The sequence below is a fragment of the Novosphingobium sp. CECT 9465 genome, assembly GCF_920987055.1.
Classification (GTDB): Bacteria; Pseudomonadota; Alphaproteobacteria; order Sphingomonadales; family Sphingomonadaceae; genus Novosphingobium.
Genome location: NZ_CAKLBX010000001.1, coordinates 3283713 through 3341383 on the forward strand (window position 1 = coordinate 3283713; position 57671 = coordinate 3341383).

Sequence of the window (57671 nt, forward strand, 5' to 3'; positions counted from 1 at the left end):
GAAAAAGATTTTTGGTGGGGTTCTTTTCGGAGCCGCGTCGACGTTTGGCATGGCCGATCAGGCAAGTGCGCAAACCGTAGTCAACTATGGCAACTATGAAGCGCTCGATGACAATTTTCGAATCGGCATTCGGATTACAGATCCGCTTTTCGGTTTGCCGCAGGTCGAAAGATCCTTCGAACAGAGCACGATCGAGGATATCGAGACCTATCTCGATCCCCGCGAAATCGCAGCTTACCTCAACACCCCGGCTCAGCCAACGCTTGGCACGTTCTATGCGCAGGTCGGGCAGATCGATGGCGTGTTCGATATTCAGGGCGCTCCTGTCGTCGCAGGTTATGCCGCGAACGGCCGCACGTTGACGCTGAACTTCGTCAGTTCCCATTCTGTCGTTGCTCCGAATGGCGTTGCCGTTTCGGTGCCGGTGACGGACGCGTCAGGTGCTCCCTGTACCTTCTCCTTCACCGGAAATACGCGACAGGCCGCATACGATCAGTTTGCAGCCGCCGTCGATGATGACAGCTCGCCCACGTCACAGCGGATGTTCCAGTGCCTCAGCCGTGCCCGCGCACAGTTTTCGCCGGTCGATCCGCTCGTCGGCAATCCGTTCTCGCTGCAAGGCTCGATGGTGCGCAGCGCGCTTGACCTGACCGAGGGCGATTCGCTTGTCGAGGCAGACCCTGCCGCAGGTGCCAATTCGTCGGGCGATCCGTGGATCATCGGCGCCACCTTTGCCGGCGGTTCCGCAGGCCGATTCGACATTACCCGGATCGATGGTCGCGTGGCCAAGGGCTGGCGCGTGTTCGAAGGCAACCGCGCACGTCTCAAGCTGGACCTGCCGTTCAGCTTCACCCGCATCAAGGGCGCCACGGCCTACAACGGCCAGCTCGGTCTTGCACTGGAAGTTCCGATCAAGTCCAACTGGTCGCTGGAACCGCGCGTATCCTATGGTCTTGTCTATTCGGGCGATCAGGGTTCGGTCGGCCACATCGTCCAGGGTTCGGTCGCCAGCCGTTACGTGATCCGCGGGCTTGGGCGCGGCCAACTGGTGATCGGCAATATGGTCGGCTACTCGTCGACACTGAAGACGCCGGGCGACATCAATCTCAACCCGGACATCAAGAACTGGGTGTTCCGCAATGGCGCGGCCTATGAACTGCCGCTCAAGATGCGCGTCATGGACCGGGCCACCTCGGTTCGCGCCAGCTATACCTTCACCAAATTTGCTGGTGACGAGCTGTTCAACAACAACTTCCACGAAGGCACGATCTCGTTCGGCCTGCGCGGGCGTGAAGATACGCCCAAGCAGTTCCGCGACGTGATGCGCCTGATCTTCAGCACGGTCCAGGCAAAGGGCTTTTCAACATATACGGCGGGCGTGGGGTTCCGCTTCTAAACCGCACAGCATGAAGCGTGAGGCCGTCGGCGATGCACGACGCGCCTCACCTTTCATTGGCTGAGGGGGAAGAACCATGACGTGCCCTCTCCAGCTCGCTGTGCCTTCGGACCGATCCCTCTCTCCGTCGCGCTTGCCTTCAAATGGAGGTGAAGGGAATCGAACCACGCTCGAAGCGCGTTGACGCGAAGAGCCACACAGACTCGATGGTTCCGGGCAGCGTAACGCGACCTTGGCCAAACCGCCAACCTGTCAGTGAAATGGAGCGGGTGAGGGGATTGTAATAAACAACTATAAAGGCAAGATATTTTTTGCTATAATCGCCTACACAGAACCTACACAGGCACGGCAGATCAAACACTTAGAATGCCGTTCTGCACAGTTCCTGCACAGCGGAAGGCGAAGAGATGAGTTTCATTCTCGACAAGGAGCAGGTGAAAAAGGGCCTTATCATCTTTCGGCGCGGCGATGTCGCGCACGATGAATTCTACTGCCGGGTGAGGATCAAAAACGAGGATCGCTACAAAACGATTTCGCTGCACACCTCGGATCGACAGACGGCCCGCGACCTTGCGTTGGAAGCCGATTCCGACATTCGGAATCGCCTGAAATATGACTTTCCCGTGTTCAATCGCTCCTTTGCGCAGGTTGCGGAAGAGTATGCCAATGCACAACAGCGGCGGGCGAATGTGGGCGAGGTCAGCCAAGCCCGCGCCAAGAACGTCAAGAACAAAATCGACGGCCCACTGAACGCCTATGTTGGAAGCACGCAAATTCATCTGATCGGTCAGGATCGCTGGGCCGACTATCCCCTATGGCGTAGGGAGAACGGCTTGGGGCGTCGGAACAGTGTCATCAGCGATTCCACGATCCGCATTGAGATGAGCATTTTTGCAGCGATCATGCGGTATGCCATCGGCAAGAAGTATGTGCCAGCCAGCAATCGCTTTGAAGGCATGCCGAAGCTGAAATCCAGTCGGCGTGACGAATTCACGCTGGAGGAATATCGGAAGCTCTATAACAGTGGTCGCAAGTGGATGCGTGAAGCGACCACGCCGCAGGGCGTCTGGTATCGGCAGGTCTGCTACAATTTCATTCTTATCATGTGCAACACGGGCATGCGTCCGCCCGAAGCGAAGAACCTGCGCTGGCGGGACATTACCGCCGCCAAAGACAAGGACGGTCAGGACATTCTTGTTATCTTCGTGCGGGGTAAAGGGAAGGAGCGGAAGCTGATCGCCCCCACAAGTGTCAGCACCTATCTGGATCGGGTCCGGGCATTGTCCAAAGCAACCGCGCCGGATGATCCGGTTTTCACGATCATCAACGGCAAGCCTGCAAAGTGGCTCTATCGGGATACGGTCGAGGAATTGCTGAAATATGCCGACTTGCGCGATGGACCGAGCGGCATTCCGAGAACGACCTATTGCTTCCGCCACACCTATGCCACCCTCCGGCTGTCTTCCGGGGTAGATGTTTACATTCTTGCCCAGCAAATGGGCACATCGGTCAAAATGATCGAGCAGCATTACGGGCATGTGAACACGATCAAACATGCAGACCGCGTGCTGATGGGCATCGGCGGGTGGGATGCCATGCATGTCGAGATGAACGCGGAAATCGATGCGGCGGAGCAAAAGGCCAAATCCGTGCAATCCATTAAAGCCAAACAGACGACCAATCCTCGCCGCCCCAAACGCTAGCGCGCATCGCACTAGCCGTCGAGTTCGATGGCCGATGCAACAGAGCTTGCGTTCCTGCCGAATTTAGCGACGCACCGCCGGTGCTTCCCGGTCGGAAATTCGGCCAAGAAGGAACAGGTAATAGGCGCGCCGGGCTTCAAGCGCCCCTGTGCCTTCGTCTTGCCATTGGCCTGATCCCCAGCAGTTGCGATCAGGGGAAAAGGGCGAAGGCTCTCCCTCACTACACGACGCCGACGTTACTCGTCATCATCAGTCTCCTCCCATGGGACTTCCCCATCAAATGGCCAAAGCCACGCATCATCCTCATAAAAATCATCCATGAGCAATAAGGCTTGATCGCCTGCCCATTTCTTGGGCTGGGCCGCAAGATCAGCCCGTTCAAGATATTCGGTGAGCGCCAGCGTGCGGGCTGTCCATGCGACGGTCGCATATAGCGGCCAATAAGGCTGTTCTGCGCCGATCTGTTCGATGAACTTCTTGCGTTCACGCGCGGACGATGTTCGTGCAAGGTGCAGGCCGAGCGGACGCCATAACTCCAGCATGGCCATCGTTTTATCTTTGCCGAGTGATGCCAACTGGCCAAAAAGCATAGGCATCATATCTGGCGAGATTTCGGCTTTGGCCCGCTCTAATACCGGCCACAACGCTGCACGAACGGTTTTCATAGCGATACTCTTAGCAGCGCATCGAACGCAACGCGACGATGAGTTGTGCACAGGCCGCTATCAGTTGGGCGATGCTGTTGACGGCAAGCAAGATGGTCGTCGTGGTCATGGGTTCCTCCCGGTTCATCCCCGCGCTGGATTGCGCGACGGACGCCCCCGCATTCCGCCGACCGCTCCAGTGGGCTGGGCAAGGCTGCCTTCGCACCGCCCATGGCGGGCAAGCTGCACACGGCAACGCCACGGAAGCGCCGCGCCTTTCCCGGCCCGCGCGTTCGGCCAGAAGCGCCAAGGCCAGAGCCATTCACGCGGCAGGAACCGGGAGCCACCGACTCCTGCCATCTGCCCATCAACCAATTATTAACCAAATTTTAGCGGTTTCTGCGTTACCCTGTCAGGAGTTCATCCGCGCGAGACAGGTAATCTATAGCCGCCGAAGATACAGTTTCCGAGATTGCTCAGCCACCGCAGGCGGCTGACCTGCTGGCGAGCCAGCGCGACACTTTACTGGCGCAGCTAGATGGCCCACGTGCCGATCTTGAAGCCGTCATCGCCGATCTGCTGCGCAACGGCAGCAGCGCCGCCCAGGTGCAATCGCAGCTACAGGCCATCGCCCAGCTTCAACGCCAGATCGGCACCGCCGACGCATCGAGCCTCGCCACCCTACAAAGCAGTGTCGCGGGCATGGTCGCCCAGATTCAGGTGGCTGCCCAGCTGGGACGCGCCGCCGCGACCGGGGCTGAAGCCACCGAAGGCGCGGAAAGGGCCATGCTTGCGGCGAGCGTGGCCGCGCAGGCCAACGCCTTCATGCACGACCTGCGCCAGTACGATCACCTGTTGCAGTTCGACAGTGACGAGGACCGCGCCGCCTATGCGCAGCGCGAGGCCGACCGCCGCCGCCGCTATGACGAAGAAATGGCCAAAGGTACGCCGGAAGGCCAGTTCCATGCCGGAGGCGAAGCCTTGGGCCAAATGGCCGATGTGGCCGCCCATGGCGGCAGTGCCGACCCCGCACTCATGCCGCGCATGAACGAACTCGCCGCCAACCTCACCAAACTGCGCGAGCAGATGCCCGCCGCCGAGGTCGAGAAATTCGACCAGCGCCGCCGCGACGACCTGCGCGATATCATGCGGTCCAAAGGAAAGTCAGACGCCGAAATCGACGCCTTCCTTGCCGCCCATCCCGATCCCATCGAGGCCACCAAAACGTTCGTCACCGAAAACGCCGCCAACGTCAGCGTGAAGGAATTGGATAGTGTCCGTCGTCAGAACATTCGGCACAACTCGCGGCGTAAATTAGCGGAGTGCGGACCTCGTCTGGGGGTTGATGTTAGGCGGCGAGCTTGCGGTGTTGCAAGCGCCGATGTTCGATGGTCTGTCGCTTGATCCTTTCGCGCTGTTTGATGATGGCTGGAGCCCTGCCGAAGTAGGCATCGGCGGGCGTCACGTTGTTCAGGCTCTCGTGGTAACGCTGGTGGTTGTAGTACTCGACGAAGGCCTCGATTTGGGCTTCGAGGTCGCCGGGCAAAAAGTAGTTTTCCAGCAGGATGCGGTTTTTCAGGGTTTGGTGCCAGCGCTCGATCTTGCCCTGGGTTTGCGGGTGCATCGGGGCACCGCGCACGTGGCTCATCTTCCGGGCCTCAATGTATTCAGCCAATTCGCCGGCGATGTAGCTGGGGCCATTATCCGACAACAGCCTGGGCTTGTGCAGCACCGTGGCGCTGTCGCAGCCCGATGCGCCAAGGGCCAGGTCGAGCGTGTCGGTCACATCCTCGGCGCGCATGTTGGTGCACAGTTTCCAGGCGATAATGTAGCGCGAGAAGTCGTCGAGCACGGTCGACAGGTACATCCAGCCCCACCCGATGATCTTGAGTGGAGTAGGAAGCGCATAAGCGCTTCCCCTCCCCGAACCGTACGTGCACCTTTCAGCGCATACGGCTCTCTATTCAACCTTGGTCCAAGGCCATGGCGACATCACGATAGCGGGAGGTGACGGTGTTTCGGAGCTCGTCCCGATAGATGTAGGGATTTCGCTCCGGATTCCGCCACCGGAACTGCATCTTCTGGCTTGTGACCAGTCGTCGCAGCGCCTTGCCGACGGCATTGCCCTGATTGCTTCGACCGTAGACCAGCCACGTCTTCGATTGGCCGGTTTCCGGCATGCGGTACCATTTACGCATCAAAGGCTTGATACGGGACCGGTACTTCTGCGCCAACCAGTGCGCCATTTTCCAGAACACGACGGTGTCGATGCGCCGGAATGTGCGCGCCGTGAAGTCGGTGAACCTGTAGAACGCAGCCCATCCCGCCAGCTGGCGGTTCAGACCGTCGATCATGTCCACCGCGGCAACCTCATGATTGCCGGAGAGAGCCTCGACCAATCGGCGAGCGAAGGTCTTGGCCTTCTCCTTGGGTATCGTTGAGACCACGGACATGCGTCCGCTCGATCCCCGCCTGCGGATAATCCGGTGCCCGAGGAACACGAACCCGTCGTCGACGTGGGTGATATGGCTCTTGTCCATATTCAACGTCAGCTTCAGGTCGTCTTCCAGAAAGGCCCGGCATTCCTCGCGGATGGCCTCGGCATGTGCCTTGGTGCCCTTGACGATGACAACGAAGTCATCGGCGTAACGGCAGTAGGCGACAGCAGGTTTCCATTGCCGGTTCTCGCGAACCGTGATGGGGCGCCCCTGCTGGATGCCGAAGTTCCATGCCCAGCGATCCTTTCGCGCCTTGTCGCTCAGGTATTTCGCCTCCAGCCACGCATCAAACTCATGGAGCATGATGTTGGACAGGAGCGGCGACAGCACGCCGCCTTGCGGTACACCTTCGCTTGAGGCGACGAACAGGCCACGGTCGACGTGGCCCGCCTTCAGGAATCGCCAGAGCAGATCAACAAACCGATCATCCCGGATTCGCCGCCGAACGCAGCGAAGCAGAAGCCGGTGGTGGACCGTATCGAAGTAGCTCGCCAGATCACCTTCGATGATCCAGCGGCCCCGCGCTCCGGCACCACTATCCTGCAACTGTATCTTCACGGTCCGGACAGCGTGATGCACGCTGCGTTCCGGCCTGAAGCCGTAGGAGAGGCGATGGAAGTCGCTTTCCCAGATCGGCTCCATGGCCATCAGCATCGCGCGCTGGACGATGCGGTCTTTCAGGGTCGGGATACCAAGTGGTCGTTTCTTGCCATTGGCTTTCGGGATATAGATTCGCCTGACCGGCTGCGGGTGATAACTCCCCGTCAGCAAGTCCGTTCGCAGACTGGCCAGCTGTTCTGCCAGTACGGCCTGCATCCGTCGCTTGTCCATTCCGTCGATGCCCGGCGTATTGGCGCCACTCGACGCCAGCACGATCCGAGCCGCCTCGGCAAGCCACGCCCGATCGGCAATGAGCCGGAGAAGGCGATCGAACTTGCGGTTCTGGTCGCTCTCGGCCCACGTCGCGAGCTTGTGCTGCATTTCGCTGATTATCAAAGGTCTTCACCTCGTTTGGTCAGGTAGTTTGCACTTCAAGCTGATTGAACTGTCCCCCTTCGCCATGTGACAGGCTTTCCCTGTCGCGGACTACTACGGGGACTCCGCCAGCACGGTGGACATCGGGGCCAACTCCCTTGGCATTCCATCATGCCTTCCCTCGTTCATATGCTGGACTTTCGCGCGCTGGGGAGGCTGCCGGTCGCAGTCCTTGTCCTTGCGTCCCGCAAGTCGATGCCGATGCCATGGCCTGGCTGCATTCTCTCCATGGCTCCATGCGGACGGGCTACATTTCCGGCCACATTCGGATGTCGCCGACATACGTCTCCGGCGCCATCATCAGCATTCCGCCTGTTAAGCCGTGTAGGCGAAGGCGACATTTCAGCCCTCGGATGCGGATTAACCGGTTCGTGTTCCTCAACCTTCCAGCGCTACAGCCTCGGGGACCATCTCGGCGTAACGGCTTCGCCTCAATCCCCTTTACCTGCGGGCTACGTCACCCTGCCAGTTGACGGCAGGTCACCGCCGCTTGGGCTCATGCCCCCTCACAGCAGAGGGCAAGGCATTCGTTCAGTTCCTCCTTTCTCCTTTGCATTCCAGTCATATGCACCCCGGACCATCCGGGACGAGGCGCACAGTAGGTAAAATCAGTCTGCCACATCTCGTTTACCCGCGTGGTCTTGGTGTGGAACTGATCGGCGGCCTTGATCACGACATAGGCCGGGCTGGTGATCAGATCGTGGGCCTTCAACAGACGGTAAACCGTGGCTTCCGACACGAAGTAGCGCCTCTCATCGGTAAAACGCACCGCCAGTTCCCGGGGGCTTAGCTCGGACTGCCCCAGCGCCAGCTCGATGATCTGATCATGGATGTCAGGCGGGATCCGGTTCCACACCCGGCTCGGTGTCGATGGCCGATCCTCCAGCGCCTCCGGGCCGCCTTCGAGGAACCGGTCGTACCAGCGGTAGAAGGTCCGACGGGCAATGCCGAGCTCGTCCAACGTGTGCTTGGCTGGTAGGTGCGATTGCTCGACGATCCGGATGATCTCGAGCTTCTCCGATGCTGGATACCTCATTCGTCGTCGCCCCCATCCGCGATCATACTTTTTTTGAGCAGACGGTTTTCGAGCGTCAGGTCGGCAACGCATTCCTTCAGGGCACGGGCTTCGCGGCGCAGGTCCTGCACCTCGCCGGTGGTTGCGGCACGGGCAGTGTCGCCAGCCAGGCGACGCTTGCCCGCTTCCATGAACTCCTTCGACCAGGTGTAATACAGGCTTTGGGCGATGCCTTCCTTGCGGCACAGCTCGGCAATGCTGTCCTCGCCGCGCAGGCCATCCAGCACGATCCTGATCTTGTCTTCGGCCGAGAAGTGCCGACGGGTCTGCCGCCGGATGTCCTTCACCACCCGCTCGGCAGGGGCCTTCATCGGCGATTTTTTTAAGGAGTGTTGGGGCTTCATCTTCGTTCCTTCGTCACTACGACGAAGCCCCAACACTCCTTAAATCACAACCTCAAATCTGTGCCATTGGTGCTGACGGGGAACACGTCCCGGAATCGTCATCCCAGTGGATGCGCATCTGGGCACGTCGTGGCGATTGCATGTTGATGCTAGCCATCAACTCAACGGTCTGATGCCGTTCCAAGGCCGGAATGGGCAGCTTTTGCTTCAACTCGCTGGCCATCATAACCTCCCCGCCCGCGAGAAACTCCAAACGGACGTTGCGCGCCACAACCGGACCACGATTGAAAACCTTCAACCGGTAATCGTTCTTGGCGATCTTTACGAAATTGGCCCCCACATCCGCCTTGCGCTGGGCCTGCGACTCGGCGGATTCTTTGTCGATCAGCAGCCGATTCAGCCGTTCAGCCGTTTCGGCAAACGCATTCTGCCGCCGATTGAAGCGGCCCGTTTGCACTGCCGACCAGATCGCAACCGCGAGCGCTGAAAAGGCGGCAATGTCAGATACGGTGACCGGTAATGGCGTCATGTGAACCGGATATTCTTGGAACCCTTGAAGGCGTTTTTCAGGGTATCCCGTAGCTCGTTGCGCATATCCTTCAAGACTTCGGGCGTTAGTGCCTCGACTTCGCCCGAAATGACTTCCCCGTTCTCGGCGATCAATTCCGCGCGGGTAAACTCGCGGTCGCAGCCTGTGCAGCGCACTGGCCCGTCACCGCTCTCGTCATACGCAAATTCCTTGTGGCCACAGGTGGGGCACATCAACGAAATCGAACGGGCGTATTTGCTGGCATCCATAAGGGCCTCCGACATTTCGAAAAAGAACATATCAGGATCGGCATGAGCCGGGAAGAGCGTGGTTAAAATTCATTCACAGTCTTTCAGCGGGTCGGGCGTTGCCTGCGGCCTGTGCTCTACTCGCTAGCGCTCGCGGAACCTGCCTTGCAGTTTCCGCCCTCCGGTGACGATCACGAACGCGCATAGGGCCGCTGCGATGCAGCGCGTCGATGTGTTCCTTTTGCTGGGGTTCCACCCCCAGCGCACTGCGAAGTGCCTTCCGCCCAGCTTCCTCCACTGCGTTTCGTGAAGCCGGTTCCCCGCGAAGCCACTTGCTCCGTTTGCCCCCCGATGCTCGCCGCATGGGCAGGGTTTCAGATCGCACCTGAAACCCAAACCCACGGAGAAAGTCATGGGAGCAACCATCACCACCAACCAAACCGAACAACCCCGTATCTATGTGGCCTGCCTTGCCGCCTACAATAACGGCTATCTGCATGGCGTGTGGATTGAGGCCGCACAGGAGCCTTGGGCCATTTACGACGAGGTAAAGGTCATGCTGACTGCATCGCCCATCGCCGGGGCCGAGGAATGGGCCATCCACGATCATGAAGGGTTCGGCGGTGTCCGTATCGAGGAATATAGCAGCTTTGAGCATGTCAGCGCACTGGCCAGCTTCATCGCCGAGCATGGCGCGCTGGGCGCGGCACTGCTGGACCATTTCAGCGGTGACTTGGACGAAGCGCGTGAAGCGGCGGAAGACCGCCACCTTGGCGCATATGCGAGCCTCGCCGATTACGTGCAGGAAGTGACGGAAGAAACCACCAGCATCCCGTCATCGCTGCGCTACTATATCGACTATCAGGCGATGGCACGCGACGCCGAAATGAGCGGCGACCTGTTCACCGTGCAGACGGCATGGGATGCCGTGCATGTGTTCGCGGGGCGTTGAGATGGAGCCGCAATCGCACACCTACAATCTGATATGGCAGGGCATCACCATCCGCGTGGTGCATATGCCTCGCCGCTGGAGCGCCATTGAGCATCTGGAAATCCGCAGCATCGCGCCGGAAGGTGCTGCTCTTCCCATCACCGCCACCGGCTATCGGTCGCACTTCGTGCCCATCGGCACCGTTGACGCCCATGGCGGCGATGTGGTCGCGCAGGTGAGGGCGTGGATGGAAGAAGAATCCATCAAGCCGGATTGGCTGGCGCATATCGAGGCCAGTAGGCAGGGGGAACTTCTTCCGGCAAATAATTTGTGAGAGGCGAGAGAAAGCAGCGCCGGACTCAGTGCCAGCACGCCAAGTAAATCCGCAAATTTTTCTACACAAAACCTACACAGGTGAAAATCTGGAAATTTTATACAGATATTTCAAATCTTTGGACGAATCCAAAGATTTGGAGCGGGTGAAGGGAATCGAACCCTCGTATTCAGCTTGGGAAGCTGCTGCTCTACCATTGAGCTACACCCGCTTGGGGATTGGCGTCCCGGATGTCTGGCAAGGCGTGACGCGGTTGGCGGTCCCTGCGCTGCGGCGCGCAGCCTTGGCATAGTCGCGCGAGGGGGTCAAAGCACTTTTGCGATTTTGCGGACACGCTTTCGCCAGCGATGGCGAGGCATAGCCATGCCGCCCCGGATGCCTGCGCGAACTGCGTATGGCCCTGTCGCCCGGCCACGTGATTCATATGCTCAAACAGGGCACCGGGGCGATTGCCTTTTGCCAAATGCCTTTTTGTGCAGGTGCAAACAAAGGCGTTGACCGAATTTTGACACCTGTCCAGTCTTGGGCCTGCTGCTGCTTTCGACTCGCTGGAAAGCAGCACAGACTTCAGGGGGAAATTGCGACCATGAGCTTGGCCGAGACTGTTACCCATACCGACGCCGACCGCCGCCTGAAACGCCTGTTGCGCAACCGTCTTATCCAATTTGTCGGCCTTGCCGGCCTGCCCGCCACGATCGTCATGGCGCAGGCAGGCAGCGATCCTTCCAACCCCGTCGAGACCGAAACCGGTATTCCCGCTACTTCGGCGGTGGTTACCGAAAAATGCGGCACCTGCCATACCGCAGATGCGAAGGGCAACCTCTCGCGCATTTCATGGGTGCGCACCACGCCCGAAGGCTGGGCGCAAGTGATCAAGCGAATGGTGGCGCTCAACGGCCTGTCGATAACGCCATCGGAATCGAAAGCCGTGGTGCGCGCGCTCTCGGCCAGCCATGGCCTTGCACCTGAGGAATCGAAGCCGGTCATGTACCTGACCGAGCATCGCATGGTCAACGAGACCAACATTCCCAACGAAACGATCCGCCAGTCCTGCGCATCGTGCCACGCCTTCGCGCAGCCACTGTCATGGCGGCGGTCGAAAGCGGAATGGAGCCTGCTGACCAACCTTCACGTCGCGATGTATTCGCAGGCCGATGCACAATATCGCCGCCCGGTGGAAGACCCGACCCAGCCCGTGCCCGCCGCCGGAGCGAAAAAGCCGCTGCCTGTCGAAGTCGCGCTGGAATACATGAACAAGACCGCGCCGCTGACCACGCCCGAATGGACCAGATGGACTGCGCGCCAGCAATCGGCCCGGCTCGGCGGCAAGTGGCTGGTCAACGCCATGCTGCCCGGCAAGGGCCTCTACGTGGGTGAGATGATCGTTACCCCCACCAGCAATGACGATGACTACACAACCGCCATCACGCTGAAATCGCTGAAGGACGGTTCGGTCCTGACCCGCAAGGGCAAGGGATTGGTCTATACCGGCTATTCGTGGCGCGGCACGTCATCCAGCGGGCCGGAAGGCGCTTCTCCCGATGCGCCGCAGGATCATGAAACGCGTGAGACGATGTGGTTCTCGCCCGATCGCAAATCGGCGCAAGGCCGCTGGTTCTGGGGTGATTACAAGGAATTCGGCTTTGACGTGAAGCTGACCAGGGCCGCTGCGGAACCAAATGTGGTCGCGGTCTGGCCCTATGCCCTCAAGGCCGGGACCAAGGGCGCAACGCTCAAGCTGGTGGGCGATGCCTTCCCGGCAGGCCTCAAGCCTTCGGACATCGATCTGGGCAAGGGCGTAGTGGTCAGCAAGGTGGTCTCGGCCAGCCCGACCGAGGCGGTGCTGACCGTGGACGTCGCCGCCGATGCCGCGCCCGGCGCGCATGATGTCGGCCTTGGCGGATCGGTGCTGGCAGCCGCCCTGCCGGTCTACAAGAAGGTCGATTACCTCAAGGTCACGCCCGATACTTCGCTCGCCCGCCTTGGCGGCAGCGAAAAGCACACGCCGGGCTACGCGCAGTTCGATGCGATCGGCTATGACAGCGGCCTTGATGGCAAGCCCTATACCGCTGACGATTTCGCGCTCGGCCCGGTCGACGTCAACTGGGCGATGGAGGAATTCCAGACCGTCTATTACGACGACGACACCAAATATGTCGGCACGCTCAGCCCCACCGCGCTGTTCACCCCGGCCATCGACGGGCCGAACCCCGAACGCAAATGGGGCCGCAACAATTACGGCGAAGTCTGGGTGGTTGCCACGGCCAGGTCCGAAAAGGACGCGCTGGGCAAGCCGCTGACCGCCAAGGCGTTCATGATCGTGACCGTCCCTGCCTACAAGCGCTGGGATCAGCCGGAGGTGGCCAAGTGACCACAGCGCTCGTTCCCAAATATCGCCGCGGCGATATTCATCTGTTCGATGCTCAAGACCAAGGCTTCGTTTATCTCGCATCGGCAGGTGCGATCTTTGCTCTGGACGAAGGCGCGGCCCGCGTCATGGCGCTGCTCGGCGAAAGGCAGATGGCCTATGGCGAGATGGTCGGCGCGCTGGTGGAGGCAGGCTATTCGCGCGCCGATGCCGAAGACCTGATCCGTGAGCTGCGCGCCGTGCGCGGCATCGTTTCGGACGAGATCCGCGAAGCCCCGCTGGCCCCCCCTGCCCCACCCGAAGACTACCCGCTCCAGGCGCTGGTGCTGAATGTCACCAACCAGTGCAACCTGGCCTGCACGTATTGCTACGAATTCGGCGCGGACAAGATTGCCACGCCTGCGGGCAAGCCCAAGTACATGACGCTGGAGACGGCCAGGACCTCGGTCGATTTCCTGCTGAAGAGTTCGGGGACACGCGAGGTTCCGCACATCACGTTCTTTGGCGGCGAAACGCTGATGAACTTCAAGCTGCTGCGCGACGTGGTGCTCTATGCCAACGAGGCTTCGGCGGCGGTGGGCAAGCGGATGACCTATAGCCTGACCACCAACGCGACGCTGCTGACCGACGAGATCATCCTGTTCCTGTCCGATCAGGCGGTGGGCGTCACCGTTTCGATGGACGGCCCGCCCGATCTTCAGGACAAGCGCCGCGTCTACAAGAGCGGCAAGGGTTCCTACGCGGTGATGGAGCCGCGCCTGCGCAAGCTGATTGCCGGACACAAGACCCGCGCGATCACCGCCCGCGTGACGCTGACCGAAGGCGTGACCGACGTGATCCGCATCTACCGACACCTGAAGGACGATCTGGGCTTCCACGAAGTCGGCTTCGCGCCGGTGACGGATTCGGGCGAGCAGACCTACACGCTCGACAGCGATGGCATGGACACGGTGGTTTCGGCCTTCCACGAGCTGGCGGCGGAATGGCTGGCCTTTGCCCTGCGCGGAGAGATGCATGGGTTCTCGAACGTCTCCGAGACGATCAGTGAACTGATCCAGGGCACCAACAAATCGCACCCCTGCGGCGCGGGGCTGGGTCTGGTCGGCGTCAGCCCTTCGGGTGATCTTTCGCCGTGCCACCGCTTTACCGATGCCGATACGCATGTGCTGGGCCACGTAACCACGGGGCTGGACAAGGAAAAGCGCAGCGATTTCCTCACGCGCGGCCATGTGGGCGCGAAGTACGAATGTGCATCATGCTGGGCGCGTCCACTGTGCGCGGGCGGGTGCCATCACGAAGCCTTCGTGCGCTACGGCGATACCGGCCACGCCAACCTGCATTATTGCGACTGGATCCGCGAATGGACCGACGCCTGCCTGAAAATCTACGGCACCGTGGCCGCCCGCAATCCTGAATTTCTTGAACGCTTTGCTGCACGAAAGGGCTTGTCATGAAGCACCTGAAGCCACTCAACAAGAAGGCCCTGCGGATCGAGGAAACGATCTCGTCGACCGACGAGGACGTGATCGCGCTTCAGCAGAAGCCGATGCACACCCCGATGGGCTGTTCGATTTCGTTCTCCCCCGGCTGGGAAGTCGATGCGGGCGGCGGCACGGCGGGGCTGTGCCAACCGGCAGAGCGCGACATCTACGATTGCTACGTCACCTGTTTCTGGCCTGTGCAGGTGCCTGACCACGTCAATTACTCGCCCGACTGGGCCAGCAATTGCGCGACGGCGGCCAAGGACTGGCGCAGCCTCGACATCATCTTCCCGTGATGTGTGGATGCGCCTTACCTGTCCCGACTACCTTGAGCGGAAGAACGTTTCCATGAAGAAACTCGGCCTTTTCGTTGCTGTTATGCTTGCCGGATCGACGCCTGTGCATGCTTCGACCCTGTTCATGGGGTCCTACCCCGACAAGATGCTGGTGATGGATGAGGCGACCGGCGCGGTGAAGGACCGCATCACGCTGGCATCGGGCCTGCCCACATCGATGCGCCTGTCGAACGACAAGTCGAAGATATACGTCACCACGATCACCACCAGCGGGATCGAGGTGATCGACACGAAAACGAAGAAGGTGGTCAATTCGTTCAGCCTGAACACGCCGACCATGCGCTACCGCTTCAATGGCGGTGTTCCTGATCCTGCCGGTCGCTATTTCTACACGATGATGCAGCGCTTCGAAAAGCTGCCTGATCGCTACACTGTCAGCCCGATGATGTTCGCGGTGATCGATCTGCAGAAAAAGGCCGTCGTGCGCACTGCCGACATGCCAGACGAAGACGTCCGCAACGGCGGCGGCCGCGCCAACTACATGATGTCCGCCGATGGCAAGACCATGTTCGTGATCCGCGACAAGGTGCTGGTGGTCGATACTGCCGCGCTCAAGATCAAGGATCGCCTCGAATTCTCCAAGCCCGAAGCGACCGGCATCGAAGGCGTAAGCTTTGGCGGCGGCGTGGAAACGCTGCGCAATCCCAATGAATACGTCTCGCTGTTCAACGCGCAGGACCCGTACATCCGCAACAAGATTTACGGCGTGGGTCGCTTCAATCTTGCGGCCAAAGCCTTCGATTTCCGCCCCATCGGACCTGCTCCGGTAGGTGGCGGCATGGCGGGCCTGCAGGTTTCGGCCGATATGAAAGAAGGCTGGACCGTCGTCACCCAGGAGAAGGTGGGCAACAAGCGCTGCGAATTCTGGCACCTCGATCTCACCACCAATCTGGTGAAGAACAAGGCCGAATTTCCGTGCCGCACCCGCTTCCAGTTCGGCATGTCGGGCGATGGCAAGATGCTCTACATCTACGGTGCAAGCTATGACATCGAGATATACGATGCGCAGACCTTGCAGCACATCAAGACCATCGATCTGGGCAATGACACGACCGGCGCGGGGATGATCATCACGCAGTGACGAACGGCGTCCTCTTGCGCGGAAAGGGTGTGGCGATTGCGACCGCCACGCATCTCCTGCGCCACGCCGGGATTGCCGTGGAGGTGGAACCCGGCACACGGCGTCCGGTGCCGGTCATCATGCTGAGCGAACCGGCGCTGGTGCTGCTGCGGGATGTGTTCGGCAAACCCGGTCTGTTTGCGGACAAGCCCCGTATCGAACGCCGTGTTGTGCGCTGGGGAGCGGGCGAGGCGGTAGCAATGCCGCACGGCGCGGTGGTGGTTTCAGAAGACGATCTCGCTCATGAACTGACCGCATCGCTTGCAGGCAACCTACCTGCCGCCGTCAATCCTGAGAAGCTGATGGCCGTGCACGGCATGGCGCCATTTCCGGTTGCCGGCATGCAGCGCTTCGGCGAACGCCTTTCTGCCACGGCGCGGGTGCAATTGTCCGCCAGCGCCGATCCGGCGACCTGCTGGATCGAATCCGTTGCCGATGGCTGGCTGTTCCTGATCCCCGATGGCAGCGGCGGCGCGTGGCTGCTGGCAGTGGGTGGCGCACCGGAGGCTCTTGCAGCACAAGCGCCGATGATCGCGCCACTGATCGAAACGATGAAAACGGCCAGCGCCACTTTCGACACATCGCCCCGGATGCTGGAACAGCTCGCGGGCGAAGGCTGGCTGGCGCTGGGCACTGGCGCCATCGCCTTCGATCCAATCTGCGGCGACGGCACTGCGCAGGCCGTGCGTGAGGCGATCCTGGCCAGTGCCGTCGTTACCGCTCTGGCGCGGGGCGAAGACCCTGCCGCGCTGATCACCCACTATCATTCGATGCTGCTGGCCGCGATGCGCCGTCACCTGCAATTGTCGCTGCCGTTCTATGGCGGGGCAGGCCCGGCCCGCTGGTGGCGCGAGCAATACGCCGCTGCCCGTGCAGGGTATGACTGGTGCACCGCCCATCTGGCAACAATGCCCGAACCGCGCTTTGCCCTGCACGGTTTCGATCTTGTGCGGCGGGAACAGGCGGCATGACCGCGCCGAAAATCGCACCGTGGAGCACATACCTGCGGCTATGGCCGTGGCTCAAGCCCTACGCCCCGCGCCTTGTTGCGGTGCTGCTTGCCAGTCTGATCGCCACCGGCCTTACCCTTGCCCAACCTCTCATCTCCAAGCTGATGATCGATGAGGCGCTGCTCAAGCGCGACTGGGATATGCTGCTGAAGATCGCCGCACTGATGGTTGGCGCAACGGTTGGCGGCTTTGCGGTCAATGCGCTGGTATCGTATCGCTATGTCGCGATTTCCGCGGCGATGCTGTTCGACATGCGCGTATCGCTGCTGCGCCATTTGCAGACGCTGTCCCCGCGCTTTTTCGGATCGTTCCGGCTGGGCGATCTGATGTCGCGCCTTAACAGCGACGTGTCGGACGTGCAGCGCGTCGTCGGCGATACGCTGCTCTCGGTGGTCAGCAATGTCCTGTTTTTCGTCGGCAGCGTAGCGATGATGCTGTGGCTCGACTGGAAGCTGTTCCTTGTCGGCACCGTGCTGGTGCCGCTGGCGGTGGCCAGCTTCCTCCATTTCCAGCGCCGCATGACCGATCTTTCGCGCCAGATGCGTGAAAGCGGCGCCGACATCGGCAGCCTGCTGGTCGATACGATCATGGGCATGCGCACGGTGAACACACTGGGCGCCGAAGCGCATGAGGCCGAGCGGTTCCGCAAGGCCAATTCCGGCTTCATCGCCACGATGCTGCGGATGCAGACCGTCTCGTTCATGACCGGCGCACTGCCTGGCACGATCGTCACGGCATCGAGCGCGGCGGTGATGATCTATGGCGGCAAGCAGATCATCGACGGCACGATGACCATCGGCGCGCTGGTGGCTTTCATCACGTATCATGGGCGGCTGCTGGGACCGGTGCAGGCGCTGATGGGCCTGACCGCCAGCCTTGCCACCGCGCGGGTCGCGCTGGCCCGGATTTTCGAACTGTTCGATACCGCGCCCGAAGTGCGCGAGGCTCCTTCGCCTCTCCCCTTGGCAGCCGTGACGCGCGAAATCCGGCTGGAAGGCGTGTCGATGGACCACGGTCGCGAGGCGGTGCTGCGCGATGTGGACCTGACGATCCCGGCAGGATCGATGACCGCAATCCTCGGCCCATCGGGCGCGGGCAAATCGACGCTGGCAGACCTGATGGTGCGTTTCCACGATCCGGTTGCCGGACGCGTGACCATTGATGGCATCGACTTGCGCAAGGTTGCGCTGGCCGATCTGCGAACCCGTGTGCTGCTGGTCGATCAGGCCCCGTTCCTGTTCAACGCGACCATTGCGCAGAACATCGCCTTCGCTTGTGGTCAGGCTTCACGCGGCGAGATCGCGGCAGCCGCCAGCGCCGCAGGACTTGACCCGCTGATCCAGCGGTTGCCCGAAGGGCTGGATACCCGCACCGGCGAACGCGGCCTTGCCCTGTCTGCGGGCGAACGCCACCGCATTGCCATCGCCCGCGCGCTGCTGCGCCAGCCCGATGTGCTGATCCTTGACGAGCCGACCGCTGCACTGGACGAAGCAACCGAAATGGTCGTCGCGCGCGGCCTGCGCCGCGCCCTGCCCCATGCCACGCTGATCGTGATCACGCACAAGCCTGCGCTGGCGGAAATGGCCGATCACGTCGTGCGGCTTGCGCATGGCCATGCCAGCGTCGGCCCGGAAGTGACCGCGCATGGCTGAACCCCTGCGCATCGCGGTGATCGACAGCGGGGTACACCCGACCCATCCTCATATTATGGCGGGTCGGCTGTTGCCTGGCCTCTCCTTGCTGGCCGACGGCACGGTGCTGACCGGCGGTGAAGAGACGCTGGATCGGCTCGGTCACGGTACGGCAGTAACCGCGGCGATACAGGAACTGGCCCCCGATGCGATGATCGTGCCGATCCGCGTTTTCCGCGATGGCCTGCGCGCCAGTGCACGGGCGTTGGCCGGCGCACTCCGCTGCGCGATCGAGGCCCGCGTGGAACTGATAAACCTGAGCCTTGGCACGACCAATCCGGCGCATGGGGATGTGTTTGCAAGCCTTGCGGATGATGCGGCAGCGGCGGGCGCATTGATCGTTGCCGCGCGCGAGGCCGATGGCGTGGTGTGCTGGCCGGGCTGCCTGCCGCAGGTTCTCGGCGTCGGGCTGGACTGGGACGTACGGCGGGGGGAACCGTACCTTGACTCAGATGGCGTTGTGTTCGCTTCGGGATATCCGCGCCCGATCCCCGGTGTGCCGCAGCAGCGCAATATTTACGGCATCAGCTTTGCCGTGGCGCAAGTGACCGGATGGGTGGCCGCGAACAGCCCGCAACGCCCGATCGGCCATGCCGAAGTGACAGCGCGGATTGCGCAGATTGGCGTACACGCAGCGCCAAGGGCGCAGCCTAGACAGGACGCATGATCCAGACCACCCGTCCGCCGCTGCGCATGCCCGCTCCGCCCGCCACCGCATTGGCCGAGGCTGAGGCGCTGCTGGACGGGCAGCCGCATCTGGCCTTGACCAAGGCGGAAGCGATCCTGCGACAGGCCCCCGGCTTTCCCCCCGCTGAGTTCCTTGCCGCGCGCGCATCGCGACGCATCGGCAAGGGCAAGCAGGCCTTGCAACGACTGGACGCTCTGGCCCGCGCCAATCCGCGCGTTCCCGCCGTGCTGTGGGAACTGGGCGATCTTGCCGCCGAAACCGGCGATACGCGGCGCGCGGTGGCGGCGTTGCAGGCGCTCACGCAAGTGCAGCCGAGCATACCGGCGGGCTGGTTTCTGCTGGCCCGGTGCCTGCGCAAGCTTGGACATGCACAGGACGCGTGGCGCGCGGACCTTTCGGCGATCTTTGCCTCCTCGCACGACGCCGAATTGCTGAAGGCCGCAGCAGCGGTGAACGATGGCGATCTTGATGCAGCCGAAGCGCTCCTGAAAGCGCGGCTGCAACGCATGCCCGAAGATCCGCCGTCATGCCGGTTGCTTGGCGAAATCGCGTGGCGGCGTGGAGACATGACCGGGGCGCTGGACATGGTGGAGCGCGCCGTGAACGCCGCGCCGGGCTTTGATCTGGCCCGCGATTTCCTGATCCGGTTGCTGATGCAGAACAACCGTCTGCCCGAAGCGCTGGTCCATGCCGAAGTCCTGATCGAATCGCCCGTTCCGGTGGCGGGACACCGGCTGATCCTGGCCTCGGTTCTGGTGAAACTGGGCCAGCAGGAGCGGGCGCGCGGCATTTATGAGCAATTGCTGGCCGAACAGCCCGATCAGCCGCAAGTGTGGCAGAACCTGGGCCATGTGCTGAAGACACTGGGCGCGCAGGGCGAGGCCATCGACGCCTATCGCCAGGCGGTAACCCGCCAGCCGACCATGGGCGAAGCGTGGTGGAGCCTGGCCAATCTCAAGACGGTGAAGCTGGGCGCGGACGACATCGCCACGATGGAAACTGCACTCGCCTCACTCGATGCAGCCGACGAAAGCGCGAAGGAGGACGTCTTCCACCTGCACTTCTCGCTGGGCAAGGCGTTCGAGGATGCACAGGACTATCACGCATCGTTCCGGCACTACGATGCGGGCAACGCATTGCGGCGCACGATGGTGCGCCACGATGCCGACAGCTTCACCGCCGAAGTGCGCGCCACTGCCGAGACGTTCACTGCAGCGTTCATCGCCCGGATGGGAACGGGCGGCTGCCCTGCCCCCGATCCGATCTTTGTCGTCGGCCTGCCGCGTTCGGGATCGACGCTGGTCGAACAGATTCTGGCCAGCCACAGCCAGATCGAAGGCACGATGGAACTGCCTGAGATGATGATGATCGCGGGCCGCCTGCAATCGCGGGTGGACGAGGGTGAATTTGCCGATTTCGCCACGATGATCGCATCGCTGTCTCCCGCAGACCGCACGCGTCTGGGCGAGGAATATATCGAGCGGACGCGCGTGCATCGTCAGACCGACCGCCCCCTGTTCATCGATAAGATGCCCAACAACTGGCAGCATGTCGGCCTGATCCGGCTGATCCTGCCCAATGCCAGGATCGTCGATGCGCGGCGCCATCCGCTGTCGTGCTGCATCTCTGGCTGGAAGCAGCATTTCGCGCGAGGGCAGACGTTCACGTATGATTTGGGCGAGATCGGGCGCTATTACCGCGATTACGTGGGGCTGATGGCCGATTTCGACGCGCAAGTGCCGGGCGCAGTGCACCGCGTGATCTATGAGGACATGGTGCGCAATACCGAGGAGGAGGTGCGCCGGGTGCTCGATTACCTCGGCCTGCCGTTCGAACCGGGCTGCCTTGAATTCTACAACAATGACCGCGCGGTGCGCACCGCCAGCTCGGAACAGGTGCGCAAGCCGATCTTCCGCGACGGGCTGGAGCCGTGGCGGAATTACGAGCCGTGGCTGACGCCACTGGTCGAAGCGCTTGGGCCGGTTCTGACGGCTTATCCCGAAGCGCCTGCCGCCTGACTGCTGTCATTGCAAGCCCACCCCCAACCCCTCCCGTGTGCGGGAGGGGAGCGAGACTTGCGCTTCTGCAAGAAGCGTTAGGCGCAGCGGGGTGGGTCGCAACGCTCGCCTTTCAATGACGCCCACAAAAAAGCCCCCACGGTTTCCCGTGGGGGCCAGGTTTCCTTACGCAGGGTGTAAGTTCGTGGATCAGTACTTCTGGCCCCAGCGGATGCCGAAGAACTGCGGCTTGATAGCGAATGTGCGTGTTGAATCTGAGCAAAAGTCGATCGAACAGAACGTGTTCGTTGTCAGCGGACCTCGCTTGTCGAAGGCATTCTGCAGGAAGATGTCGAGTGTCCAGTTATCCTTCTTGATCCCCGCCGAGAAATCGAAACTGACGAAGCCGCTAGTCTGGCAAGAGCGCCCCGCATCCGTTTCCTGTTCTGCTATTTCTGGGCAGATATAAAGGTTGCTATCGGAAACGTTCAAATCCTGGGTCGCGCCGGTCTGATAGAGCGCGGCTCCTTGAATGTAGGCATCGACATCCCCCCATTCAGTATCGTAGCGGATCGAGGTCGTACCCTTGAACTTCGGCTGGCGCGACAGGCGTGTGCCATCTGCTGCGGCAACCTGCGAAGTCGGCGGAGATGAACCCGGAACATCCTCGCCCAGAACGCACGTGGGCAATTGCGTAATTGACAATGTGGCGCGATCAAGTGCGAAGTTGCAGAAATTGCCCTTGAGCTTTGCGTCGTTATAGGCGCCGCTGGTCGAGATCGTGAACTTGCCCAGCTTCAGATCTGCATCGTATTCCACGCCATAGACGCGCGCCTTGCCCGCGTTGCCGGTCATGCCCGCACCTTGCGCGCCTGAAACGACGACGCTGTACTGGATATTGTCCCAACTTTCGTAATAGACGGCGGCATTGAAGCGGAAAATGTTGTTCCAGGTTGCCTTCAGACCCAGTTCGAAGTTGGTCAGTTCTTCCGACTCGAACGATGGAACGGTGGCAACGCCAACACCGCGAATGCGCAAAGGCCGGTTGAACCCGCCGGGGCGGAAGCCGGTGGAATAGTTGAAATAGACCATCTTCGACGGTTCGAACTGCCAGTTGAGCGCAACCTTGTGCGTTTCGCCCTCTTCCTTGTAACGGCCCACCCCATCGGCTGCTGCAAAGTTGGTGTTGATGCACTGCAGGCGTTCATCCGGTAGCGGGATAGGGCAGCCATACGTCCCGGTTGGCACAAAGAGTGAGGTAATTGTGTTCTGTGCAGAAGCCGCGACCCCTGCAAAGCCGAGCACCTTGAAGTTGGTCCAGAAATAGCGGATGCCGCCGGTCAGCTTCAGTTCGGGGGTAATGTTGTAATGCCCTTCGGCAAAGACAGCGTAGTCTTTCCAGAAGTTGTTCTGCTCGGTCATGTAGAAGGCATCGCGCTTCACTGCGGGCGAGCCGAGGATCATCGTGCCGCCGTTCTCCACGGGAACGCCGAAGCCCGCAGGGAAGTTGGTGTCGCCACCACCGGATTCGGTATAACCAACGATCTGGTCAAGGCCATGGATGGCGTAATCGTTGTTCACCTCATTCTTCTGGTAATGATAGAAGCCACCAAGGGTCACATCGAAGGGCCAGTGCTTCGGGGTGGAGATGCGCAATTCCTGCGTAAATTTTTTCTCGTTACGCAGGCCGCGATAGTACTGTGTCGGGTTGATCAGGCTGGAGCACTTGAGCGTGGCGCCCGATCCGGTGCAACCGTTCTTGTCAAAGAACTGAAGGTAGCTTTCATAGCCAGCACCGAAACCGTCATAGGTGACGGTGTAGTAAGTATAATCGTTCAACAGCTTGATCTGGCGCTGGTAGTAACCGGTGGCTGAAACGATATTAAAATCGCCAATGTGGCCGTTGATAGTAAGCGCGGCCTGATAGAACTTGTCATTCTGCTGCGTTACATCGTAATCGTGCACTTCAAGATCGCCAACGCGCGGGTCGAAGCCGAAGTAACCGTTGGCGATCTGCTGCTGCGCCGTGATCTGCGGCATGATGGCCCAGCCATCCGCCGGTTGCCACAGTACCTGCAGCCGACCGCCGTAGCCTTCAATAGTATTGTAATCATCCTGCGCGATATCGGCATTGTCGAGAGCGAAGCTGGTATCGGGGTTATTGTCGCCAAGCGTCAGTACTGCTGGTGCGCCAGTATTGAGCAGGCCATTGTTTGGCGTGTTGTCAATATAGCCGCCATCCTTGCGGTAAAAGCCCATTGCGCGGACCGCAAGCGTATTGCTGACAGGTACATTGATGAAGCTCTGGTACTGACCACCGAAATCGCCCTTGCCGTACTTGTTAACCTCGGCATCATAGCCGAATTCGAAGATGTCGAGCTTGGGCTTCTGCGTGATGAAGCGGATCGTGCCCGCCAGCGAGCCTGCGCCATAGAGTGTGCCCTGTGGCCCGGACAGCGCCTCGATACGCTCAAGGTCATAGGCTTGGATGTCGGGCAAGCCGGTCCCAGTGATCGGAATATCGTCGATGTAGTAACCGACAGACTCACGTCCACCGCCAGCGGGAACGATGCCACGGAAATATGGGGTGTTTCGGCCTGGGCCGATGCCCGCAAAAGTTACCGATGGCAGCAGCGCGGCAAAGTCGGTCAGACCCTTGACCTGGCGCTGTGCAAGCACATCGGCGCCAAGCGCCTGCATCGAGATGGGAACCTTCTGGATCGAGGTTGCATCGCGCGTGGCGGTAACGATGATTTCGCCAAGACCGCCGCTCTGGTCTTCAGGCTGGTCGGGTGCCGGTGCGAGAGCTTCCTGCGGTTCGGCGGCATAGGCCGCTGCCGGCAGGACCAGCGTGGACAGGATCGTGCTGACACCCAGCGCCCTCATGGCTCGCGACTTAAGCCCAGTCTTTTTATTCATTCTTTCAACCCCCTATGCAGAAACGCAGGTCTTCCCGCGCCTTCAGCCATCCATCCCAAGGTATCCGGCGCCAGCGCGTTCTGCTGCGTTGCAGCATGAACAAACCGCTACGCCAACGGTCGAAATTCAGCGCACAAGCTTCGGCCACGAGCGGAAGGCATGGATACCTTCAGCCCCGCCGCACTTGACGCAGCAAGATCGGTTTCTTCGTTTTACCCCATTCACAGGCGGCTGTTTATGCAAGTTCCCTGACGCCTGTCCGGGATTGATAATGCTGCACAGCAACATGGAGTCAACTTCCTTTTTGGAAGGCTCCATACGCAATTCCGGCAGGGTGCCGGGCGGGATTACCGGGCGACAATGAGGGTGTTGACCGGGGATGGCAGCGGGGCGACGCCACAGGTACGCCGCCCTGGCGAACCTACCAGGTGCCGGTGTTCGCCATGCTGGCCCATGGCTCTGCCGGGGGCAGATGCCCATCCTGAAGCAATTCGATCGAGATCCCGTCCGGCGTCTTGATGAAGGCCATGTGGCCATCGCGAGGCGGGCGGTGGACGACGTGTCCGGCATCGAGGATGCGCTGGCAGGTCGCGTAGATGTCATCGACGCGATAGGCGAGATGGCCGAAGTTGCGGCCGCCGGAATAGCCCTCGGCCGGGGAACCATCTTCTGCTGGCCAGTTATAGGTCAGTTCGACCTCGGCCACGCCTTCATCGCCGGGCGCGGCAAGGAATATCAGGGTGAAGCGGCCCTGTTCGCTGGAAAAGCGCCGCACTTCGTTGACGCCGATCAGCTTGAAGAAGGCGATGGTTGCATCGGGATCGGTAACACGGATCATGGTGTGGAGAAATTTGGTCACGGGACGAGCTTTCCGTTCAAAATCGGTTCATCGACAGAATCGCACATCCTGTCGCAAACAAGCCTCCAGGGAGAAGACGATGGACGATCAAGATAGCGAGATTGGTGGCCAGACCCAAGCATCGCACGCGCGGCTGATGCCACGCAGCGCAATCGGGCTGTTGCCGGTCGGCATTCTTGCAGCAGGGCTGGTGCTGGGCGGATGGTTCATCGGCGATGGCCTGCGTCGCGCCAAGGTTTCCGACCGCGCGGTGACCGTGCGCGGCCTGGCCGAGCGTGATGTGACCGCCGACCTTGCCACCTGGACGCTGGCCTATTCCGCAACCGCGCCCGACATGGCGAGCGCGCAGGCGAGCGTCGACCGCGACAGCCAGTCGATCCGTGCATTCTTCGGCGAATTGGGTTTTCCTGCCGATGCCCTGCAACCGACCGGTGTGAACGTGCAGACGTTCAACAACAACGGCGTGGTCAGCTTTACCGTTCGCCAGCGCATGACCTTGCGCACGACAGACGTGGCCCGTGCGCAACGGGCCGTGAAGCGCCAGTTCGATCTGGTGCGGCGCGGGGTGATGCTGGAGGAAGGATCGGGCATGGCCTATACCTTTACCCGGCTCAACACGATCAAGCCCGCGATGGTGGCCGCCGCGACCAAGGACGCCCGCGCCGCCGCCGAACAGTTCGCCCGCGACAGCGGCGTATCGGTGGACGGCATCCGCAACGCCACCCAGGGCTACTTCGAGATCACCGCGCGCGATGGCGATGGCGGCGGTGGCTGGGGTGTGTCGGATACGCCCTACAAGAAGGTGCGTGTGGTGACGACGATCGACTTCTATCTGCGTTGATGACGTTAACGCGCGACTGGGGGCAATTGCGCAGGGTCAAGGTGTTGCATCGCGCACAAGGCGGGGCCATATCGGTGATTATACGAGGGTCCATGTTCGCCAAACTACGCACATTGTTTTCACCCGTAAGAGATGAGCCGGAAGGCCCGCGTGCCTGTGTACCGGCGGGGCAGCGGGTCTATGCCATCGGTGACATTCACGGACGGCTGGACCTGTTCGAGCAGTTGCTCGACCAGATCGCGGCTGACGATGCGGCGCGGGGAAAGGCCGATACCCACATCGTCCTGCTGGGCGATCTGATCGACCGGGGACCGGACAGCCGGAGTGTGGTGGACCGGGCAATAGCCCTGGTGCAGGGCGGCAAGGTGCGTGTGCTGGCGGGCAATCATGAAGAAATGCTGCTGGGCAGCATCGAACACGATGAAACCCTGCGCCACTTCCTGCGCCATGGCGGCAAGGAAACGATGTTCAGCTACGGTCTGCTGCCCGAAGAATATGCGCAGGCCAAGCTGGACCTGCTTCGCGAACGCCTGGTGCAACTCGTGCCTGAATCGCATGTCGTGTTCATGCGCGCGATGGAGAACCAGGTCGTGTTCGGCGATTACCTGTTCGTCCATGCCGGCATTCGCCCCGGTGTGCCGCTGGACGAGCAGATGTTGCCCGATCTGCGCTGGATTCGCCGCGAATTTCTGGACCACGCCGAGCCGCACAGCCACGTGGTGGTGCACGGCCATACGATCACCGCAGAACCCGAAGTGCGCCCCAACCGCATCGGCATCGATACCGGCGCCTTCGCTTCGGGCCGACTGACGGCGATCGGGCTTGAAGGGGCCGAGCGCTGGTTCCTGTCCGCGCTGATCGACCCGGCGGAACAGGTTGCAGCCTGACCAGCGCACCTTGCGTTGCAGCAATTTTTGTTCGCTGTTGCGGGAATGCCACTAGTTTCCATACCTTGCGGTTTTCTGCCGCTCCACGCACTTTTATGCTTTCGACTGCAACCATCGTGGCAAGTTCGTTACGCAGCCGCATCACACCCTGTCACCTTGTCGAAACATCGTCATTGCAGTGTCATCTGCAACCGGTTTTGAGGCCTCACACGGGCGGCTAAGGCTGTTCGCGACGAGGCGGCGACCGGGGCGATTCCCGTACCCCGCCCGGCACAACCGCGCCGACACGGCGCACACATGGGGTCATAAAATGCAAATCAGATTCCTTCTGGCGGCCAGCGCAGCCAGCCTGACGCTCGCCACGGCCATTGGAACGCCGGCATACGCACAGGAAACCGCATCGGCCGTTCGCGGCACGGTGTCGACCAGCGGGACGCCAGTTTCCGGGGCGACCGTCACAATCGTTCACACGCCATCGGGCACGACGGCTACGACGACGACCGACGCAAGCGGAAACTTTTCGGCCAATGGTCTGCGCGTAGGCGGTCCTTTCACGGTGATGGTGGAAGCAGACGGCTTTGAAGCCGGTACTGTCAACGACCTGTTCCTGACCGCCGGTCAGCCCGTGCGCCTGCCGATCGAACTGCAGGCATCGCAGCAGATCGTCGTAACTGCCGCTTCGCTGGGCAATGTCCTTGCCACATCGGATGGCCCTACCACGGTCCTTAACGCCGAAAAGATCGCCTCGACCGCTTCGATCAATCGCGACATTCGCGATCTTGCCCGTCGCGATCCGCTGGTCACGATCGACCTGACCAATGGCCGCACCATTGAAATCGCCGGCAATAACGGTCGTCTGAACCGCTTCTCGGTCGACGGCATGCAGATGTCGGACGACTTCGGCCTGAACAACGGCGGTCTGCCCACCAACCGTGGCCCGGTGCCGTTCGACGCAATCGAACAGTTCACCGTCAAGACAGCACCGTTCGACATCGCCGAAGGCGACATGCAGGGCGGCGCGATCAACGTCGTGCTCAAATCCGGCGGCAACAAGTTCCACGGCGGCGGCTTCTACAGCTATACCGGCGATGGGCTGACCGGCAGCAAGTCCAAGGACAAGACGGTCGCGCTCGATTTCAGCTCGAAGCAGTTCGGCGGCTGGTTGTCCGGCCCGATCTTCAAGGACAAGCTGTTCTTCATGGTCGCTTACGAACGCACCAAGGAAGGCCAGCCGCTTGAAGCCGGTTTCGGCGATGGTTTTGCCAACCAGATCCCCGGCCTGACGCAATCAGTAATCGATCAGGTCTCCGACGTTGCGCAGAGCCGCTATGGCTATGACACCTTGGGCCTGATTTCGACCACACAAGAAGAAGACGAGAAGATCGTCGGCAAGCTGGACTGGAACATCTCGGACCAGCATCGCGCATCGTTGACCTACATCCGCAACGTCGGCACCAACCAGTTTCAGCAGAACACCTTCCTCACCGCGCCGTTTGCCCTCGGCTTCCAGTCGAACGGCTATGAACTGAACGAGGAAATCAATTCGGGCACGTTCGAACTGAACTCGGCCTGGTCCGACAGCTTCTCAACAACGCTGCGCACGTCCTATCGCGATTACAACCGCGCACAGACCCCGTTCGGCGGGAACGATTTCGCACAGATGGAAGTGTGTACCGATCCGACTTCGGCTGGCAGCGCCACGTCGTGCGGCGGCACGCGTCTGTTCTTCGGCCCGGACGTTTCGCGCCACTCAAACGCGCTGAATACCGAGAATCTCTCGATCGACCTTTCGGCACGTTACGACGCTGGCGATTTCTCGCTGCGGATCAACGGCGGCTACACCAAGGTCGACGTGTTCAACCTGTTCCTCCAGCGTTCGCTGGGTGACTTCTACTTCGATTCGCTGGCAGATTTCGAAGCGGGACGCGCCAGCCGCCTTCGTTATGGCAACGCCGTTCCTTCCAACAATCCCGATGATGCAGCCGCCAGCTTCAGCACCGAGAACTGGACGTTCGGCACACAAGTGGACTGGCAGGCAACCGATACGCTGAGTCTGACCCTTGGTGGCCGGTACGACCTGTTCGACAACAGCACGATCCCGCCGCTCAATCCGAACTTCCTTGCACGCTATGGCTATTCGAACCGTTCGACGTTCAAGGGCCGTGGCGTATTCCAGCCGCGCTTTGCAGCGACGTGGGAAGCGACCGACCGCCTTGTCATTCGTACTGGCGCTGGCATCTTCGCTGGCGGTTCGCCGGACGTGTTCCTTGCCAACGTCTATTCGAACACTGGCCTGCTCACCAACGCAGTCGATATCAACCGTTCGAACTGCGCCGCTTCGGGCACTTGCGACGGGATCACCGGCCTTACCGGCGGCACGGTCTCGGACAGCGTGGTGGACTTCCTGACCCGCAACACCGCCAGCCTTGCTGCGGGACCGACGGACAACATCGACCCGAACCTGAAGCTTGCAAGCAAGTTCAAGGCATCGTTCCAGGCCGACTACGAAGCGGATCTGGGCTTCCTTGGCGACAACTGGTTGTTTGGTACGCAGTTGCTCTACGACAAGACGATCAATGCATACATGTGGACGGATCTGCGTTCGGTGCCCATCGGCACCCTGCCCGATGGGCGCACACGTTATGGCCCGATCAACGGCACGGCGACGACCAACCGCGACTTGCAACTGACCAATACCAAGGACGGTCGCGGCATCTTTGCCACGGTGCGGTTCGAAAAGAACTGGGACTTCGGCCTGGGCATTTCGGGAAGCTATACCCGTTCGGACGTGAAGGACCGTTCCGCGCTTACCTCGTCCACGTCGTCATCAAACTACGGCAACAACGCCTTCGTCGATCCGAACCTTCCGGCCTATGGCCGTTCGATCTACGAATACCGCAACCAGTGGAAGTTCGGCGTGGACTTCAAGCGCGCCTTCTTCGGCGATGCCAAGACCACTTTGGCGCTGTTCGGTGAACTGCGCTCTGGTCGTCCCTACAGCGTGACCATGCTCGACAATTCCGGCGGGCGCGGCGCCGTCTTCGGCACCGTGGGCAACCTTGGCAACATGCTGCTGTACGTGCCCACCGGCGCAAACGACCCGCTTGTCCAGTTTGACAGCGTTGCGAGCGAAACCGCATTCAACGAACAGGTCGACGCCCTTGGGCTTGGCAAGTATCGCGGCAAGATCGTTCCAAAGAACTCGCAGACCTCGCCGAGTTTCTTCAAGGTGGACATGCATTTCGGGCAGGAAATCCCGGTCCCGATGATCTCGGCGGGCAAGATCGAGATTTTCGCTGATATCGAGAACGTGCTGAACCTGATCGACAAGGATTGGGGTGCGCTGACTCAGGTGCAGTTCCCGTATAACGCAGCGCTGGTCCGCGTGACCTGTGCGACGACATCGGGCAGCAATTGCACCAAATACCAGTACAGCACCGTTCAGGCACCAAACCAGGTACTCCAGACACGCCAGTCGCTGTACGGTGTGCGCATCGGGGCCAAGGTCAAGTTCTGATCACACTGCACCGTTACGACAAGATGGGCGCGGGAGGGGAAACTCTCCTGCGCCTTTTTTGTGTCAACGAAGTTTGGCGTTCTCATCCACGCAGGGCGGATCGAACCAAGGCCGGATCGCGGACAAAAAAATGGTAATTATGTCTTTTGCAAACATCATTTCGTCATTGCGAGGGGGCGAAGCCGACGAAGCAATCCAGAGGCGTTACACGTCGCCCTGGATTGCTTCACCTCGCTGCGCGAGGCTCGCAACGACGAAGCAAGCGCTTGTGTTTGCAAACGGCATGAGCGCAAAAAAATGGCCCGGCAGTTGCCTGCCAGGCCGGAAAGTTTTGGGAGAGGATGCCTGAAAGGCAGGTTCTGTATGCATCGCGTAAGGATATTGTGCAAATGCGAAATCAGCAATTGATGTTGCATTTTTTGCAATCTATGGGGTAACCATCTATTTTTGCTCAATTTTATAGTTGTTTCATACGCAACGATACGGAGTCGTTCTTTTTATCGGGCGCTCGATCCATCAGTTGCGAATCGCCATGTTGCGTTTGCGAAGCGGCGATTGGCGTCAGCGAGCGCAACCGCGCTGCACATCTTCACCCAATCGGCGAATGGCTGTCATCGGATAGACTGCGTCGGACATGCCATCCGAACATGTGCCTGGCGCGATTTCGAGCACCAGGACCTTGCCCTCCGCCGTGGCGGTGAAGGTGGCCTTGCCCTCCCCTTCCCGGCGCTTGACAGGGACAGGCTGCGGCTCCGGCGCGTCGGGCGTAGCATAGGCCAGAGTCCCGCTATCGATACGCGCGGACCAGAAGGGTTCCGTGCCGAGCGCGGTGAATGTGGCAGGAACGGCCGGGGACGGCGGCGCGGGCGGGGGTGCGCTTGAACAGCCGCCCAGCACCATTGCGGTCAGGACGATGCAGAACTGGGCCATGGAGGAACGGGCGGAGCGCGGTGGCAGGTATGACATGGGCATCACCATCGCGCCCGAACCGTCCAATCGCAAAGGCTAATGTGCAACGAGCAGCGGGATTTTCGACCGATCGAGCATTTCGCGCGACACCCCGCCTATGAGCAGTTCGCGCAGACGGCTGTGGCCGAACAGACCCATCACGATCAGCCCCGCCCCCACCTCGCGCGCGCACTCTTCGATGGTGAACGCGATGGAGCCGTTGCGGTCTTTTTCATGCAATTCGGCATGAATGCCGTGGCGCGAGAGATAGCAGGCTGCATCAGCCGCCGGGAAGCTGCCGTCCTTTTCCCGTACCGTCAGCAGATGGACCATGCTTGCGCGGCCAAGCAATGGCAGCGCAGCACGCAAGGCATTTGCCGATTCGTGCCCGCCGTCCCACGCCACCAGCACCGGCCCGTCGAAAGCGAGCATCGGCGCACCCCTGGGCACGGCCAGCACGGGGCTGCGCAGCGAAAGGACCATTTCCTCCAGCACCGGATCATCCAGCGTGGCGATGGCAATATCGGCAAAGCGCGCGGCAGCGGCGGCAGCTTCCACCCGCCCCGAATCACTGATGGTCACATCGAAGGCGACATCCTGCCGGGCAAGCCGCGCATCAAGCTCGCGCAGCAGCGCCTCGTCCTGCTCGCGCGCCTCGGTGATCGCGACGGCAGAGATCGACGCGCCGCCGAACGGTTCCCACACGGCCATCTGCGCAAAGGGCGTGGCGATCTGGAAGGTCACGTGGCCACCGGTGGCACGGGCAAGGGCAAGGGCGGTTTCGATACGGTCGTCGAGCGTAACGGACCTGTCGACCGGACAAAGAATGGAGCGCATCGGGATCCTCCTGTCTTGAGATGCCCTACCGTCTGCGCACATCGTGCGCCTTGCCATGACCTGCGTCAAATCGTCAGATCGGTCATCAATCTATGGTCCCCGTCAGCGCGTTGAGCCGCCATGCGGCAACGGTCTGCATGGCCTCTGCCTGGAGCAGCGCGGCTTCGGCCTCGATCGCCTCACGCTCTGCATCGAGCACGGCCAAGGTCGGCACGGCCCCGACTTTGGCTTCGAGGCGCTTGCCCCGCAAGGCTTCTGCGGCAGCCTGGTTGCGCAGGTGCGATGCGTCGAGAATCTGGCGGGCGGTGACAAGGCCCTGCCATGCATCGATGACCAACCCATCGAGCATGAGACGGGCCTGCCGCAGCCGTGCTTCGCTTACGTCGACGTCTGCCTCGGCGGCGCGGGTCTGCGCGCCGACCCGGCCACCGGAGAAGAGGGTCCAGCGCCCGCGCACACCGATGGAGACCGAATCGGCGCGGTAACCGGGGAAGAACTGGTCGCGCACATGGGCGGCCTCGGCAAAGGCCCCCACGGTGGGCAGCGCTTCAGCACGGGCCGCACGTGCGCCAGCCCTGGCAACATCAACGCCGGACCGGGCCTGACGCAGCGCAGGATTGGCATTGCGGGCAAGGTCGGTCGCCTCGTCCAGCGTCAGCGGGACTAAGGGCAGCGCTGGCAGAGGGGCCAGATCACCGGGATCTTTGCCGGTGAGACGTTCATAGCTTGCCTCGGCTGCGATGCGGCGGCCCTGCGCCTGCGCAAAACCGGCCTGCGCCTCGGCCTTGCGCGCGCGCGCCTGTGCAAGATCGGAACTGGCGATTTCACCGACTTTGTAGCGCAATCCGGCCTGCCGCTTGGTTTCGTCCAGCGCGGTGACAAGTTGGCCAAAGCGGGCTTCCAGCTTTCGCGCGATGAGGACTTCGGTATAAATGCTGACCGCACTGACCACGGTCTGCAACCGCGCCTGCTGTGTACCGAAGCGCGCGATGTCCGCCCCGCCCCGCGCCTGCGCGATCATGGCAGAGACGCGACCGCCCGCATAAAGCGGAATTTCCGCCGTGGCCTGTAGCGCCAGTGGCGAAACGTCGTCCGCGGTCAGGCCAAAAAACCCGCCATTGTCGATGCGGCCCGCCCCGTACGAACCCTCGACTCGCAGCAAGGGATTGCTTTCGGCCCTCGCCCGGTCGAGCCGGGCGCTCGCCGCCGCTTCACCGGCCATGGCCTCGGCCAGAACGGGGGTATGGGCCAGGGCATCGGCGATAGCGGCCGCAAGGTCCTGCGCCGACGCCGCCGGTACGGCAGCGACGCAGGACAGCAAGCCGGTGAAGGTCTTCAGCAGACGCATGTCAGGCTCGTGTCACTTGAAAGCATTGCCGGGCCGGACGCCGAGCTTTCTGAACATCAGCGCTGCCGGGCAGAATCCGGTGAAGCTGGCCTGAAACATGTTCAGGCCGGCAAAAGCCGTAAGCCAGAGGAAGCCGGGGTGAACCCAGTGAGCGAGGGCAAGGCTGGCCAGCACGACCAGTCCGGCAAAACGAAACACCGCGGAATCGAGAGTCATGACAGGGGTTCCTTACTTGAAGCGCAGCTTGCGGATACCGAGGGCGTGCATAGCCAGCTTTTCGTAGAACGGCTCGCTGGTGCCGCGACGGACCTTGTGCAGGAAGTATTTCTCGAAGCCGATCTTCGCGAGGTGGACCCACTTGCCACTGGATGACCAGTTGAGGTTGCGCGGCGGGATCTGCGGCTGGGCGACGAAGGCCACGCCGCCATCGCCGAAATCGGCAAGGCACACAGCGTTCCATGTAGCCTCCTCTGCCGGTTCCTTGCCAGCGAGTTCCAGCGCCAGGTTGTGGGCGATGGCGGTGACCATCGATTCGATCATGAAACCGGTCTTGGGCACACCCACCGGCACCGGCGTGGGGCCGATGGGAGGGATCGCGACGCAGACGCCGAGTGAGTAGACGTTCGTGAAGGTGGGGTTGCGCTGGTGCTTGTCCGCCAGGATGAAGCCACGCGGATTGGTGAGACCTGCAATGCCGAACACCGCATCTACGCCACGGAATGCGGGCAGGATCATCGAAAAGCCGAAGCGCAGATCGTGCGTGTCTTTCACCGTGCCATCATCGGCCACTTCTTCCACGTGCATCGTGCCCTGTTCCACGCTGGTGATGCGCGCATTGGTGATCCATTTGATATGGCGGTTGCGCAGTTCGCTTTCGAGCAGGCCCTTGGTATCGCCCACGCCATCAAGGCCGAGGTGGCCGATGTAGGGTTCCGGGCTGACATAGGTCATCGGCACGCGATCCCGGATCTTGCGGCGGCGCAGTTCGGTATCCAGGATCAGCGCGAATTCGTAAGCCGGGCCATAGCACGAGGCACCCTGCGCAGCGCCGACGATGATCGGTTTGGGGTCTTCGCAGAACTTGTCGAACGCATCGGCAGCGTGGGATGCGTGATCGGTGCGGCAGACCGATACGGTGAATCCCTGTGGGCCTAGTCCTTCGACTTCATCGAACGCAAGTTCGGGTCCGGTGGCAATGACGAGATAGTCGTAGTGCAGCGAACGACCGTCATTCAGTTCGACACGGCTTTCCTGGGGATGGACGCGCTTTGCGCCGACCGAGGTGAAGCCGATGCCCTTCTTCTGCATGATAGGCGGCAGGTGAACCTTGATCGCTTCGGGTTCCCGCCAGCGCACGGCAACCCACGGATTCGATGGCACGAACCAGTAATCGTCCTGATCGCTGACCACCATCACCTGCGCCTTGCCCTTCACGGCATCGCGAATTTCGTAGGCGGCAATGGTTCCGCCAAGACCGGCGCCCAAGACGATAATCTGCGGCAGCGACATCGTAGTTTCCTCCCGTTTGTCCGCGAAACGCCGCCAGAGCGGGCAGACATGGTTGCGGCAATCGCTTTGACTGGCCGGAGTGACCGGCGTTCATCTGACTTGACTTATATAAGTGCCATACGATATGAGCAAGTCATAATGTTAGCGGCTCCGAAACAAGGCATGGCGGAGTACGCAGAGAGAGAAGGGCCGATCAGATGGTTTTCGGATTTGGAAAGAGCGCGCCCGCCCGCAGGGAAGTTTCGGCGCATGACCTTCAGGCAATGATCGCTGCGGACGAAGCGCTTGTCGTGGATGTGCGCGAAGCGGCCGAATTTGCCGAAGGGCATATCCCCGGCGCGGTGAACGTGCCGCTGTCGAGCTTTGAGGCATCGAAACTGCCCGATGCGGGCGACAGGACGCTGGTGCTGAACTGCCTGGGCGGCAAGCGTTCCGGCATGGCGCTGGACAAATGCAGCGCGGCACAGGCGGCGGTCGATACGCACCTTGCAGGTGGTTTCGGCGCATGGGCATCGGCCGGGCTGCCGGTTGAGCGTTGATCTGATCGAATCGGGGAACAGGGCGATGCGGGCAACCTTCATGGCAGCTTCGGCAGCAGGCGCACTGGTGCTGAGCCTGCCGCTGGCCGGATGTGGCAGCAGCGAGGAGGCCGCCACGGTCGCCAAAGCTCCGGCTGGCCCTCGCATCGTTCTGGCCGCGACAGACACGGTCAATTGGCAGGACGTGAGCGCCGAGATCGCCACGGTCGATCAGGCGCAGGTCATGGCGCGCATTCCCGGCATCCTCACATCGCTGTCGGTCAAGGCGGGCGACATGGTGAGCAAGGGACAGGCCATCGGGCGGATCGTGGACAGCCAACTCGGCTATCAGTCAGGCGCTTATGGCGCGCAAGCGGCGGCGGCGCAGGCGCAGGCCGCGCAGGCGGCGGCGGAATTGCAGCGGGTGAAGTTCCTTCACGACAACGGCGTCTATGCGAAGGCGCGGCTGGAGCAGGCGCAGGCCATGGCGAGCGCGGCACAGGCGCAAGTGCGCGCGGCACGGGCGCAGCAGGCCGCAGTGGGGGCCGTGGCGGGGCAAGGCGTGGTCGTCGCGCCTGCCAGCGGGCGTGTGCTGCGGGCCGATGTTCCGGCAGGATCGCCGGTTGCGCCGGGCATGGCGATTGCCGTGATTACGGCGGGGCCGACCATCGTGCGACTGGAACTGCCCGAATCGCTGGCGGGCAAGGTGCGGGCGGGATCGCGCGTTACCGCTCCGGGGCTGAACGAGGGGCGGGTGGTGAAAATCTATCCCTCCGTCATGGCCGGGAAGGTGACGGCTGATGTGGATATGGCGGGCATCGATAACTCGCTGATCGGGCGGCGTGTGGCGGCGAAGGTCGAGACGGGCATGCGCAAGGCGCTGCTGGTGCCTGCAAGCTATGTCACCACACGCTATGGCATCGATTATGTGACCGTGCTGGCCAAGGATGGCAGCGCGGCGGATGTGCCGGTGCAGACTGCGCCTGCGAGCGAGGCAGGCAAGGTGGAAGTGCTTTCGGGCGTCAATGCCGGTGACACGCTTGTCGGGGTAGCGGGCAAATGAACCTCGGCATTTCGGGCAAGCTGACGCGGGCGACGATCCAGTCGCCGCTCACCCCGCTGTTCCTGCTGGCGGCGATGATCGTGGGGCTGATCGCCACCATCACTATCCCGCGCGAGGAAGAGCCGCAGATCAGTGTGCCGATGGTGGACATCATGGTCCAGGCACCGGGACTTTCCGCGCCGCAAACAGTGGAACTGGTGGCCAAGCCGCTGGAAACCATCGTGAAAAGCGTGGACGGGGTGGAGCATGTCTACGCGCAGGCGCAGGACAATGGCGTTCTGGTGACCGCGCGATTCCTGGTCGGTTCCAACCCGGAAGACGCCGCGATCCGCATCAACGAAAAGATCGAGGCCAACAAGACCCGGATTCCCGTGGGCATCCCCATGCCCCAAGTGACGGTACGCGGGATCAACGATGTGCCGATCGTGGTGCTGACTTTGACGCCAAAGCCGGGAGCTGCTGGCCAATGGAATGACCAGACGCTGGCGGAACTGGCGGGCAAGCTGCGGACCGAGATTGCCAAGGTCGATGATGTGGGGCTGACCTTCATCACCGGCGGGCAGCGCATGGCGCTGCGCGTGGTGCCGGACCCGGCCAAGCTGGCGCTTTATCGTGTACCGCTGGGCAATGTGATCGAAGCCGTTTCGCAGGCCAATCGCGCCTTTCCGGCAGGCATGGTGCGCGAAGGCGGGCAGGCGGCGCTGGTGGTGGCGGGGCAGACCTTGCGCGATGCGCAGGAGCTTTCAGGCCTGACCGTGCGGTCGGTCGGTGGCGCGCCGGTGCTGCTTTCGGACGTGGCGCGGGTAGAGCAGGAAGCGACGCAGGATCAGGCGCGGTCCTGGCGCTGGGCCAAGGGTGAGAACGGTGCGTGGACCATGGCGCCGGCGGTGAGTCTTGCCGTGGCCAAGCGCGCCGGGGCCAATGCGGTGACCGTTTCGGAAAGCGTGGCGCGGCGCGTGGAAGGGCTTGAGGGTACGCTGATCCCGGCAGGTGTGGAGGTTTCGATCACGCGCAATTACGGCGAAAGCGCGAACGAGAAGGCCAACGAGCTGATCTTCCACCTCGCCTTGGCGACGGTCTCGATCGTGGTGCTGATCGGCTTTGCCATCGGCTGGCGCGAGGCGGGGGTGACGGCCATCGTGATCCCCACCACGATCATGCTGACGATGTTTGCATCGAATGTCATGGGCTTCACCATCAACCGCGTCAGCCTGTTTGCGCTGATCTTTTCCATCGGCATTCTGGTCGACGATGCCATCGTGATGATCGAGAATATCGCGCGGCATTGGGGCATGAAGGATGAGCGCTCGCGCATCGACGCGGCGGTGGAAGCCGTGGCCGAGGTGGGCAACCCGACCATTGTGGCGACGCTGACGGTGGTGGCGGCGCTTTTGCCGATGCTGTTCGTATCGGGGCTGATGGGACCGTACATGGCACCCATTCCGATCAATGCTTCGGCGGCAATGATCTTTTCGTTCTTCGTGGCGGTGATCATCGCGCCGTGGCTGATGATCCGCTTTGCCAGGAAGGCGCTGACCCATGGCCATGACGAGCATGGTGGCAAGCTGGGCGCGCTCTACCGGCACTGGGCGATGAAAGTCATTGCCACCAAGCAGGGGGCAAAGCGCTTTCTGATCGGCGTGGGCGTGGCGACGCTGGTGGCCTGTTCGATGTTCTACTTCAAGGCGGTGACTGTGAAGCTGCTGCCGTTCGACAACAAGAGCGAAGTGCAGCTTGTGGCCGATCTGCCTGAAGGCACGAGCCTTGAGGCCACGGCGCGTGTGCTGGAACAGGCCGCTGCCGTGGCGCGCGGCGTGCCCGAAGTGGTGTCGATGGAGGCCTATGCGGGCACATCGGCGCCGTTCAACTTCAACGGGCTGGTGCGACACTATTTCCTGCGCAATCAGCCTGAGATGGGCGACCTGATGGTGACGCTGCTGCCCAAGGGTGAGCGATCACGGTCTAGCCACGAGATTGCGGTGGTGCTGCGCGAGAAGCTGAAAGCGGTGCCGCTGCCCGCGGGGGCCTCGCTGAAAGTGGTGGAAACGCCGCCGGGGCCGCCGGTCATGGCAACGCTGCTGGCCGAAATCTATGGCCCGGACGAACAAGCGCGGCGCAGGACGGCCGAGCAGGTGGAGAAGATCTTCAAATCGGTGCCCTATATCGTCGATGTGGACAACAGCTTCGGGCAGGCACGGCCTACGCTGAAACTGATCCCGGACCGGGCAAAGCTGGACCAGTATGGCCTGTCCGAACGGCAGCTGTTCGACAGCATCGGTGCGCTGTTGGGGACGCAGGTGGTGGGCTATGCGCCGCGTGGTAGGGACCGCGATCCCTTGCCGATCGAACTGGCTCTCGATCAATCGCAGCGCACGTGGTCTTCGGCGATGGCGGCGACACCGGTGGCGGTGACGCCCACCGGACAACTGATCCAGCTTGGCGAGCTGGTGACCGCGAGGATGGAGCCGGGAAGCCACGCAATCTTCCGCCGCGACGGGCGCGGGGCGACGATGGTGACGGCGGAACTCGCCGGGCGCTACGAGGCGCCGATCTATGGCATGCTGGCGGTGGATGAGGCCATCGAGGCGTTCGACTGGAAGGCGCAAGGCCTGACCAAGCCCGCCGTGATCCTCAACGGCCAACCCGAAGACGAAAGCGTGACGTCGCTGTTGTGGGACGGCGAATGGGAAATCACCTGGGTGACTTTCCGCGACATGGGCGGTGCGTTCATGGTGGCGCTGCTGGCAATCTATGTGCTGGTCGTCGGCCAGTTCCGCAGCTTCACCCTCCCGCTGGTGATCCTGACTCCGGTGCCGCTGACCCTCATCGGGATCGTGCTGGGGCACATGCTGTTCGGCGCGCCGTTCACGGCCACGTCGATGATCGGTTTCATCGCGCTGGCGGGCATCATCGTGCGCAATTCGATCCTGCTGGTGGACTTCATCCGTCACACCCGCCGTCCCGACAAATCGCTGCGCGATACCCTGCTGGAAGCGGGCATGATCCGCTTCAAGCCGATCGTGCTGACCGCGGCGGCGGCAATGATCGGCGCAGCGGTGATCCTGACAGATCCGATCTTCCAGGGGCTGGCCATCTCGCTGCTGTTCGGCCTTGCGTCATCCACTCTTTTGACGGTGCTGGTGATCCCGGCAATCTATGTGGTCTTGCGCGATGACGGGCTGCCCTTTGCGGACGGGCGGGCATGAAGCCTGTCGGCCTGTCGGACAGCAAGGCGAATGCCATCGCCATGGCTGCACGGCTCAAGCTGATGAGCCATCCTGAACGGTTGGTGATGCTGTGCCGGATGGACGAGGGGGAAGCATCGGTCGGCGAATTGACCGCGCTTTCCGGGCTGTCGCAGTCATCGGTATCGCAACATCTGGCGCTGCTGCGCGAAGAGGGCGTGGTCAATATCCGGGGCGAGGCCCAGATGCGGTACTACAGCCTCAGCGATCCGATGGTGCGCGGGATCATCGAGGCGCTGTGCCATTTGTGTGAGCACACGTTTCAGGAAGAGCCATCCGGGCCAGCCGTGACGGATCGAAAGTGGCAGACGATGAAGGTGCCCGCCCCGCCAAGCGACAAGACCTGAACGTCATCATGCGATGACCAGCCCTTGTTGCGGGGTCACGACATATGTTCTTTCGCTCAATGTATCCGCGACATTTCCCGGAATTCCGTCGGTGTCATGCCCGTCTCCTGCCTGAAGGACATGGTAAATGCCGCTGCACTGGCGAAGCCACAGCGAAACGCGATCTGCTTCACCATTTCGCCCTCCTCAAGCAGAAGCCTTTTTGCCTTTTCGAGTTTGGCATGGGCGACATAGCTTCGCAAAGTCTGGCCCGTGGCGTTGCGAAACCGGGTGGAAAACACGGGCGCACTCATCCCTGTCAGCCTTGCCAGTTCCGCTACGGAAGGGGCCCGCCCCTCTTCATCGTTGACCCGTTCCAGCACGCGGCGAAGGTCTGAATGGCTCAACGCATGTGAATCCCCGCGTTCGTCAGGAGATCGCATTTCCGCAAGGCGCTGCAGCTGGGCGCCCAGAAAGATCAGCGCGGATTCGATCTGCAATTCACTGGCGAAACTGGGGGCCAGCACTTCCTGCCGCAACCGCTGAACGGCCATCTTGACGAACGGGTCACGTATGTCGAAGGCCAGCGCAGGGTCGATATGATCCCAGTTCCACGCGGCCGCCCGATCAAAGCCCAGTCCATTGAGATCGAACAAGCACGAGATCGTCCGCCGCGCACCGCGCGTGAAATGGCATTGCACGGGTTCATCGCGCGGCACGAACATCACGGACCCGACCCTGATCTCCTTGCCGCCTGCCCGGTTCAGAAAGCGGTTCCAGATCGGCTGGCAGGGTTCCAGCGTTGCTTCCAGCAAGTGCCAGGGCGATTGATAGATGCCATGCCCTTCGCGGGGGCAAACCGAGGTATGGACGCGCAATTGATATGCATCGGCCCGCAGGCTCGGTTCGGACCGTACCCGGAAATGAATATCGCTCGATATTGCGGCATCAAGCGCATCGTCGCGCAACATAGCCCTCTCCCTTTATATTTTCGCCAAGCATACGCCTGGCCGGGGAAAGCTCAAGTTCTGCCTGACGGCTCATGCACCCATGGCAAGACGCCCATCGGCATAAGCCGCCGAATGCGAAGCGATGCCGCCATCGACGAACAATTGCTGCCCGGTCACGAACCGCGCCTCGTCCGAGGCAAGATAGACGGCCGCCCCTGCCACATCCTCAGGCTCACCGATGAACGGGGTCAGGTGATGACGCTCCATCACTTGCGTCACTTCGGGGGGATAACCGTCCTTTGCCGCCTGCGTCATGATCATTCCGATCACCAGAATGTTCGAACGCACCCCCTGCTTGCCATATTGCGCGGCGATGTTGTGCGACAGGCTGACCAGTGCCGCCTTTGATGCGGCATAGGCGGTGTAAAGCATATCCCCCTGCGATCCGCGCGCCGATCCGCTGAAAATCAGCGATCCGCCGCCATGGGCAATCATCACCGGAATGACATGCTTGGCAACGATTGCCGGGCCGCGCAGATTGACGGCAAGCACCCGGTCCCACAACGCGGTGGTAAGCGACACGGCGTCCCGGTCCTGCGCCATGATCGCGGTATCGGTAAGCGCGGCATTGTTGAACAGCACGTCAATCCGGCCAAACTGCGCCACGACGCCTGACACTGCGGCTGCGATGCTGTCTTCCTCGGCAATGTCCACTACTGCGGAGATTGCCTGGCCGCCTGCGTCACGAATTGCGGCGGCGACGCGCTCGATGGCGTCCTTGCGCCGGCCCAAAGCGACAACGGTGGCTCCTTCCCGGCCAAAGCGCAGCGCCGACGCTTCACCGATCCCCGAACCAGCGCCCGTTACGAGCGCGACCTTCCCCTGCAACCTTCCCATTCTCGTCTCCCGCTCATTGTCTAGGGGACGGAATGTGGGCGGCCGCGCGCCCATGTCAAAGCTTCCGGTGATTCACCGATAGCGATCGCAATTCACCTGAAGTGTCCGGGCTGGTCGCAATGCGCCTTCCCCCGCATCCTTGGCCGCAGAAGCAGAACCGCCGGACGATGGCGGCGCACAAGGAGAGCATTGCGTGGGAACCGATACGATCGCCCGGATGACAATCGACACAGCCGCGCTGAGCGATGTCGACCGCCCGGTCTATGAATGGCTGCGCGATCATTTCGGCTGCGAACCGCAAAACTTCTGCCGACAACTGCGGTGGCGGATCAGCTGGGAGGCCGATGTCATGATCGATGGTCGCCTCCAGGGCGTTCTGGTGCGCGGCGCGCGCGGCAAATCGGCCCGCTATCCGATGACGCTGCATCAGGAAGCGCAAGTCCATCATGTGATGGAGCGCCACGGCGTTCTGGCGCCCAAGGTCTACGGCATGATCGAAGATCCCGTTGCGATCGTGATGGAGCGGCTGGACGGCACCATCAACAGCGAGCTGATCGAAGATCCCGCAGCACGCGCCAAGGTGCGCCGCGAATTCATCAATGCACTGGCAAAACTCCACGCAATCCCGGTCGAGGAATTCGGCGCCATCGGCCTGGCCGTTCCGAAGAGCGCGCGGGAAATCGCGCTCAGTCTTTACAAGCCATGCATCGACATCGTGCGCGCTGCCTTTGCAGACCGGCCGTTTCCGCTGACAGAATTCTATGCGCGCTGGCTGGAAAAGAACGCACCGGAAGACCGGGATCGTCCGGGCTTTGTCACCGCCGATGCCGGGCAGTTCCTGTATGATGGCGATCGCTTCACCGGCCTGATCGATTTCGAGGTATCGTATATCGGTGATCCGGCGGCGGAGTTTGCCGGAATGCGATTGCGCGACACGACCGAGCCGCTGGGCGATATTTCAGAGCTGCGCCGATATTACGAAAGCCTGACCGGCGACAGCATCCCCTACCGGGCCATCGCTTATCACTCGGCAGGATTTGCCGGCACCAACAGCATGTTGATGTGGCCGATGATGTACGAACCCGAAGTGCAGAACGATTATGTGGCGTACCTGCAATTCTGCGTGGCGACGAGCCGGTGGGGCTTGCAGGGCATTGCCGAAAGCCTCGGCGTCACGCTTGATGCCGTGGCCGACCCCCTGCCCAATCCAACCGTGCCATATGAGGCCGCACCGGGCCAGCTGATCAACATGATGACATCGTGGGAAACCGGCGACACCGCCCTGCGCTTTCATCTGGATAGCGCCGCAGTGCTGGGGACGTACCTCCAGCGATGCGCCATCTATGGTGGCAGCATCCTGGCTGCCGACCTTGCCGATGCAGAGGCTTTGACCGGCAAACGCGTTGCCACCCGGCTTGAAGCGGATGCGGCGGTCGATGCTTTCGTGCGATCGGCAGGTCCCGATCAGGATGCGGCGCTTGTCGCCCATTTCAACCGATGGCTGACGCGCCAGAATTTCCTGCTCAAGGGCTGCGGATCGCAGTCCTATCTCACCGCCACCACACTTCAGCCGATCCGCGAATAACGCCGAGGCAACGAGGGCCTGGCCCATGCGGCCAGCTTCCAACGGCGGATCGTGATCGTGAAAAAAAACAAGGGTCCGCAAGGATCAAAGGGAAGAGTTACATGGGACATCCAACCAAATTGGTCCTCAGCGCATTGCTGGGAACCACATCGCTTCACGGCTTTGCGGCGCAGGCACAAGAGGCCCAAAGCCAGACGACCGCAGACGCTGACGCCGACCAAGGCCTGACCGACATCGTCGTCACCGCGCGCCGCACGGCCGAATCGCTGCAGACGACACCGGTTTCTGTGACTGCGCTTGACTCCACCACACTGGTGCAGACGCAAATCCAGAATCCGAAAGACCTGCAACGGCTTGCGCCGAACCTGAACGTGGCGACAGGGTCGCCATCGGTTTCGGGCTATGCCTTTGTCTCCATCCGTGGCCAGTCGCAAGTCAATCCGGGCAGCGCCTCCGATCCGGCAGTGGGAATCTATATCGACGGCGTCTATGTGCCACGCCCGTCACAAGGGCTGTTCGATTTTGCCGATCTGGCGCGGGTGGAAGTGTTGCGCGGTCCGCAAGGGACGCTGTTCGGCCGCAACACGACTGGCGGCGCGCTGAATATCATCACCAAGCAGCCGACCGGGGATTTTGGCGCCGAGGCCCGCGTCGCCTATGGCAACTACAATACGGTCGAGGCCAGCGCCACCTTGAACGTGCCGCTGGCAGGCCCGGAACTGGCCGCCCGCATCACTTACAGCTTCAACCGCGACGATGGCTATGGGCGCAATGCGCTGCTGGACCGGACCACAGGCGATCAGGCCGCCAACCATTTCGTGCGGGCGAAATTGCGCTGGGCGCCAGACGGCAGCGATTGGGATGCATCGCTTTCGGGCGATTACAACTATCGGCGTGACAGCGGTCAGTCGGTGGTTCTGGCTGGCTTCAACGCGGGTGCCCTCTCCCCGATCGTAACGCCCCTGATCGATATTGTTCCGGCACTTGCGCCGCTGGCCGATCTCACCCCGATCCTTGCCCCGTTCCTGCAAACCAAAGCCAATTTCCGCACGAGTTACGGCACGACCGGCCCCCTTGGCGAACTGCCGATGGACCTGATGAAGGCTGCTGGCGGTGCGCTTACCATCAATGGCAGGCTGGGTGATGTGAAGCTGCAGGCCATCACCGGCTTCCGCTACAGCCGTACAGACGCCGTGATTGATCTGGACGGAACGCCGCTCCGCTTTGCCCAGAACCACACCGGCTTTGGATCGAAGCAGTTTTCGCAGGAATTGCAGTTTTCGGGCGATGCCGACGCACTCAGCTGGATCGGCGGGCTGTATTTTTCCCGTGAGAAAGGCGATGAGCGGTCCTTGTTCGAGGCGCTGGGCGTACTTGGCGTACCGCCGCTGCTGAACGATGGCGATGTGCTGAACATTTCGCGCGGTGTCTATGCGCAGGGGTATTACAAGGTGGCGCCCGGCCTGCGCCTGGCTGCCGGGCTGCGCTGGACATGGGACAAGCGCGAAGTCGTCCTGCACAATCTCTCGGTCCACAACGATATCACCACCTGCAACGTGGCCGCGCCTGATGGCGGCGCTTTCCCGCCCTGCAGCCAGACCGAAAAGACCAGTTTCAACTATCCGGCATGGACGCTGGGCGTCGACTATCAGGCGAGCGAAGGGCTGTTTGTCTATGCCAAGACCAGCGCCGCCGCGATGGCGGGCGGCTGGAACCTGCGCTTCGGCTCGATCCCGGCCTTCTCTCCTGAAAAGGTGCGCGATGTGGAAGTGGGCTTCAAGGCCGACCTGTTCGACCGCCGGTTGCGCGTAAACGTATCCGTGTTCAACGCCTGGCAGCGCGATGTGCAGCGCAACCTGAACATCCTTGTCGGGCCGACGGCTGTCACCCAATATGTCGTCAATGCTGGCAATGCGCAGGTGCGCGGCGCGGAATTCGAACTGGCCGCGCGGCCATGGCACGGCATGGATCTTTCCGGTTCGATCGGCCTGCTGGATGGCAAGTATGACAAGGGAAGCTTTCTGGATACGCAGATCATCGGCGGTGTGCCGGTAACGGTCGATCGCAGCGGCGAACCCCTGCCCCAGTTGGCCAGGTTCAACGCAACGGCTTCGGCCACGCAGCGGTTGGACATGGCTTGGGGGTCAATCGATCTGCACGGCGATTACGCCTATATCAGTTCGCAATCGTTCAGCCCGATCACGGCCGCGCCGGGTCTGCCTGCTGCCGATCGCGCCGTAATCGAGCGGCAGGCCGCGCTCAGCCGCATTCCCGGCTACGGGATTGCCAACGCCCGCATCAGCTTCAATCTGGATTCTCCGCAGATCGAGATCGCAGGCTTTGTCCGCAACGCCTTCAACAACAAGTACAACACGCGCACGTTCAGCGATCTTTATTCAAGCCCGCTTGCCACGGCAGTCGCATTCCCCGGCGCACCGCGCGTTTACGGCATATCGCTTTACTATCACTTCGGGTCTCTCGCCCGCTAACTTCAGGAACAAACCACCATGCACCCCAACGAAACCCGTGTTCGCGCCGTTCTGGACATTGTTCATTCGGGCAATGTGATCGGCAAAGGCCTGGAAGACTATTTCACGCCGGATGCCTACTACCAGCCGCTGGTGCCCGCAGTTGATCCCATCCACGGCGCCGATGCGATTGTCGGTGAAATTGCCCGCCAGCTTGCCGTGTACAAGGATCTGCACGCCGAAATCCATGTCATCATGGCCAACGACACGCATGTCTTTACCGAACGGACCGACCATGTGACTTTTGCCGATCTTGGTACACGCGTAAGCGTTCCGCTCATGGCGGTGTTCGATTTTGCTCCTGACGGTCTCATCACCGCCTGGCGCGAAATTTTCGATACCCGTGCCGCAGAGGCGCAGATCGGCGTCAGTCAGGACGATATGGCAAAGATCATGGGGCAATAGAGTGCGCCCGGCCAAAGCATCAGGTCCAGATCGCCGATAGGGCCGCACTGTCGCTTGGTAGGCACGGCCAGGGTGCGTGTGGCGCATGGTGGGCAAAAATGGGAGACTGCGATGCGCGAAGTACGTTCCTTTTGCCGTTTCTGCATGGTGTTTTGCGGCACTCAGGTCACGCTGGATGACAAGGATCATGTCACCGCCGTTCGCGGAGACCGCGATGATCCGATGAATCAGGGCTATAGCTGCATCAAGGGGTTGGAAGCCGCCGGGGCCTATTATGCGCCAGACCGGCTGCTCCACCCCCTCAAGCGCCAGTCCGATGGCAGCTTCGCGCAGCTCCCGCTGGAACAGGCGCTGGATGAAATTGCCGCAAAAATGGCCGAAATCGCCGCGCGCGATGGTCCTGAAGCGATTGGCGCGTTTCGTGGCGCGGGCGCGATGCTCAATGCCTCTGCCATGGCCATGGCCCCGGCATTCCTGACCGCACTGGGATCGCACAAGAATTTCACCACGCTGACCATCGATCAATCCGCCCACATGATCGCAGCGGGTCGTATCGGCATGTGGGCAGCCCCGCGGCAACCGCTGCACGACAGCGATGTGCGCATGATGTTCGGCACCAACCCGCTGCTGGCGCTGACCTGCACCGATTTCGACATGTCCAACCCGACCAAGGCGATGAAAAAGGCCCGTGCGCGCGGCCTGAAGCTGATCGTGATCGATCCGCGCCGCACCGAGACCGCAAAATACGCCGACGTTTTCCTGCAACCCTATCCGGGTGAAGACGTGACCATTGCTGCGGGCATGCTGCACATCATCCTGACCGAAGGCTGGCAGGATGCAGAGTTCTGCGCAGCGAACGTGGCCGATCTCGACGCACTGCGGGCAGCAGTCGCGCCGTTCACGCCCGAATACGTGGCGCGCCGCGCCGGGATCGACGCTGCCGACCTGCACCGCGCCACCGCGATGTTCGCGCGGGATTCCAGACGTGGCGGGGCACTGGCGGGGACCGGCGTATGCATGGCACCGCATTCGAACCTTGCCGATCATCTGGTTGAAACAATCAACGTGGTGTGCGGCCGGTTTCAGCGCGCGGGCGAACGGGTGGTCAACCCCGGCGTGTTGCGCGCGCGCCAGCCCAGGCGGGCGCAACCGATGCAGATCGGTCGTTCGTGGGAACAGGGCTTCAAGAGCCGCATCGGCAATTACGGAACCCTGTGGGGCGAAATGATGAGCGGCATCATGGCCGACGAGATACTGGCCCCCGGCGAGGGTCAGATCCGCGCGCTGATTTCGCATGGGTCCAACCTCGCCAACATCATGCCCGATCAGCACAAGACGATCCGCGCGCTTGAATCGCTGGAACTGCTGGTCAACATCGATCCGTTCATGACCGAAACGTCGAAGCTGGCGCACTACATCCTGCCCACCGTCATGGGCTATGAACGCGCCGACCTGACGATGTACATGTACGAAAGCCTCTATACGCAGCCCTACGCCCGCTACACTCCCGCCATCGCCGCACCGCCGACCGGGGCCGATCTGGCGGAAGACTGGCAGATCTACTGGGGTCTTGCCCAAAGGCTGGGGCTGAAGCTGGAATTTGACGGTGTGCCGCTGGACATGGACACCACGCCCGACACCGACAGCCTGCTGGCCATCGTCGCGCGCCATGCGCCGGTTCCGTTCGAAACGATGAAGTCCTACGAACTGGGCCACATCTTCGACGACGATCCGCAATATGTCGAAGCAGCGGACCCCGCCTGCACCGATCGCTTCACGGTGGCGACCGATGACATTCTGGCTGAGCTGGCGCAAGTCCATGCCGAATGCCCGCAACCGGGCGCGTGGAGCAGCAATGGCGAACGCTTTACCCACAAGATGACCTCGCGGCGCTTGCGCGAAGTGCAGAACAGTTCGCACCGCAATGTGCCCGCCGTGCGCAAACGCATGCCCTATAACCACGCATATCTGCACCCCGATGAAATCGCCGCGCTGGGCATTTCGGCGGGTGACAAGATCACGATCACATCGGACGCAGGCAGCATTCCGGCGGTGGTGGCGGCCGAACCCGATCTGCGCCGCGGGGTCATTTCGATGAGTCACGGCTGGGGCACGCTGCCGCAGGACACGGTCTATGAACGGGACGGGGCAAACACCGGCCTGCTGATCAGCACCGACCGCGATCTCGATCCGATCAACGCCATGCCGCGCATGACGGCAATCCCGGTCAGGCTGGAGCCGTTCACAATGGCCGTTGCGGCGGAATAGCGCCGAAAATTCCGGTTCTGTCAGGCCAAGGCGCGGTCACCCGCCCTTGGCCCCTGCCCCCATCGCATCGCTATAATCCGGGTAGGCCAGCTTGCCCAGCGCGCCGCCATCGACCGGGATGTTCGCTCCGGTGATGAACCGGCTGTTGTCCGACAGCAGGAACAACGCGGCGTCTGCCGCCTCGGCATAATTGCCGACACGGCCTGCCATCGTCGTCGTTGCGATGATCCGGTCAAGCGAATGGTGATCGAAATTTTCGGGCAGTGTCGAAACATCGCCGGGTTCGGGCCGCACCGTGCCGACCACCAGATTGTTGCAGCGGATGCCATGGCGCGCATAATCGTTGGCGACCTGCCGCCCCAGCGCTTCAAGTGCAGCCTTGCTCATCGCATAGGCGCCCATCAGGGGGATCGCCCGCAATGCGGCGATGGCCGAGATGTTGACAATGGCCCCGCGCGCCTGCGCCATCATGTGCGGCAACACGGACTGGCAGCAAAACAGTGCCCCCATCGCGCCGATGTTCATCGCATCGCCAAAGGCGGCCGATGGCATTTCGTGAACCGCGCCAAGGCCAAATGCATCGCCCGAAGGCCCGGCATTGTTGACCAGTATCGTCGGCGCGCCAAAACGCTCGACAGTCCGCGCAACCATCGCGGCGACAGCGCTCTCGTTTGCAATATCCGCAGGGAAAAATTCCGCCTCACCCCCCGCCTGCGTCAAAGCCTGCTCTGCGCCCGCGCCCGTTGCCGGGTTGCGGCCTGAAATCATCACCGCCACGCCTTGCGCCACCAGCCGCGCGGCAATGGCAAAGCCTATGCCGGAACTGCCCCCGGTGACAATCGCGACCCGGCCCCGCAGTCCGCCTGCGTCCTGCCCGGATTCAATCATGCCAGGGCAGCCCACAAGACATCGCCCCGTACAGCGCCACTCGCCCATCTTCCCACATACTGCACCCCCTCGGTAATACCGGCGCGCTCGCGAGGTCATGACGATGGCGCTGCCCGGATCGGTTCAGTCCAGCATATGATCAAACATCCGCGCCGGGGGCCGACCTAACGATAGGCTGCGCACAAAATGGGCGGCTCTGTGCTGAAGTTAGTGTCTCCGGTCGGCTTGGAACGGCCAGAATTTTGTTCTGCATTCTGGATCGTCCACAACTCCCGACGATTGGAATTCAGCTTCTGCGAGCCGGCTTGCAGGCGCTATCCTGACGAGAAAGTGAAAAGGCTCCGAAGGCCAAAATCTTGGGAGCCTATGGATTGACGGTTGCCGAGGAAGCGATTCCCCCGTCAGTCATCGCTGTTTTCCACTAAAACCGTTGTCTGCTGGAGGCCGAGCCGGAATCCAATTGCGGGAGCAATGCTCTGAATTTCTGGTATTTTATTAGGCATTTCGAGTGCCTATCCATCAATCGGTCCATTGCGGCTAAATTCAAAATGGGTTCAATTCCCAAAGCCGGAATCGAGAATGGTTCACCTGGGCCGAATCACCTCGCGCATGGGCAGACTTTGCGAAGGGTTTCGGGCGCTTGCGTACTAAAGAGGAGGCCTTGAGAATCTGGACAGGGTGCTAGGGTCCAGACTCGATCAGAGCCAGAATGCCACGGCGGCAGCGAGGCTTATGGCGGATAGGAAGTTCCTGGCGAGCTTGTCGTAGCGGGTAGCGATGCGGCGGAAGTCCTTGAGGCGGCAGAACATGGCCTCGACCCGCCAGCGGTCCTTGTAGCGTCGTTCGTCATACTGGATCGGGCGCTTGCGGTTGCGCCGTCCGGGGATCACCGGGATTGTGCCCTGCTCGCGCAAGGCGGCCCTGATGCGGTTGGCATCGTAGCCACGGTCGGCGATCACCCGCTTCATGCCGATAGTCTCAGCGATCAGCAGGTCCGCGCCCTTCACGTCCGATGTATTACCGGGCGTCAGGACAAGGCGGAGTGGTCGCCCGAGGACATCGACAAGGGCGTGGATCTTCGTTGTCCTGCCGCCACGCGAGATGCCAATGGCATTGGCCCGCGCCCCCTTTTGCGCCACCAGCAGAGCGGTGGGCCTTGATGTAGCTGCTATCGATCTGACCCGTTTCTGCGATCCAGCCTTCCTCCGTCAGCGCTGCCAAGATGCGCGTCCAGATGCCCCGGCGGCTCCAACGGTTCCAACGGTTCCAACGATTGTAGACCGTCGTCGAAGGGCCGTATTCGGAAGGACAATCCGCCCAGCGGCCACCGCACTTCAGCATGTGGATGATGCCCGAGATCACTCGCCGATCATCGACCCGCCGTGCTCCGGGCTGGTTCTTCGGCAAGTGCGGCTCGATCGCAGTCCATGCTTCATCCGACAACCAGAACAACGAACGCGACATCTCCAAAGGTCTCCTGCTGCAGCGGAGACCCTCTGAATCAATGCACGCGCCGATTTTCAAGAGGCTGATTGGGTTTGAACCCTAAGAGGATTTTCTGCCTGACGGCGGCCAGAGTGGCCGCATGACAGGAGACGAAATGAGCAGACGACCCCGCCGGAACCACAGCCCGGCATTTAAGGCGAAGATGGCGCTTGCTGCCGTGAAGGGCGAGAAGACGCTGGCTGAGTTGGCGCAGCTGTTTGACGTCCACCCGAACCAGATCACGATGTGGCGCAGCCAGTTGCTGGATGGCGCGGCGGGCGTGTTCGGAGCAGATAGCGCGGCGGATTCACCCGAGCCGGCAATCGACGTGAAGACGCTGCACGCCAAGATCGGCGAGCTGACGCTGGCGAATGATTTTTTGGCCGGCGCGCTCGGGAAGGCCGGTCTGTTGCCGAGCGCAAAGCGATGATCGATCGTTCGCATGACCTGCCAGTGACGCGGCAAGCGCGGGAGTTGGGGATCAGCCGGGGCAGCGTCTACTACCTGCCGCGGCCGGTTTCGGAGGCCGATCTGGCGATCATGCGGCGGATCGACGAGTTGCACCTCGAGCTACCGTTCGCCGGGAGCCGGATGCTGCGCGATCTGCTGCGGCAGGAAGGCATCGAGATCGGCCGCCAACATGTTGCCACGCTGATGAAGAAGATGGCGATCGAGGCCATCTATCGCCGGCCGAACACGTCGAAGCCTGAGCCAGGTCACAAGATCTACCCCTATCTGCTGCGCAAGCTGCCGATCGTGCGGCCCAACCAGGTCTGGGCAACCGACATCAGCTACAGTGCGCCTCGTCCCGGATGGTCCGGGGTGCATATGACTGGAATGCAAAGGAGAAAGGAGGAACTGAACGAATGCCTTGCCCTCTGCTGTGAGGGGGCATGAGCCCAAGCGGCGGTGACCTGCCGTCAACTGGCAGGGTGACGTAGCCCGCAGGTAAAGGGGATTGAGGCGAAGCCGTTACGCCGAGATGGTCCCCGAGGCTGTAGCGCTGGAAGGTTGAGGAACACGAACCGGTTAATCCGCATCCGAGGGCTGAAATGTCGCCTTCGCCTACACGGCTTAACAGGCGGAATGCTGATGATGGCGCCGGAGACGTATGTCGGCGACATCCGAATGTGGCCGGAAATGTAGCCCGTCCGCATGGAGCCATGGAGAGAATGCAGCCAGGCCATGGCATCGGCATCGACTTGCGGGACGCAAGGACAAGGACTGCGACCGGCAGCCTCCCCAGCGCGCGAAAGTCCAGCATATGAACGAGGGAAGGCATGATGGAATGCCAAGGGAGTTGGCCCCGATGTCCACCGTGCTGGCGGAGTCCCCGTAGTAGTCCGCGACAGGGAAAGCCTGTCACATGGCGAAGGGGGACAGTTCAATCAGCTTGAAGTGCAAACTACCTGACCAAACGAGGTGAAGACCTTTGATAATCAGCGAAATGCAGCACAAGCTCGCGACGTGGGCCGAGAGCGACCAGAACCGCAAGTTCGATCGCCTTCTCCGGCTCATTGCCGATCGGGCGTGGCTTGCCGAGGCGGCTCGGATCGTGCTGGCGTCGAGTGGCGCCAATACGCCGGGCATCGACGGAATGGACAAGCGACGGATGCAGGCCGTACTGGCAGAACAGCTGGCCAGTCTGCGAACGGACTTGCTGACGGGGAGTTATCACCCGCAGCCGGTCAGGCGAATCTATATCCCGAAAGCCAATGGCAAGAAACGACCACTTGGTATCCCGACCCTGAAAGACCGCATCGTCCAGCGCGCGATGCTGATGGCCATGGAGCCGATCTGGGAAAGCGACTTCCATCGCCTCTCCTACGGCTTCAGGCCGGAACGCAGCGTGCATCACGCTGTCCGGACCGTGAAGATACAGTTGCAGGATAGTGGTGCCGGAGCGCGGGGCCGCTGGATCATCGAAGGTGATCTGGCGAGCTACTTCGATACGGTCCACCACCGGCTTCTGCTTCGCTGCGTTCGGCGGCGAATCCGGGATGATCGGTTTGTTGATCTGCTCTGGCGATTCCTGAAGGCGGGCCACGTCGACCGTGGCCTGTTCGTCGCCTCAAGCGAAGGTGTACCGCAAGGCGGCGTGCTGTCGCCGCTCCTGTCCAACATCATGCTCCATGAGTTTGATGCGTGGCTGGAGGCGAAATACCTGAGCGACAAGGCGCGAAAGGATCGCTGGGCATGGAACTTCGGCATCCAGCAGGGGCGCCCCATCACGGTTCGCGAGAACCGGCAATGGAAACCTGCTGTCGCCTACTGCCGTTACGCCGATGACTTCGTTGTCATCGTCAAGGGCACCAAGGCACATGCCGAGGCCATCCGCGAGGAATGCCGGGCCTTTCTGGAAGACGACCTGAAGCTGACGTTGAATATGGACAAGAGCCATATCACCCACGTCGACGACGGGTTCGTGTTCCTCGGGCACCGGATTATCCGCAGGCGGGGATCGAGCGGACGCATGTCCGTGGTCTCAACGATACCCAAGGAGAAGGCCAAGACCTTCGCTCGCCGATTGGTCGAGGCTCTCTCCGGCAATCATGAGGTTGCCGCGGTGGACATGATCGACGGTCTGAACCGCCAGCTGGCGGGATGGGCTGCGTTCTACAGGTTCACCGACTTCACGGCGCGCACATTCCGGCGCATCGACACCGTCGTGTTCTGGAAAATGGCGCACTGGTTGGCGCAGAAGTACCGGTCCCGTATCAAGCCTTTGATGCGTAAATGGTACCGCATGCCGGAAACCGGCCAATCGAAGACGTGGCTGGTCTACGGTCGAAGCAATCAGGGCAATGCCGTCGGCAAGGCGCTGCGACGACTGGTCACAAGCCAGAAGATGCAGTTCCGGTGGCGGAATCCGGAGCGAAATCCCTACATCTATCGGGACGAGCTCCGAAACACCGTCACCTCCCGCTATCGTGATGTCGCCATGGCCTTGGACCAAGGTTGAATAGAGAGCCGTATGCGCTGAAAGGTGCACGTACGGTTCGGGGAGGGGAAGCGCTTATGCGCTTCCTACTCCACTCCCGATGGCGCGGGGTTTCGTCTATCTGGTGGCTATCGTCGACTGGTTCAGCCGCAAGGTCCTGGCCCACCGGGTATCAATCACGATGGAGGCCGACTTCTGCGTCGAGGCGCTTGAGGAAGCGTTGGCGCGGTATGGAAAGCCGGAGATTTTCAACACCGATCAAGGCAGCCAATTCACGTCGCTGGCGTTCACCAGCGTGCTGCGCCGGGAGGAAATCGCCATCAGCATGGACGGACGCGGCGCCTGGCGCGACAATGTCGTCGTCGAACGCCTGTGGCGCTCGGTGAAGTACGAGGAAGTCTACCTGCGTGCCTACGCAGCGGTCAGCGAAGCCCGGGCGTCGATCGGTCGCTACCTGACCTTCTACAATGCCAGGAGGCCGCACTCGAGCCTGGCCGCCAAGACTCCGGATCAGGCATACTTTGACAACCTGCCGCTGGCGATGGCAGCATGACCTTGGCCGCCGATATGGGCCGTCACTCCGGTCGGGCTACGCCCTTCCTGCATGACGGCCCATATCGGCAGTTCGAAACAGCAAGCGGCGGACGATCCACTAATCTGTTGCCAAACCCTGTGCAGACCAAACAAGCCACCTCTCACCTGCTTTCAGACCGGTCATCTTGCATTACCGGACAGGCCATTTCGGTCGATGGCGGGTTTACCGCGGGCTTCGACTGACGGGCACGGGGCCATCGCAGAGCAGACTGCTGTCCGCCCGCTGATGACGCAAACTATAGCTCAATTTCGAGCACGTCTCGGAAGCTCGGCCCCCAGTCCAGCCCGGCCGACTTGCAGAATTTGGCAAATGCATAGGGCATAGGCGAGCCGTGAACCGGGCGGGGGCCCGGCCTCGCCGTACGAACAACTCACCTGCTGTCGGCGGCACTCCGGCCAGCACCGCCCCTTCTCTTACGCTTACCAGAAGGGGCGGGTACTCGCAGATCAGAAGGTATACCGAACCGAACCGCCATAGGTGACCGGCGATGCCATGATGTACGACAGCGCGCCACCGCCCGAAGCCGAAGCCGAGGGCCCGACATAGTAGCGCTCGTTCAGCAGGTTGCGTGCAAAGGCGCTCACCGTCACCCGGTCATCGTACAGCTTGGCCAGCGAGACACGGGCATCAAGCGTATTGTACGACGGGATGTAGATTTCGCCTGCCAAGTACTTGTCCTGATAGTGGAAATCGAGGTTGAAGCCCAACTGGCCGCCCAGCACCCGTTCCGGGTAGTCGTAGCTGATGCTGCCGTTGACCTGCCATTTCGGAGTGAAGAACACAGAGGTGACCAGAAGCGAGTCGGCCGCGCCGGCGGCGGCGTAAACCGCCTGAACCTGCGGGTTCACCGTCAGCTTGTCGACCTTCACATCGGTGTAGGCAAAGTTGGCGCCAAGCGTCAGCCCCTCCACCGGGCGGATGGTGAAATCACCTTCGAAGCCCTTGATGATCAGATCCGCCTTGTTCAGCAGCAAGCCGCCCGAGGGAAGATCGGCAATACCGGTCGTCGTCTGGTAGTACTGGTAGCCCTTGTCCTTGCCACGGAAGGCTGCAAGGCTGAAGCTTCCGCCGATATTGCCAATCGTGTAGCGGCCCTTGGTGCCGATCTCGACATCGGTATAGGTTTCCGGATCGAACAGCTGTGCTGTGCTGATCTTGTTCGGTACGGTAGGCGAGTTGTAGCCGCCCGGGCGATAGCCGCGGCGGGTCGTCGCGTAGAGCAGGAGGTCACGTGTCGCCTGCCAGTTGAGCGCGAAGGTATAAGTGCCCTTCGACGACTTCTGGTTGAAGACCTGCGCGATGGTCGATCCTGGCGAGGCTGCGGGGTCCGGGGTAAAGGCGTTGCTTTCGCACTGCTTTTCGGTCGGCAGGAAACCGAAGGCGCCAACCCGTGGCGGCGTACCGCCGTTCACCAGGCTGTAATCGGCAATGTAGACGCAGCCGGAGGTCTTGTCCCACGAATAGCGGTAGCCTGCGGTCGCGCTGAGCCCCTGGATAAAATCGGAGAAGTCATAGTCGACCTGTCCGTACACCGCCTTGGTCTGCTCGTGCTGGTAGTTCATGTTGGTGGTCACGTTCAGGCCGTTGAACACCGAAATGCCGTCTGCCTCGCGGCCGCCAACTCCGTTGGGCTTCGTCTCGTAATAAAAGCCGCCGATAACATACTTCAACTTGTTGTTGAACAGCTGGCCGCTGAGCTGCAGCTCCTCGGTAATCTGCTGCAGGCGGACCCGATCGACCACATCGATGATGGCCAAGGCCGATCCGTCAATATCGGTGTTGTTATCGTCCTTGGTGGTCCGGTAGGCAAAGATATTCTTCACCTGCACGTTGTCTGTGACATCGATCGAGGTGGTGTTCGATACGCCGAATACGGTTGTCTTGCCATCGGGAATCATGTTCGTGTAGGCTTCACGCCCGGAAGGGTTGGCCTTGGCGAAGGCAATCGCCAGGTCGATGTCGCAGCTGGGCGAGGTGCCGCAGTGGAAGGTCGGGTTTAGCAATCCGCCCAGACCGAGCTGGGTCAGCGTGCTGGCCGGCAGCGAATAGACCGGCGTGCTGCCCGGGAAAAGACCGGCAAATACAATGTTTGATCGGCCGCGCGACTGGTAGTAATCGAGCACGGTCAGGTTCGAAAAACCCGTAACCGGCTCTGCCAGAACGGAAACGCGCAGCCCCTTGTTGTCAATTTCGCCAGCATTGCGGGTGTTCGGAATGGCGCCGCCGGGCGCCGAGCTGAACGGGCCGGTCAGCGTATAGGGGGCATAGACATTGGTCTTGGTGAACCCGTCCGTGCTGGTTGACTGCCCTGCTAGGCGGATCGCCAGCTTGTCGGCCACGACCGGCAGATTAATCGCACCTTCGACGCGAAGCGAGTTGAACCGGCCGTATTCGGCTTCGAGATAGCCGCCGAAGTTGTAGGTCGGCTTGCGCGAATTGGTAAGGACGGCACCGCCGATGGCGTTACGGCCGAACAGGGTACCCTGTGGCCCCTTGAGGACCTGGATATTGTCCATATCGTAGGTGGTGATGATGCTGCCATAGCTGGGCAAGGGCACTTCGTTGAAATAGGTCAGCACGCCGGGCGTGCCCGGGCCGGCCAGGCCGCGCGACTGGCCGCGAATGGCGATGACCGGGTTAACCGACGAACCGGACAGCGAAAAGTTGAGGCCGGGCGTGACCTTGGTCAGGTCGGCGGTGTTGAGGATCGACTTGCGCTGCAGCGTCTCGCCCGAAAAGGCGGTCACGGTCACCGGAATGCGGCTCAATTCCTCGCTGCGCCGACGCGCCGTAACCACGATGTCACCGGAAGGCGTATCGACACCTGCATCGGCAGACCGGATCTGCGAGGGTTCGGCCTGCGC

Annotated in this window: 43 protein-coding genes, 1 tRNA gene and 4 pseudogenes (1 of these 48 only partly in view); 29 read left to right on the top strand and 19 right to left on the bottom strand. The window is 61.5% G+C overall.

Features of this window, described 5'->3' with window-relative positions; translation table 11 throughout:
• Window positions 1–1396, top strand: partial view of a hypothetical protein gene (locus LUA85_RS15955; protein ID WP_231471232.1) — the 3' portion only. Its footprint begins 2 nt before the window's first position; 1396 of the gene's 1398 nt are visible here — the last part of the coding sequence; only part of the start codon is in view: it crosses the left edge, with 1 base visible at window position 1; the stop codon is at window positions 1394–1396.
• Window positions 1397–1803: 407 nt separating this feature from the next.
• The gene (locus LUA85_RS15960) at window positions 1804–3099 is read left to right on the top strand and encodes a site-specific integrase (RefSeq protein ID WP_231471233.1); all 1296 of its coding nucleotides are present in this window, start codon (window positions 1804–1806) and stop codon (window positions 3097–3099) included.
• A gap of 236 nt (window positions 3100–3335) precedes the next feature.
• On the opposite strand, the gene LUA85_RS15965 is transcribed toward LUA85_RS15960, so the two are convergent.
• The gene (locus LUA85_RS15965) at window positions 3336–3764 is read right to left on the bottom strand and encodes a hypothetical protein (RefSeq protein WP_231471234.1); all 429 of its coding nucleotides are present in this window, start codon (window positions 3762–3764) and stop codon (window positions 3336–3338) included.
• Between the two features lie 585 nt (window positions 3765–4349).
• Here LUA85_RS15965 and LUA85_RS15970 point away from each other — a divergent pair.
• Window positions 4350–5147: a hypothetical protein gene (locus LUA85_RS15970; RefSeq protein ID WP_231471235.1), complete on the top strand. Its 798-nt coding sequence runs from the start codon at window positions 4350–4352 to the stop codon at window positions 5145–5147.
• On the opposite strand, the pseudogene LUA85_RS15975 reads toward LUA85_RS15970, so the two are convergent.
• From LUA85_RS15975 to LUA85_RS15995, 5 genes and pseudogenes are all read right to left on the bottom strand, one after another.
• Window positions 5092–5640 (bottom strand): annotated as a pseudogene (locus LUA85_RS15975) (transposase); the annotation flags it as partial. The gene LUA85_RS15970 and the pseudogene LUA85_RS15975 sit on opposite strands and share 56 nt — an antisense overlap.
• 67 nt (window positions 5641–5707) lie before the next feature.
• Window positions 5708–7237 carry a group II intron reverse transcriptase/maturase gene (gene ltrA / locus LUA85_RS15980; RefSeq protein ID WP_008828485.1) on the bottom strand — a complete coding sequence of 510 codons (1530 nt, stop codon included), beginning with the start codon at window positions 7235–7237 and terminating at the stop codon, window positions 5708–5710.
• Window positions 7238–7874: 637 nt separating this feature from the next.
• Window positions 7875–8695, bottom strand: a pseudogene (locus LUA85_RS15985) (helix-turn-helix domain-containing protein); the annotation flags it as partial.
• Window positions 8696–8747: 52 nt separating this feature from the next.
• On the bottom strand, window positions 8748–9224 hold the full coding sequence (locus LUA85_RS15990) for a hypothetical protein (RefSeq protein ID WP_231471236.1): 477 nt from the start codon (window positions 9222–9224) through the stop codon (window positions 8748–8750).
• Window positions 9221–9508, bottom strand: coding sequence for a hypothetical protein (locus LUA85_RS15995; protein ID WP_231471237.1), 288 nt, complete (start codon window positions 9506–9508; stop codon window positions 9221–9223). Before LUA85_RS15995 ends, LUA85_RS15990 begins: the two co-directional genes overlap by 4 nt.
• A gap of 376 nt (window positions 9509–9884) precedes the next feature.
• Between LUA85_RS15995 and LUA85_RS16000 the strand changes: the two genes are divergently transcribed.
• Both LUA85_RS16000 and LUA85_RS16005 read left to right on the top strand, forming a co-directional pair.
• Window positions 9885–10424: an antirestriction protein ArdA gene (locus LUA85_RS16000; protein ID WP_231471238.1), complete on the top strand. Its 540-nt coding sequence runs from the start codon at window positions 9885–9887 to the stop codon at window positions 10422–10424.
• A 1-nt stretch (window position 10425) separates the two neighbouring features.
• The gene (locus tag LUA85_RS16005; RefSeq protein ID WP_231471239.1) at window positions 10426–10737 is read left to right on the top strand and encodes a hypothetical protein; all 312 of its coding nucleotides are present in this window, start codon (window positions 10426–10428) and stop codon (window positions 10735–10737) included.
• A gap of 137 nt (window positions 10738–10874) precedes the next feature.
• Here LUA85_RS16005 and LUA85_RS16010 read toward each other — a convergent pair.
• Window positions 10875–10948 (bottom strand) — tRNA-Gly (locus LUA85_RS16010).
• A gap of 375 nt (window positions 10949–11323) precedes the next feature.
• Here LUA85_RS16010 and peaA point away from each other — a divergent pair.
• From peaA to LUA85_RS16050, 8 genes are read left to right on the top strand one after another with little or no spacing between them, the layout of a single operon-like run.
• Entirely contained in the window at window positions 11324–13108 is a 1785-nt protein-coding gene (gene peaA / locus LUA85_RS16015) for a quinohemoprotein amine dehydrogenase subunit alpha (RefSeq protein ID WP_231471240.1), read from the top strand.
• Entirely contained in the window at window positions 13105–14559 is a 1455-nt protein-coding gene (gene peaB, locus LUA85_RS16020) for a quinohemoprotein amine dehydrogenase maturation protein (RefSeq protein ID WP_231471241.1), read from the top strand. Before peaA ends, peaB begins: the two co-directional genes overlap by 4 nt.
• Complete coding sequence (qhpC, locus tag LUA85_RS16025) at window positions 14556–14882, top strand: quinohemoprotein amine dehydrogenase subunit gamma (protein WP_231471242.1); 327 nt, start codon at window positions 14556–14558, stop codon at window positions 14880–14882. Before peaB ends, qhpC begins: the two co-directional genes overlap by 4 nt.
• A 52-nt stretch (window positions 14883–14934) precedes the next feature.
• On the top strand, window positions 14935–16023 hold the full coding sequence (locus LUA85_RS16030; protein ID WP_231471243.1) for a YncE family protein: 1089 nt from the start codon (window positions 14935–14937) through the stop codon (window positions 16021–16023).
• On the top strand, window positions 16020–17033 hold the full coding sequence (locus LUA85_RS16035; RefSeq protein WP_231471244.1) for a hypothetical protein: 1014 nt from the start codon (window positions 16020–16022) through the stop codon (window positions 17031–17033). The genes LUA85_RS16030 and LUA85_RS16035 overlap by 4 nt, the downstream gene beginning before the upstream one ends.
• Window positions 17030–18724, top strand: a complete 1695-nt coding sequence (locus LUA85_RS16040; protein ID WP_231471245.1) for an ABC transporter ATP-binding protein — start codon at window positions 17030–17032, stop codon at window positions 18722–18724. Before LUA85_RS16035 ends, LUA85_RS16040 begins: the two co-directional genes overlap by 4 nt.
• Window positions 18717–19430: a S8 family serine peptidase gene (locus tag LUA85_RS16045; protein WP_231471246.1), complete on the top strand. Its 714-nt coding sequence runs from the start codon at window positions 18717–18719 to the stop codon at window positions 19428–19430. The genes LUA85_RS16040 and LUA85_RS16045 overlap by 8 nt, the downstream gene beginning before the upstream one ends.
• Complete coding sequence (locus LUA85_RS16050; RefSeq protein WP_231471247.1) at window positions 19427–21469, top strand: sulfotransferase; 2043 nt, start codon at window positions 19427–19429, stop codon at window positions 21467–21469. The genes LUA85_RS16045 and LUA85_RS16050 overlap by 4 nt, the downstream gene beginning before the upstream one ends.
• Before the next feature lie 189 nt (window positions 21470–21658).
• On the opposite strand, the gene LUA85_RS16055 is transcribed toward LUA85_RS16050, so the two are convergent.
• A complete protein-coding gene (locus tag LUA85_RS16055) occupies window positions 21659–24334 on the bottom strand; it encodes a TonB-dependent receptor (protein WP_231471248.1) in 2676 nt (891 codons plus the stop codon).
• Between the two features lie 454 nt (window positions 24335–24788).
• A complete protein-coding gene (locus LUA85_RS16060; protein WP_231471249.1) occupies window positions 24789–25226 on the bottom strand; it encodes a VOC family protein in 438 nt (145 codons plus the stop codon).
• Between the two features lie 136 nt (window positions 25227–25362).
• Between LUA85_RS16060 and LUA85_RS16065 the strand changes: the two genes are divergently transcribed.
• From LUA85_RS16065 to LUA85_RS16075, 3 genes are all read left to right on the top strand, one after another.
• Window positions 25363–26067, top strand: a complete 705-nt coding sequence (locus LUA85_RS16065; RefSeq protein ID WP_231471908.1) for an SIMPL domain-containing protein — start codon at window positions 25363–25365, stop codon at window positions 26065–26067.
• Between the two features lie 92 nt (window positions 26068–26159).
• A complete protein-coding gene (locus LUA85_RS16070; RefSeq protein WP_231471250.1) occupies window positions 26160–26954 on the top strand; it encodes a metallophosphoesterase family protein in 795 nt (264 codons plus the stop codon).
• A 310-nt stretch (window positions 26955–27264) separates the two neighbouring features.
• Entirely contained in the window at window positions 27265–30471 is a 3207-nt protein-coding gene (locus LUA85_RS16075) for a TonB-dependent receptor (protein ID WP_231471251.1), read from the top strand.
• Between the two features lie 561 nt (window positions 30472–31032).
• Here LUA85_RS16075 and LUA85_RS16080 read toward each other — a convergent pair.
• The 5 genes from LUA85_RS16080 to LUA85_RS16100 form a co-directional block, all read right to left on the bottom strand.
• A complete protein-coding gene (locus tag LUA85_RS16080) occupies window positions 31033–31437 on the bottom strand; it encodes a COG3650 family protein (RefSeq protein WP_231471252.1) in 405 nt (134 codons plus the stop codon).
• Window positions 31438–31476: 39 nt separating this feature from the next.
• A complete protein-coding gene (locus LUA85_RS16085) occupies window positions 31477–32256 on the bottom strand; it encodes a universal stress protein (RefSeq protein ID WP_231471253.1) in 780 nt (259 codons plus the stop codon).
• Window positions 32257–32341: 85 nt separating this feature from the next.
• A complete protein-coding gene (locus tag LUA85_RS16090) occupies window positions 32342–33604 on the bottom strand; it encodes a TolC family protein (protein ID WP_231471254.1) in 1263 nt (420 codons plus the stop codon).
• Between the two features lie 12 nt (window positions 33605–33616).
• On the bottom strand, window positions 33617–33820 hold the full coding sequence (locus LUA85_RS16095; RefSeq protein WP_231471255.1) for a DUF2892 domain-containing protein: 204 nt from the start codon (window positions 33818–33820) through the stop codon (window positions 33617–33619).
• Between the two features lie 12 nt (window positions 33821–33832).
• Window positions 33833–35113 (bottom strand): NAD(P)/FAD-dependent oxidoreductase, encoded by a 1281-nt coding sequence (locus tag LUA85_RS16100; RefSeq protein ID WP_231471256.1) that lies wholly within the window; start codon window positions 35111–35113, stop codon window positions 33833–33835.
• Between the two features lie 197 nt (window positions 35114–35310).
• Here LUA85_RS16100 and LUA85_RS16105 point away from each other — a divergent pair, with 197 nt between their 5' ends.
• The 4 genes from LUA85_RS16105 to LUA85_RS16120 are packed head-to-tail and all read left to right on the top strand — an operon-like array spanning window position 35311 to window position 40286.
• Complete coding sequence (locus LUA85_RS16105; RefSeq protein ID WP_231471257.1) at window positions 35311–35652, top strand: rhodanese-like domain-containing protein; 342 nt, start codon at window positions 35311–35313, stop codon at window positions 35650–35652.
• Between the two features lie 25 nt (window positions 35653–35677).
• Window positions 35678–36694 carry an efflux RND transporter periplasmic adaptor subunit gene (locus tag LUA85_RS16110; protein WP_231471258.1) on the top strand — a complete coding sequence of 339 codons (1017 nt, stop codon included), beginning with the start codon at window positions 35678–35680 and terminating at the stop codon, window positions 36692–36694.
• Window positions 36691–39900 carry an efflux RND transporter permease subunit gene (locus LUA85_RS16115; protein ID WP_231471259.1) on the top strand — a complete coding sequence of 1070 codons (3210 nt, stop codon included), beginning with the start codon at window positions 36691–36693 and terminating at the stop codon, window positions 39898–39900. Before LUA85_RS16110 ends, LUA85_RS16115 begins: the two co-directional genes overlap by 4 nt.
• Entirely contained in the window at window positions 39897–40286 is a 390-nt protein-coding gene (locus tag LUA85_RS16120; protein WP_231471262.1) for a helix-turn-helix transcriptional regulator, read from the top strand. Before LUA85_RS16115 ends, LUA85_RS16120 begins: the two co-directional genes overlap by 4 nt.
• Before the next feature lie 56 nt (window positions 40287–40342).
• On the opposite strand, the gene LUA85_RS16125 is transcribed toward LUA85_RS16120, so the two are convergent.
• Window positions 40343–41236, bottom strand: coding sequence for an AraC family transcriptional regulator (locus tag LUA85_RS16125; protein ID WP_231471264.1), 894 nt, complete (start codon window positions 41234–41236; stop codon window positions 40343–40345).
• Between the two features lie 69 nt (window positions 41237–41305).
• The gene (locus tag LUA85_RS16130; RefSeq protein ID WP_231471266.1) at window positions 41306–42112 is read right to left on the bottom strand and encodes an SDR family NAD(P)-dependent oxidoreductase; all 807 of its coding nucleotides are present in this window, start codon (window positions 42110–42112) and stop codon (window positions 41306–41308) included.
• A gap of 193 nt (window positions 42113–42305) precedes the next feature.
• Here LUA85_RS16130 and LUA85_RS16135 point away from each other — a divergent pair, with 193 nt between their 5' ends.
• The 4 genes from LUA85_RS16135 (at window position 42306) to LUA85_RS16150 (ending at window position 48898) form a co-directional block, all read left to right on the top strand.
• Window positions 42306–43697 carry a phosphotransferase gene (locus LUA85_RS16135; RefSeq protein ID WP_231471268.1) on the top strand — a complete coding sequence of 464 codons (1392 nt, stop codon included), beginning with the start codon at window positions 42306–42308 and terminating at the stop codon, window positions 43695–43697.
• 101 nt (window positions 43698–43798) lie between these two features.
• Window positions 43799–46186, top strand: coding sequence for a TonB-dependent receptor (locus tag LUA85_RS16140; protein ID WP_231471270.1), 2388 nt, complete (start codon window positions 43799–43801; stop codon window positions 46184–46186).
• Window positions 46187–46204: 18 nt separating this feature from the next.
• Complete coding sequence (locus LUA85_RS16145; RefSeq protein ID WP_231471272.1) at window positions 46205–46630, top strand: nuclear transport factor 2 family protein; 426 nt, start codon at window positions 46205–46207, stop codon at window positions 46628–46630.
• 111 nt (window positions 46631–46741) lie between these two features.
• Window positions 46742–48898: a molybdopterin-dependent oxidoreductase gene (locus LUA85_RS16150; protein ID WP_231471275.1), complete on the top strand. Its 2157-nt coding sequence runs from the start codon at window positions 46742–46744 to the stop codon at window positions 48896–48898.
• 36 nt (window positions 48899–48934) lie between these two features.
• Here LUA85_RS16150 and LUA85_RS16155 read toward each other — a convergent pair whose 3' ends face one another.
• On the bottom strand, window positions 48935–49786 hold the full coding sequence (locus LUA85_RS16155) for an SDR family NAD(P)-dependent oxidoreductase (protein ID WP_231471277.1): 852 nt from the start codon (window positions 49784–49786) through the stop codon (window positions 48935–48937).
• A 698-nt stretch (window positions 49787–50484) separates the two neighbouring features.
• Window positions 50485–51229 (bottom strand): IS5 family transposase gene (locus LUA85_RS16160; protein WP_231471909.1). Its coding sequence is split into 2 segments (ribosomal slippage): window positions 50485–50907 and window positions 50909–51229, totalling 744 coding nucleotides; the frame shifts between segments, so codons are not numbered across the junction.
• Between LUA85_RS16160 and LUA85_RS16165 the strand changes: the two genes are divergently transcribed.
• The 5 genes and pseudogenes from LUA85_RS16165 to LUA85_RS16185 all read left to right on the top strand — a co-directional run bounded on the left by LUA85_RS16165 (window position 51132) and on the right by LUA85_RS16185 (window position 54989).
• Window positions 51132–51335 (top strand): hypothetical protein, encoded by a 204-nt coding sequence (locus tag LUA85_RS16165; protein WP_231471939.1) that lies wholly within the window; start codon window positions 51132–51134, stop codon window positions 51333–51335. The genes LUA85_RS16160 and LUA85_RS16165 overlap by 98 nt on opposite strands.
• Before the next feature lie 51 nt (window positions 51336–51386).
• A pseudogene (locus tag LUA85_RS16170) lies at window positions 51387–52066 on the top strand (IS3 family transposase); the annotation flags it as partial.
• 637 nt (window positions 52067–52703) lie between these two features.
• Window positions 52704–54233, top strand: a complete 1530-nt coding sequence (gene ltrA, locus LUA85_RS16175) for a group II intron reverse transcriptase/maturase (protein WP_008828485.1) — start codon at window positions 52704–52706, stop codon at window positions 54231–54233.
• 67 nt (window positions 54234–54300) lie between these two features.
• Window positions 54301–54765 (top strand): annotated as a pseudogene (locus LUA85_RS16180) (transposase); the annotation flags it as partial.
• Window positions 54762–54989: an SDR family oxidoreductase gene (locus tag LUA85_RS16185; protein WP_231471278.1), complete on the top strand. Its 228-nt coding sequence runs from the start codon at window positions 54762–54764 to the stop codon at window positions 54987–54989. The pseudogene LUA85_RS16180 and the gene LUA85_RS16185, both read left to right, overlap by 4 nt.
• Window positions 54990–55253: 264 nt before the next feature.
• Here LUA85_RS16185 and LUA85_RS16190 read toward each other — a convergent pair whose 3' ends face one another.
• A complete protein-coding gene (locus LUA85_RS16190) occupies window positions 55254–57575 on the bottom strand; it encodes a TonB-dependent receptor (RefSeq protein WP_231471280.1) in 2322 nt (773 codons plus the stop codon).
• Window positions 57576–57671: the final 96 nt, after the last annotated feature.

Excerpts from the sequence above, each read along its gene's own strand:
- LUA85_RS15990 (WP_231471236.1), bottom strand. The coding sequence starts at position 9,224 with ATGACGCCATTACCGGTCACCGTATCTGACATTGCCGCCTTTTCAGCG.
- LUA85_RS15995 (WP_231471237.1), bottom strand. The coding sequence starts at position 9,508 with ATGTCGGAGGCCCTTATGGATGCCAGCAAATACGCCCGTTCGATTTCG.
- LUA85_RS16125 (WP_231471264.1), bottom strand. The coding sequence starts at position 41,236 with ATGTTGCGCGACGATGCGCTTGATGCCGCAATATCGAGCGATATTCAT.
- LUA85_RS16085 (WP_231471253.1), bottom strand. The coding sequence starts at position 32,256 with ATGCGCTCCATTCTTTGTCCGGTCGACAGGTCCGTTACGCTCGACGAC.
- LUA85_RS16000 (WP_231471238.1), top strand. The coding sequence starts at position 9,885 with ATGGGAGCAACCATCACCACCAACCAAACCGAACAACCCCGTATCTAT.
- LUA85_RS15965 (WP_231471234.1), bottom strand. The coding sequence starts at position 3,764 with ATGAAAACCGTTCGTGCAGCGTTGTGGCCGGTATTAGAGCGGGCCAAA.
- LUA85_RS16120 (WP_231471262.1), top strand. The coding sequence starts at position 39,897 with ATGAAGCCTGTCGGCCTGTCGGACAGCAAGGCGAATGCCATCGCCATG.
- LUA85_RS16150 (WP_231471275.1), top strand. The coding sequence starts at position 46,742 with ATGCGCGAAGTACGTTCCTTTTGCCGTTTCTGCATGGTGTTTTGCGGC.
- LUA85_RS16070 (WP_231471250.1), top strand. The coding sequence starts at position 26,160 with ATGTTCGCCAAACTACGCACATTGTTTTCACCCGTAAGAGATGAGCCG.
- LUA85_RS16095 (WP_231471255.1), bottom strand. The coding sequence starts at position 33,820 with ATGACTCTCGATTCCGCGGTGTTTCGTTTTGCCGGACTGGTCGTGCTG.
- LUA85_RS16110 (WP_231471258.1), top strand. The coding sequence starts at position 35,678 with ATGCGGGCAACCTTCATGGCAGCTTCGGCAGCAGGCGCACTGGTGCTG.
- LUA85_RS16055 (WP_231471248.1), bottom strand. The coding sequence starts at position 24,334 with ATGAGGGCGCTGGGTGTCAGCACGATCCTGTCCACGCTGGTCCTGCCG.
- LUA85_RS15960 (WP_231471233.1), top strand. The coding sequence starts at position 1,804 with ATGAGTTTCATTCTCGACAAGGAGCAGGTGAAAAAGGGCCTTATCATC.
- LUA85_RS16090 (WP_231471254.1), bottom strand. The coding sequence starts at position 33,604 with ATGCGTCTGCTGAAGACCTTCACCGGCTTGCTGTCCTGCGTCGCTGCC.
- LUA85_RS16165 (WP_231471939.1), top strand. The coding sequence starts at position 51,132 with ATGATGCCCGAGATCACTCGCCGATCATCGACCCGCCGTGCTCCGGGC.
- LUA85_RS16050 (WP_231471247.1), top strand. The coding sequence starts at position 19,427 with ATGATCCAGACCACCCGTCCGCCGCTGCGCATGCCCGCTCCGCCCGCC.
- LUA85_RS16155 (WP_231471277.1), bottom strand. The coding sequence starts at position 49,786 with ATGATTGAATCCGGGCAGGACGCAGGCGGACTGCGGGGCCGGGTCGCG.
- LUA85_RS16005 (WP_231471239.1), top strand. The coding sequence starts at position 10,426 with ATGGAGCCGCAATCGCACACCTACAATCTGATATGGCAGGGCATCACC.
- LUA85_RS16065 (WP_231471908.1), top strand. The coding sequence starts at position 25,363 with ATGCCACGCAGCGCAATCGGGCTGTTGCCGGTCGGCATTCTTGCAGCA.
- LUA85_RS16045 (WP_231471246.1), top strand. The coding sequence starts at position 18,717 with ATGGCTGAACCCCTGCGCATCGCGGTGATCGACAGCGGGGTACACCCG.
- LUA85_RS16030 (WP_231471243.1), top strand. The coding sequence starts at position 14,935 with ATGAAGAAACTCGGCCTTTTCGTTGCTGTTATGCTTGCCGGATCGACG.
- peaA (WP_231471240.1), top strand. The coding sequence starts at position 11,324 with ATGAGCTTGGCCGAGACTGTTACCCATACCGACGCCGACCGCCGCCTG.
- LUA85_RS16185 (WP_231471278.1), top strand. The coding sequence starts at position 54,762 with ATGACCTTGGCCGCCGATATGGGCCGTCACTCCGGTCGGGCTACGCCC.
- LUA85_RS16040 (WP_231471245.1), top strand. The coding sequence starts at position 17,030 with ATGACCGCGCCGAAAATCGCACCGTGGAGCACATACCTGCGGCTATGG.
- LUA85_RS16080 (WP_231471252.1), bottom strand. The coding sequence starts at position 31,437 with ATGTCATACCTGCCACCGCGCTCCGCCCGTTCCTCCATGGCCCAGTTC.
- LUA85_RS16145 (WP_231471272.1), top strand. The coding sequence starts at position 46,205 with ATGCACCCCAACGAAACCCGTGTTCGCGCCGTTCTGGACATTGTTCAT.
- LUA85_RS16140 (WP_231471270.1), top strand. The coding sequence starts at position 43,799 with ATGGGACATCCAACCAAATTGGTCCTCAGCGCATTGCTGGGAACCACA.
- qhpC (WP_231471242.1), top strand. The coding sequence starts at position 14,556 with ATGAAGCACCTGAAGCCACTCAACAAGAAGGCCCTGCGGATCGAGGAA.
- LUA85_RS16105 (WP_231471257.1), top strand. The coding sequence starts at position 35,311 with ATGGTTTTCGGATTTGGAAAGAGCGCGCCCGCCCGCAGGGAAGTTTCG.
- LUA85_RS16100 (WP_231471256.1), bottom strand. The coding sequence starts at position 35,113 with ATGTCGCTGCCGCAGATTATCGTCTTGGGCGCCGGTCTTGGCGGAACC.
- LUA85_RS16075 (WP_231471251.1), top strand. The coding sequence starts at position 27,265 with ATGCAAATCAGATTCCTTCTGGCGGCCAGCGCAGCCAGCCTGACGCTC.
- LUA85_RS16130 (WP_231471266.1), bottom strand. The coding sequence starts at position 42,112 with ATGGGAAGGTTGCAGGGGAAGGTCGCGCTCGTAACGGGCGCTGGTTCG.
- LUA85_RS16115 (WP_231471259.1), top strand. The coding sequence starts at position 36,691 with ATGAACCTCGGCATTTCGGGCAAGCTGACGCGGGCGACGATCCAGTCG.